This is a genomic window from Pedosphaera parvula Ellin514 (assembly GCF_000172555.1).
Lineage (GTDB): Bacteria > Verrucomicrobiota > Verrucomicrobiia > Limisphaerales > Pedosphaeraceae > Pedosphaera.
The window spans coordinates 110,578-168,248 of record NZ_ABOX02000006.1 but is presented as its reverse complement, the minus strand read 5'-3'; the positions used below and the strand labels follow the sequence as shown (position 1 = coordinate 168,248).

Below are 57,671 nucleotides of genomic sequence, written 5' to 3'. Positions count from 1 at the left end.
AATCGCAGGCCGCGGCACAATGAAATTGATTGGAACCGCACCATTCGGGCCAACTTGAAACATTATCAACCGGAGTATCGCACGATTGTCCCAGAAACACGGATTGGTTACGGACGCAAGCGCTCATCGCTTCGCGACATTATTTTGTGCGTGGATCAGAGTGGGTCGATGGCAACTTCGGTGGTTTACGCGGGAATTTTCAGCGCGGTACTCGCATCGCTGCCAGCAGTGCAAACGCGGATGGTGGTGTTCGATACGGCAGTCGTGGATTTAAGCGATAAGCTGAGTGATCCGGTGGATGTGTTGTTTGGCACGCAACTGGGAGGTGGTACGGATATCAACAAGGCATTGAGCTATTGCCAGGGATTGATCCGCCAACCGCAGGACACAATTCTTGTATTGATCAGCGATCTTTATGAAGGTGGCAACAGCAAGGAAATGTTGAAACGCATGGGATCCATTGTAGCTGCGGGGACGCAGGTGGTGACCTTGCTGGCGTTAAATGATGACGGGGCTCCGATGTTTGATCATCAACACGCCGCAGCATTTGCCGGCATGGAGATTCCTTCATTTGCCTGCACCCCCGATTTGTTTCCGGAGCTTATGGCGGCGGCGATTTCCAAACAGGATATTGGACAATGGGCGGCGACACGAAACGTAGCCGTGACGAAGTAGACTGGAGGTTAACTGTTCCAATATTGGAAGATTGGGCCCTCATGACTGTAGATGGGATCAGCTTCAGGGAATGGAGCGTGCGCGATATTATGGTCAGCCTGCGGACGCTCGCCTTTCCGGCCATAATTCATATCCCATGGTTGGCCGCCAGGATAAGCGCCGACAACTCCAAGGTTGGCACTCGAACCGAGATTTTTATGAGCCACACCAGCTGGAATGATAACGACATCGCCGTAGCGCAATTTTTGCGTGATACCATTTTCACCACCGAAGCGGACGGTGGCCGAGCCATTGTAGATACCAAGGACTTCGTGGGTGGTGCTGTGATAGTGGTGAAACGTATAAATTCCATTTCGCCAGGAACCTTCCCAGTCGTGAGCGGCAAACAAACGCTCAAAAATGGAGGCGGGATCTCGGCGCTCAGCTAGATCAATAGCTTGATGATAAATTAACAGAGGTAGTTTCGGGTTGTTGGGTATGCTGCCGTCATCCTTCAAATTAAAAGAAAGTACACGCGGTGGGTTGATGCACCTTTCGAGGTCCCGAGGCACCGACACTGTGGATGTCTTCGCACTCATAATACAAAATGCCAGAGGAACGTGAAGAATCAACCGGTAGATTTATCACTCTGGATACCTAATTACCCCAATCTGGTGTTGTAATGAGCCTGATGCTAGTCTGCCTCGGCAAATGACGTTTTAACAACCATGACAGCCAAAGACAAGAAGCAGGCATTGCTAACCGAGCTCGCGCACTTCAAAGATGCGCAGCAACGATTTGCCTACGTGGTGGAACAAGGCCGCAGACAGGAGCCGCTGAAGGAAACGTTCAAGATCGATGCTTATCGCGTGGAAGGTTGTCTGGCAAAACTGTGGCTGGTGTCGGAGTTTAAAGAGGGAAAATGTTATTTTCACACGGATTCCGAATCCGCCATCATGAAGGGTATTTCCACGGTGCTTTGCAATTTTTATAGTGATCTGACGCCTTTGGAAATTGTGAGCCATGATCCCTCGTTTTTGGCTGAAGTAGGAATCACACAACATTTAACCCCCAATCGGCGGAATGGCTTGGCACGAGTCTGGGAAAAAATCCGCGATTATGCCCAGACTCAATTGACCTCAGTTTCAGAACCCAAAAGGAAACTTGAATGAGTGCGGCACTTTACGACGCTCATAACCATTTGCAGGCCACCGAGCTTTCTCCTCATTTGGGCACGATACAGAGGCAATTGAACGAATTGAACGTCGCAAAGATGGTTGTCAATGGCACCCAGGAGCAGGATTGGCCGGCAGTGTTGGAATTGGCTCGCAACAACCGCATGGTCATTCCCACATTTGGTTTGCATCCATGGTACGTCTCTCAACGTTCTGTTCATTGGCAGGAAAAATTGACGACTTGTCTAAATCAGGTTCCGGCAGGGATTGGAGAGATCGGACTGGATCGATGGATCGAAGATTACGATCTGCCGCAGCAGGAGGAAGTGTTTGTATGGCAATTACGGCTGGCTGCTGAAAGAAACCTGCCGGTGAGCATTCACTGTTTGCGCGCCTGGGGAAGGCTGCTGGAACTGCTACAGGAACAACCTCGACCGCAGTGTGGTTTTTTGCTCCATTCCTATGGCGGACCGCAGGAGATGATTCAGCCGCTCGCAAAACTGGGCGCCTACTTTTCAATCTCTGGACATTTTGCCCAGGAACGAAAAGGCAGGCAACAGGAGGTGTTCCGGCAGGTGCCGCGTGACCGATTGCTGATCGAGACCGATGCACCGGACATGTTGCCGCCGGAAAAATATACCGACTTTCCGATCACTGGTGAAAGTTCAGGAAAAGCAGTGAACAACCCGGCTAACATTGGGGCCATCTATCGTTTTGTAGCAGAGCTGGTGGATGAGCAGGCGGATGTGCTGAGGCAGAGAACTGAAGAGAACTTTAGGAAACTGTTTGGCAGGCTGCTGGATTAGTTCTTTGACAACAGTTATTTTTCACGTTGCGCAATCTCGTGAACGATATGCGCAGTCGCAAGAAAGGCAAAAGCGCCAGTCACGAAAGTTGCGCTGCCAAAGCCACTGCTGCAATTGAGCCGGTGGTCAGTGCCTGGTTCGGGTTGAGGGCATACCGAACCATCCTGAGAGGGATAAACCGGGAGTTCCGTTGAGCAGACACAGGCGACGTTGAACTTTTTTTCGCCGCGTGGAAAACCATGGCGGGTGCGCAGTTTGCTTCGGGTTTCCCGCAGGAGACGGTCATTTGTGGATTGGGTCAGGTCAACCAGTTGAATGGCGGCGGGATTACGACGACCGCCCGCAGCCCCGGTCGTGATAATGGGAATGCCTTTGTCACGGCACAGCGCGATCATCAGGCATTTTTTAGAAGAGCTATCGATGGCATCAAGCACATAGTCAAAGCGGGTAGCGAGGATTTCCTGCGCGTTGGATTCCGTAAAGAAAGCGTTCACGGCATGAACTTTGCACTCGGGATTGATGGCTTGAGTTCGCCGGGCCATCACCTCGACTTTCGATTTTCCAATCTCGCCATCCAGAGCGTGCAGCTGGCGGTTCACGTTGCTGACACAGACCTCATCGAGATCAATGAGCGTCAACTCACCCGTGCCAGAACGGGCCAGGGCCTCGACAGCCCATGAACCCACACCACCGATGCCAATCACACAGACGTGAGCGGAACGGATACGCTCCAACCCCGCAGCAGAATAAAGACGGCCTATGCCGCCGAAACGTTCTTCATACTGGCTCATTCAGGGGGATTACTTAATGGGACTTAAGATCTTTGCCAAGTGCTTAAGGCGAGCCCATTCGATTCAGTTTTCCCATTTCCGTTCTTTGCGAAACCCGAAGCCGGTCATGAAATCATCTTCATTGCAGATGCATATTGAAATATTCGGTCGAGTGTGGCTCAATCGAATCGTGGTCGAGGATTTGGCTTGCCTGGCTTTTCCGACCTGTAAATTTTGCACCCGTAGCTCAATTGGATAGAGCTTCTGACTTCGGATCAGAAGGTTGTAGGTTCAAATCCTACCGGGTGCACCATTGATAGTCAGACTCTTATACTGGTTTAGAGATTTTCGATATCTTCCCCAGTCCTGCTGCTGTCACATCATGAATCTCGGAATGTGAGTTGGCAGTATATATTTGTGGTCTCTCGCCCTGAAGAATCTCGTTCTGAAATTGGTAACCTGGTGATGGCTTCGTGTGTATTAGCACTCAAACCCGTCTCAGGAGAAGATCGAGTTGCATAACCGGGACTTGATCACTTGATGACCATTCATGGCCCAGCCATACAGAAAGAACACCCTTTCTTTGCAACTTCAAAGTGGGAGTTCGGAGGCTGCTTACGTAATAATGGGAAGTAGCTACGCTTGCTGGAAGCGAGGCAATTTTGAGCCGGCCATTTTCAAATGGACGACGCCCGGATGAATGCTGGAAACAGTCTTAGTATGCAGGCACTACTAATGTCCGTTCCTGTCTCCTCATCTTCTCTTGAAGGTCTATTTTTTCCTGCTGCATAGCCTCTTGTTGAGATTGGAGGCTGGCGATTCTGGTCCGAGCTTCTTTCAACTGCCTGGATTGGTCCTCACTCTGCGTTGCCGCAGCGGCCTTGCGCTTTAAATCGGCAATCTGCTGTTCAAAAGTCTTGATTTTCCCCTGCAACACTTCCTGTTCGAGGGTCAATCCTGCATTGGTCCGGGCTAACTCGCTCAGTTTTTGACTCGTTTCGGCTTGGGACTGGCGACTCTGGTTCAAACCGTCCGAAGCAGTAACAATGACTTTCTTCTTTGCCTGGTCTAAAGTGGCCTTGAGCAGCTCGTTTTCCTTTTTGAGCTCGTTAATTCTTTCCGTTGACTTGGTCACCTCTTCCGGGCTTGCCACAGCCCGTTTGGTTGTCAGAGTCTCCTTGAGCTTCAATTGCAAGGCCCTGCTCTCCAGTTCTTTTTCGTACATACGATTCTCCAAGGCTTTGATTTGTTCTCCGGAATCAACAGGTAGAGCCGGGGAATCATCACCAGCACCGGTAATCGCGGGTGACATCAAACCATTTCTGGACGATTCAGAGACATCCAAAGTTGTCGTTGAATTGCTGTTTTGTTCAGACTGAGGAACCTTGGCGGCAAGTTCGGATACCTTATTTGCCAGATAGTGCTGGCGGTAAACAAACACTTTTACATTCCAGTCAGGGTATCGAAATTGAAGATTCTTCAAAGCGTATTGCGATTCCCGATATTTGGCCAATGCCAGTGCAGGCTGCCCGTTTTCCTTCAGCGAGTCGGCCTGTTCGAATAGTTTATAAATCGCGACGTACTGGTCATCAGGATCATCCGCCCAAACCTCTGTGCAACAGGTTAGCAGAGACAGAAATATAAGAATGGGAGCTTTTTTCATAAAACTATTGGTATCTCAATAGGCAGGAGCTGCAGGGATGTTTCGAGACCCTGTCCCCGAAACACTGACCGGCCCTTTCAATTGAGGCTGTTGAACGATTATATTGTTTGATTCTCACTGTTTATGCGCTTGAGCCATGCCAAGACCTTGGGGACCTTCTATAACCTGCAAATCGATCGACTGGCTTCCAGGATTATCAATCCACTTAGCCTGACAATTTGGAGGCAGGTCGCCCAACCTCAGACCCGCAAAACCTGTGCCAAGAATAGTGCCCTGTTAGGGCATAAGCGGAAATGTGGCTGGCAGGGAAACGATTACTTGCCCTAATGGCGAAGAGTGGATTTACGGGCTGAACCTGGCCGGGCCACGATCGGCCATTGACGCCTTAAAGCTGGACAGTGCGAAACAGCATTTAGACAATGTAGAACACTCATCCCTGTGTTCACCCACCGCTAAAAGCCAAGGTAAGACAAACCGTTTATAGTCTTTACCAGAATGAAACCATCCTCGCCGAAGGAATGGTCAAGCTTGAACTTTGCAAACAGTTTTTCCATTCATTTTACCTGAACAATTCCTTCATGAAATATTGTAATGGAGGCTGCCAACAGCAATCTTGCAGGGTTAGTTTGGTGCTACAAGGAGATCGCAGATCGCATGGGAATCAGTATTCAGACAGCTCGTGAATACGTATGCGCCACCTGCCGTAAGCTCCATGTCAGTTCTCGCACCGAGGCCGTTGTCAAGCACCTGCAGAACAACAAGGCCGGCGGACAAAGATATCGACTCCAAACCAAGTGGAGGAAGGTCGATCAACGCCTGCAACCGATGGTTATAGATCAATGGGCACAGTGGTCCAATTGGTTGGACTCAGGCTGGTTTTTCCAACATTAGATTGTCTCACTGAATCTCAAGGGCGCAACCGGAAAAGCCACGTCAAAATCAGCGATCATTGATTTCCGGATTCAATCTGCTCGACAGCAAATATCGCGGGCAATTGCACTGAATTTCCCTCAACAACCAGAACGAGAATCATGGCTGATGCTTCCGAATAAGTGTGGGACCAAACCAGCAATCGTTGGGTGGTCAAGTTAGGTGGTCGAACATCGGCAGGAACTGCCGCGGCGAATCAGGAAAGCACCTGGAACTGGATCTCTTCCTGGCAACGGACGAAGTGCTCGATCTGACATCATTTCCTGCAAATACTCCATCCTGACAGTGAAATGCTGACCGCCCCGTTGAAACTAAAGACGGCGCGGCGCGGATTGGCAGGAGAACTCAGGTGCCGGATTTTTGGCTAAGCTCCTGATCTTTGTCATACATGGCATTGAGTAGAAGAACTTCCGTATTGCCCTCAATCAAGCGTTCGATCTTGTCCACCGGCCTTTCCGCGAAACGATATGTGCCGGAGGTCACGCGTAACGCCATGCAGAATGATTTCAGAGCTGGAGGATAGTGTTCACTCGAGGCATTGATTATCTGGCCTTTATCGAAGTAGAGGTGAAAGGTCTCTGTCTTCGCATCGATTGAAAGATCACCGGTGAGCGTCGTTCGACTCAGAATCTGGATTACCTCGGCGATCATGACCGGGTTGGCGGCACCAGACATCAGCCCTTTGGAATGGTCATGGCCGTGAGCCCGGTCACCGCCCTCGAGTGATTCGGCCAACTGTAGAAGACGATCTGATTCCTTGTTGAGGCCAAGATTTTGGTAGTCGTCTGCAAGCTTGAGATAACACTCGGCCGATGGCTTGGCAGCGATCTCTTCCTCGCGGCGTCGCAACTCAAGCAACTGCTCGCTGTCTGGCTGGTGAACAAATTTCTTCTTTTTCATCGGCATTGTGGTGATATGGAATCACACAGGTGGTCGATTTGATTTCCGACTTGAGGAAAGCTCCCTGCATCCAAAATAGCGAGCAATAATTCCTCCCAAGAGGTCACAGCTCTCAACGCAGGGCCGCTGCCATCTCTCAGTGCGGACGATAAATGTGATTGTGATGGTTGAGGTGGCAGCCCCCACAAAGCGTGCAATGAAATGACTGTGAGGTTGCCAGTTTTTGTTACAAGACGCCCGACCTTCCTTGAACGCTCGCCTGGTTGGCTGAGCAGAGTTGAAAACCTTAAGGGACCGTCGCTGTTGTGGGCAGGGCAAGCAACTGCTTGCTGTTCTGCAGCAAAAACATGATGAGCCGGACTCCGACGGGAAGCCGTTGCCGGTTTCTCCGCGCCATGACCGGGGACCAGGGAAGAAAGAGAAGGATTGTTGGTCATGGCATGCATCAATTTTGCAACAAACGGTTATAGGCAGGAGGCCTCGAGGCAGAGGAAGCAGCTTTCCGGCCAAGTTGTAAAAGCAATCGTTCCATGCGTTCAACTGAAAGGACCTGGTCCACCCCACCGGCCTTGATCGCGGCTTCCGGCATGCTGAAAACAATACTGCTCGCCTCATCCTGGGCGATGACGGCTCCTCCAGCGCGCTTAATGGCCAAGGCGCCGACAGCGCCGTCCTCTCCCATGCCGCTCAGGACGAAAGCCATCACCTGAGATCCGTGGTGGCGGGCCAATGAATTAAATAAGACATCAATCGAGGGTTTACGATAATTCACGCGCGGCCCCTCATTCATTGTCAGGCAACCATGGGCGTTGATCTGGAGATAGGAGCTGCCCGGAGCGATATATACGGTACCATTTGTTAGATGTTGCCCTTCCCTTGCCTCGACGACCTCAAGCGAACTTACTGCATTGAGGTGCTCGGCCAGTTCGCGATTAAACTTCTCGGGCAAATGCTGTACGATGACAACTGGCGGAAAAGCTTCCTGCGGCACTGCCCCCAACAATTTCTGAAGGACCGTGGGTCCTCCGGTGGATGCACCCATTGCGATCACTTGAGGGAAACCATCCGGCAGGTTCTGAAGCAATGCGCACTCCATCTGATTCTGCCGCTCAGACGCGCACGCATCCAGGGGGGGGACTGTTCCTTCTTCCGACAGGCGGTGCAACCTGGATGCCAGGCGAACACCCGCAGCCATGCGCACCTTGTTGATGATTTCACTCGTACAGTGCAGCAAGTCTGAAGTAGAGCCGCAGGAAGAGGGTTTTTCGATGATATCGATTACCCCAATATCAAGGCCGTAAAATGCAGCCCGGCTGCCTTTTTGGGTATAGGCACTGATGATGACAATCGGGCGCGGATTGGAGCGCATGATATAATCAATCGCTTGCAGGCCATCCATTTGGGACATGTTTATGTCCATGGTAATCACATCGGGAGACAACTTCTCGGCCAATCGAATGGCTTCAGCGCCGTTATCCGCATAACCAACAACTCTCAGATCCGGTGCGCCGTGCAGAATTTCAGCCAGCCGGCGTTGCATAAAATAGGAATCGTCAACCACCAGCACGCGGATGCGAGAGTCTGCTGTTGGCAGGTGGCCATTCGCAGACATGCCCGGGTTCGGTGCGGCTGATGAGGACGAGGGGCTCAAATCTGGCGATTCCATAGATCTAGTGTCTAGCTATGCTCAATAGAAAGATAGTGATCAATGCGCTCAGCTAATTGCTCCCGGGAAAATGGCTTGATGATATAATCGTTTGCACCCAGTGAAGCGGCGTGCAACCGATGCTTCTCGGCATCGCGGGAGGTGACAACTATTACCGGTACGGCGTGGAAGCTCTCATGGCGTCGTATTTCCGCGATCAGTTCGAAGCCATGCATTCTTGGCATTTCGAGATCCGTAAGGACCAGTGACACGGGCACGTTACGAAGCTTCTCGAGCGCATCGAGACCGTCGATGGCCAACTCCACGTTGAAGTGAAGTGCTTTCAGATGTTTCTCAATCACCTTACGAACACTCAGTGAATCATCGACGACGAGAATTGTCGGGCGGGTTGAGGGCTTGGCCTCGAACACCGGCTGTTTCTCTTCAATGGAAGTGGTGGTCTGCGATGCAAATGTTTGTTGGGCTTGCAGCAATCTCGGCAAATCTACAATCATTACAACCCGTCCATCACCAGCAAGGGTCGCCCCTGAAAACAGAGGGTGCCCCTGCAAGAGAGGGCCAAGCGGTTTCACAACTATATCCTGCCTGCGCAATACCCGATCCACAGCTATGGCGACCCGCCGATCAGCAACCCGTGCGAGCACAAGCGCTCCATCGGTGTGGCTATTCCTCGAGACCTTTAACAACCGGTGTAATCGAACCAATGGCACCAAGCCATCCTGGGTCTCCACCAATTCCTGGGTTCCGGACATGCTTACGCTCCGTGTCCCCACGTCCAGAACGCGCTCAACAAAGTTTAGAGGCAAGGCACAAGTTTCGGTGCCAGCGGTGATGAACATCGCCTGATTGATGGCAAGGGTGAGTGGCAGATGAATAACGAAGGTGCAGCCCTCACCGATCACGGAACGCACATGAATTGTCCCACCCAGCCGGGAGATTTCCTGCCGCACTACATCCAATCCGACTCCGCGGCCCGAAACGTCAGTTACACTTGACGCAGTCGAAAAGCGCGATTCAAAAATAAACTGAGTGAGCATTTCATCATTCACCTCAGAATCAGCGCGGAGCAGTCCGCGCTGGATGGCAACTGTACGGATGGCAGCCAGGTCCAGTCCCCGGCCATCATCACTGACTTCGATAACCACCTGGTTGGCCACGCACGAAGCTTGCAGACTAATCCGTCCCTCAACATTTTTACCGGCCTTCTCACGGCGTTCTTTCGATTCCAAACCATGAGAGACTGCATTGCGCACAATGTGAAGCAAAGGCGTGTAGAGTTGGTCGAGAATGAGTTTATCCAGGCGGGCATCGTTATCAATGCTTACGAAATCAATTTCCTTTCTTTCCTTTCGTGCGGCATCGCGGGCTGAACGCTTCAACCGTTGGAAAAGCACGGTCAAGGGCATCATCCTCACACGTGTGATTTCGTCCTGTAACCGCGAAGTAATCTTGCTGAACTGCTCTGTTTCCTCGCCGAATGCATCGAAGAAGCCGTTTAGCTGGCTAAAGATTTCACCGGTATCTGTGCCGATTTCCATCAAGGTTCTGGCGAGAATGTTGAAATCATTGTATTGGTCGAACTCCAACTCCGAAAAACCTGCGGGACCACTCGACACACGGCCCTTATTACTTCCAGAATTTTCATTAAAACCAGCAGCGCTGGAATTGTCGGCACCTGCCGCCAGGGACCTGCGCTCGACCCCAGGCTGTGAGTACTCGTACCCGGTTTGAAAGTCGGTAATGGCGTGGAACAAGCGGGTCTTGCCAAGGAACATTTCCTCTTTCAACTGGGAAATATCTGCGAGCTTTCTTTCAAGACGGGAGCGACTGATGACCAATTCGCCAATCAAATTCATCAACAAGTCCAATCGGTCGGAGTCAACGCGGATCGTCTGACTCTCCTGGTTCTCGGTTTTGTCTGCAGCTTCGATTTTGGTCTCGGCTGATTCCTTGACAGCTTCGGTCACGACGGGCGCCGACAATTCCGGACGGGAACCTGCGTCCTTCCGCAGCGTTTCAACACCTCCAACAGCCAGCGAAGCATCCTTCCGATCTGCAGTTGAGATAGTGATGGTGGGCGTGGTTTGAGGAGTCGCGACAACAGCAACATTGGCAGGCTCCACTTTGGCAGATGCAGCTGGAGCGTTTGCCATTTCATGAAACCGCCTGCCGAGCTCGACAACACGAGTCGCTATCACGGCATCAGCAACGCCAGTCTGAGCTTCCCGAACCAGACCTTTGACCGTGTCCGAAACGTCAAAGATAAGTTGAATTAGTTCGTCCAGGCGGGCGAAGGCTCGTCCCGCCACGCGGGTGTCGAGCAGATCCTCCAAATCGTGGAACAACTGACCGATGCGCACAAGCCCCACACTGTTGGCAGCGCCTTTGATGGTGTGAGCAAGGCGGAATACTGATTGATGTATCCTGGGATCTGAAGGAGTCTTTTCCCACTCAAATAAAAGCGCCTCCATTTCAGTCAGGCTTTCAGTAGTCTCAAGAACAAAATACGAAAGCATTTCCGGATCCACCTGTTCCACTGGGGCAACGGGTTCTGCCTTCACCGGTGCGACTGCAGGTGCAGGCGCAGATGCAGCGACCTTAGGTGCGGGTGCGGGTTCAGGTGCAGCGACCTTAGGTGCGGGTGCGGGTTCAGGTGCAACTTTAGGTGCAGACTTAGGTGCGGGTCCAGCGACGCCAAGGCTGCTAAGAAACTGGCGTGCGACATCTTCAGATTCCGCCGGTTGCTTGTCAGAGGAAGTTGCCTTGGGAGTATTTCGTGGAGTTTTCTGGATAATCTTTCGTTCGTGTTTCCCGCGAAGCGAACTGTCGTTGTCCTCTCTGGATGAAGGATAGAAATATTCACCCCACGTGGCGAGAACTTCCCCGTGCATGATTTCGTAACAAGATCTGGCTTTCTCCGTATGGCCAGCCAGTGTTTCTTGAATGGCGGTGCGGAGATGCTGAAGCTTGTTGCGCAAAAAAGAGTAGGCCTGCTGAGCCTTTTCCCGGGCGGTTAGTTTGAAACTGTCCGCGACTTCCAGCAGGCGCTCATAATCTTCGAGAATCGACGAGAGTGGTTGGGCTCCAACCATGGCCGCCGCGCCACGGAGGGAGTGAATGGTATTGCGTAACGACGGCGTGATAGAGTAATTAGGCTCAGCCCTGTCGAGGGCAGCCAATTGCTCACTGGCAAGCTCCATCAGCGTGCCTGTATCGGCCTCAAAGCTCGCCCGCAACTCGGGCATGTCATGCAAAGGAGTGCTCATGAAAAGAGGAAAGTGGACAACTGGTTTTGGTAAATTGTAATGCGACCGGCTGAGGACGTTTAAAGGAATCCCCGAGCCAACGCGTAACACGTGCCGCTACAAGCAGAGGCGAACATTGGAATTCCCCTGCCCGGCAGTGTGCAGCCCGGTGAAAAAAGGATGACATCGTCGATGACCAGGACCGGCTTCTGTTTACGAAAGATTTGCATCGACCATGCCAGGTTGCACGTTGAATCAGGACTGAACCAACCCGAACAACCCGCCGTTCAACGCCAGCCATGCTTTCCAGATCCGTCCGGGGATTATTTAGAGTTGAATGCATGGTCTGGCGTTGTTGAAACGACTGGTTCGACGCTTAGTTGGAGCCGTTTGTCGCGATCTTGAATTTGCTCAAGCTTTCGAGCAACTCGCTTGAAAGAGCAGCCAGAGATTCCGTGGCTAGCTTCGTCTGACTCGCGCCAGCTTGAGCTTGTTGAGCAATCGCTGAAACGGTTTCCATCGCCTTCACAACTCCCACGGCGCCACGCACCTGTTGTTTGGCAGCCTGATCAATTTCACGAATCAACTCAGAAGATTGGATGGAGGATTCGTGAATTCGACTCAGTTCACCACCAGTGCTTTCGACGACCCTGCTTTCCGCTTCCACCTCAGCCGTTTGCTGTTCCATGACAGACACGGATTCATTGGTCTCAGCCTGGATGCCGGCAATGAGTTTCTCGATTTCCTTCGTGGCAGCCGCCGTGCGTTCTGCCAGCTTGCGTACTTCTTCTGCAACGACGGTGAACCCGCGCCCGTTCTCACCAGCTCGAGCAGCTTCGATGGCGGCGTTCAGCGCGAGCATGTCCGTCTGCGCGGAAATCTGGCCGATCGTATTTACAATGGTCGAAATCTCCATGGAGCGCTCACCGAGGCGTTTAATCTTCTTTGCACCCGCCTGCACGTTCTGGCGGATTCGGTCCATGCCTTCCATGACTTGTTGCACGGCTTTGGCACCGACCTCAGCTGCTTCCCGGGCTCGATGCGCGGTTTCTGCAGCGGCGGCGGCGTTGTTGGAAACCGATTCAATGTTCGCAGCCATTTCCTGCACTGCGGAGGTGGTGTTGATAATCTCACCCGATTGCTTCACTGAACCCTCGGAGAGTTGTTCTGAAGAAATCTGAATATCATTCGCCGAGGTGGCCACACGTCCGGCAGCCGCTTGAACTTCCTTCAGCAAACCGCCAACATTCTCTAACATCAGGTTCACCGCGTCAGCCACATTGCCCATGGCGCCTTCAGTGACAGCGGCGCGCACTGTAAGATCACCATCGGAAGCGTCAGCCACGATTCTTAGCAAATCGCGAATCTGTTCCTGCAGCCGCTGGTTGTGCGTCTCGATCTCAGCCTTGGCCGAGAGCTGTGAATGGATCAGGGCGTTGAAATTCCTAACGAATTTTGCAAGGTAGTTGAACAATAGAATACCGGCGCCACAAACTGCCAGCAGAATGATAATGACGAACACCTGGCTTTTGCTGGCGGTGTCCATTTGAGTGGCGGATTCTGAAATCAAGCGATTGCTATACGCCTTGACCGCTTCGTCGAGCATGAGCATCGGCGGGCGATTTATGTTTTCGAAAGTAGCATCGGCAGCGATGCCGTCCTGCTCATGTGCATTGTAGAAATCCAATGCCTGGCGATACCGCTCCGCCACCTGCCGATGAGCTTCAGTGAATTTTTTAAGCGCCTCGGCCACCGGGGAACCGGGCTCTTCGGCCTTAAGCAGGCCCACACCTGCATCTTTAACGGCTTTTTCATTGGCGAAGAAGCTCTTGGTATATGCAAGGTAGTCCTCGGACTTGTGTCCATGCAGAAGGACGTTCTTCCATTCGAATATCTGCTTTTGGAAATTGACCTGCATGCGGCGGGCTTCATCCAAACGGGCAACGTCCTCTTTGATCATCCGGCTGTAAACCTGATTGGCATGCCGGAACTGATAAAGCGTAAAGGTTGCCGCCCCGATACCGAGAGCAAGGCTGATGCCCAGCAGGAGGTACAGGCCTCCTCCGAGCGCCTTTTCCTGAGCGAGATTCGTAGTTTGGGTCGAAGTTTTGCTTTTCATAGATTAAATGGGGCTGAGGAGGTATGGAAGTAGTTTAAATAAGTTGAGAATGCTTTTAGTTCGTTGATGTCTGTTGATAAAATGTTTCAATAAGTTTCATGGCGGCAATCAGAGTTACCGGGGGACGACCTTCGGGCTGCCAGAGGCCGGTTAAATGTCCCTTATCTCCGGAAGCTGGGTGCGAAAGGATTTCACCAGTCGGAATGCTGATCGCTCCTTGCACGGCGTCGACTCTCAATCCCACGAGCAAATCTCCGCGGCGCAGCACCAGGATCGGCAGCGAAGGATCATCTACCACGGCGGGCAGACCAAGGTGCGTATCGATAACCACGACCGGGAGAATTTCGCCTCGCAGGTTCAGCACGCCGATGATTTGTTCCACGGCGCGTGGCACGCGAGTAAGCGGTTGCCCCGGCAACACTTCGCGCACGAGTTCAACATCCACCGCAAAAAGCTGCGAGCGACGATAAAAGGCGGCATAAAACCTGGAAGGCACCTCTGATTCGATGCTGTGCCCGGTCTCGGAGATTGTTGGTTCAAGAGTTTTCATTAAAAAGCCATTGAGATCAAAATTGCGCCGAACTTTCTTTTTGCGTCGATCTTAAGCTCATACGGTTTTTCAGCGACAAAAGGTTAGCGGAGGTTTTTCTTCACAGCGTCAACCAGTTCCTGGGGCGAGAACGGCTTGAAGATGTATGCGTTTGCCCCCTGTTTGAGGCCCCAAAACTTGTCACTTTCCTGGGTCTTCGAACTGATAAGGATCACCTGTATGTTCGAAGTATTTGGATCCTTCTTTATTTTTCGGCAGACCTGGAAACCATCCATGCGGGGAAGCACCACATCAAGGAGCATCAAGTCCGGGCTTTCGCGGTGAGCCATCTCGACAGCTTGTTCGCCATCCGTAGCCACGACAACCGAGTGACCAAGACTGGCAATTGCGGAACGCATTAGTTGCACTTCGGTTGGTAGGTCGTCAACAATCAGAATTTTAGCCATATGTTTTGCTGAATTATTAGGCGGTGCTTTGGGAAATATTTTTATGCGGAAAGATCTGACCGCCTAAAACCAGGAAAGGGAATGACTGAGGAGCCATGACCCGCATGTTCATCGCTGGGGCAAGTCAAATCGTTCTCAGGACGGGTTGAAGTAGAAGAATCCTTCAAATCATGATTGCTCACTACAGACAGGCGTTGAAACACATCATGGCCCTCTGAAGCGGCGACCATATTCGGAGCAGAAGAAACAAGATGTTCGCGGCCAAAAGAGGAGGTTTTTTCCTGCGCAACCGGCGACGATTTCTTCACGAGCTCACTTACTTCGGATAATATCTCGGCAGCGTCTTGTTCATATGAACCGGCAACCGGGATCGAGGGAACAGCATCTGTCTTGGGGGACTCCGTCTCGGGACGTGCATGGCCGGAGGAGGAAGTTTGTTCTTCCGCAACGGGCGATGAATTCTCCGCAAGCTCACTCACCTCGGATAAGACCTGGGCAGCGTCTTGTTCATCCAAAGCGGCAACCGAGCTCGAAAGATCAGCATCCGTCTTGGGGGATTCTGTCTCGAGATGGGCGTGGATCGAGGAAGAAGTTTGTTCTTCCGTAACCGGCGATGAATTCTCCGCAAGCTCACTCACCTCGGATAAGACCTGGGCAGTCTCATGTTCATTTGGAACTGCAACCGGGCTCGAAGGATCAGCATCCGTCTTGGGGGACTCTTTCTCGGGATGTGCATGGCTTGAGGAGGAAGTTTGTTCTTCCGCAACGGGCGATGAATTCTCCGCAAGCTCACTCACCTCGGATAAGACCTGGGCAGCGTCATGTTCATTTGGAACTGTAACCTGGCACGAGGGAACAGCATCCATCTTGGGGGACTTTGTCTCGAGATGGGTGTGGCCGGAGAAGGAAGTTTGTTCTTCCGTAACCGGCGACAAATTTTTCAAAACCTCACTCAATTCTGATAAGCGCTGCGAAGCGTCATGTTCATTCGAAACGGCAACCGGGCTCGAAGGAACAGCCTCCGTCATGGAAGATTCTGAATTGCCATTGTCCAAAACCGAACTCGTTTGCTCGTTCAACCTGGCGTCCTCACTCTCACTTGGCGAGGGCAACGAAGCTACTTTTTCCGTTCCCGGGGCACTATTCTGCGCAGAACGGATAAGTCCAAGCTTCAAAAGGCAGAAGAGAATGTGGTAAACTTCAAATGGCTTGAGCTTGCTTCCTTCGGTGAGTTCGATGATCGTGCGCCCCGGGCGAATCGCTTCCAATATGCATGACTCTTCGTCGTTCAGGGGCAGATTACTGTGCTCACTTCCTGATTCAACGGAGGATACGAGGATGGTATTCTTCTCAGGTAATGCCTTATCTATGATGAACCAATCATCTACCGAGCGATAGCAAGCAAGTAATAACTCGGTGATCGGCACATCGAGACGATGCGCAAGCGCCATGGGAGGAAGCTGAGCGAGGGGAAGAAAAGTTATGAGCGATTCACGGGATTGAAAGGCACGAGCCAGGCATTTCTCGCCTTGGGCGCGTAAAAGTTCGTCAACCGGGGTCCCCTGTGGCAAATGTCCGCCAGCTTGAAGCGAAACGAAGAATGGCAAACCCTGCTCCTCCTGTGCCTTGACAGCCTCGGTAATGGCCGCGTGCGGCAACGACTGAAAATCATATGCGGCACCGGCACAATATTGACGCGGGTGGTTGGTGGTCAACAGTAACGCCTTGCCGTTTTCAAAGTATGCCAACACCGTTTCCTCCCCCATCTCGATACGCAGTTCGCCAGTGGCGCGGCTGGCATGAACGTGCCGGAGTCCTGCATCAAGTGTCACCAGAGCAGATGGACAACGCCAGGCTCCATCGGTATTTGACAGGGCTCCAGTAGCTCGCAATACATCCGCGCTCAAATCCTGAAGGACGGCTTTTGCAAGCAGGCGATGAAGAAAGTAATCTTCTGCGTTCCCATTCCCACGAGACGCCTCCCACTCTGGAATCTGCCTGATGAGCGGCCGCAGGTGTTTTTGCACGGCAAGCTTGAGTTTCCGGAGCAACGCATCCCCACCAATAGGAGTAATAGAAACTTTTTTGGCAGGGCGCCGTGATTTGGTTTTTCGCACTTGGGCGGCGGGAGCTGGCTCCTTTTCCGGGGCCACCTTCTCCACCTTTTCAACGGAAGCGGCTACCGCAGGAGCATTCTCCATCAGGCTCAAAAGGCGGGTAACTTTGTCCATGAAGGCTGAGGGAACAGCATTCTCAACTTGAGGCGCTACTGCCGGAGGCTCGCTCTGAGCAGTGGTTTGCCTGGTCGAGGTTTCACCGTGCTCAGCAGGCATTTCCTTACGCAGGAGCTGCCCAATCACCGCTTTGAGAACACTCGGCGCAAAAGGTTTGGTCAAATAATCTGCAACGTTATTAAGGTCCTGATAGAGCTGCCGAATGGCCGTTCCATTGCTGCTCATCATCAGCACCGGAATTTCCCAAGTATCGGGCGAATTAATAAGGCTTCGACAAACCTCTGTGCCCTGCATATCGGGCAAAATATAGTCAAGCAGGATGAGAGTTGGCTTTTCGGATACAGCTTTCGCCAGACAATCTGCCCCACTCACAGCGGTAACCACTTCATAGCCGTCCTTGGTGAGGACACCTTCGACGAGCTTGCGGATGGTCAAACTGTCATCCGCGACCAAGATTTTTTGAGTGCTGCTCATGATTCGTTGTGAGCCTCCTGTCGCACTCCGCGTGCCAAATTGATTTTAATTTCCAAGTAAACCCTCGAAAGCACGATATTTGCGCCAATTTTTGAATTCTAAACGGAAAGGCTACCAGCGACTGAACGATTCAGTGTGCATTTTCGCACACAAGCGAGCGGAGTCGCACACTTGAACAGGAACGAACCACATATACTGTGTATAGACATTAGACACGGCAAAGCAGAATGCCTAATAAGCCATCGAAAACAGGCATCGGTGAGTTTCAAATATAATCACGAAGAGACTTAGCCCCTGGCAACAAATACACCTCCATAACGAATGTTGGGATACATCTCAGAACACCTTTAATGGGTGTTAAACGAGCCCTCACCAAACAGGCGTTGTGACTTATAGCGAACAGTTTAAAGTCTTTTCAGGTGTACCTTGGGCATGCGACGAATGCCGGAAAACCAGAGCGATTTGTCGCTGCCAAGCTGGCGAGGTGCGAACCATAAAAGAAAATCTAATCTGGCCGCTTTCAGCCAGCCATTGCTTGACATTCGCCTCTTCACCGCATAACGATACCTCGCTTCAACTGAATGAACCCGAACCTGCTCATTGTAGATGATGATCCTTTGATTTTGGAACTGATTACGGGCGAGCTCGAGCAGTTTGGCTACAACATGTTCACCGCCGGGTCCGGGCGGGAAGCAATGAGCATCTTTCAAACAACGCCAATCCATCTGGCCCTCCTTGATTATTCATTGCCTGACGTCTGCGGAGAGAACTTGTTTCGCCGGTTAAGGGCTCAAAAGCCGGATATTCTCGTAATGTTTTTGACCGGCAATCCAAATCTTGAGACGGCAGTCAGCCTCATGAAGAGCGGGGTGAACGATTATCTCACCAAACCCTTCAGCCTGAAGCAATTATCTGCGCATGTTCGGGCAATCTTTGAAACCAATGGTGCTGCCCGTGAGGTTATTCGGCACGAATACAAGCCTGATCCGATCTCCTGGTTCCCCGGTGGGTATAGCTTCGGAAACTCCAAAGCAATGCGTGAGGTGGACGCCCAAATTCGGAATCTACCGCGCTATCCGGACACTACGGTACTTCTTACTGGTCCCACTGGGACAGGGAAGAGCGTGGTCGCACGACGTATCCATGAATTGACCTGGGGAAACAAGGCACCGTTTGTTGAGATTGATTGTTCAACAATCCCGCGCGATCTGTGTGAGAGTGAACTTTTTGGGCACGAGAAAGGATCGTTCACCGGGGCTCTCCGCTCCAAGCAGGGCCTTTTCGAGGCTGCGGCCAATGGAACGGCGTTTCTCGATGAAATCGGCGAACTGGATCTTTCGCTCCAGGCAAAATTTTTGCGGGTATTGGAAGCCCGACAATTCAAGCGCGTGGGTTGCGAGCGCACAATACCGATGTCGGCACGAGTAATTGCGGCGACGAACCAGTCATTACCAGGCTTGGTGCGTGAAGGTCGGTTTCGAGAAGATCTTTATTTCCGTTTGAATGTCGTCGAATTGTGGATGCCACCATTAAGGGAACGCCGGGAGGACATGCTGATACTTGCGCGGCAGTTTCTTAATTATTATGCCCGGCGCTACGAAAAGGAGCTCACTGGTTTTACGGTTGAAGCGGTGGACTATCTGCAAAACTGTGATTTTCCCGGTAACATCCGTGAACTGCGCAATATGATCGAGCGTGCCGTTATCAGCACCAATACATCGCTGATTCAGTTGGCTGATTTGGTGTCCTTAAACAGATCCGAGCAGCGTCTCCAGCACCCGACCGATGCTCCTGCATCAGGTGCGCCGTTGACGTTATCGAAGACAAACGGCCAAACCTCCGCTGAAACGGGAACGCTCAATCTGGCCACGCTCGAACGTCAAAAACTCTTCGAGGCGTTGGCCAGCGCAAATGGAAACAAGAGCAAGGCTGCCACGATGGTGGGGCTTTCGCGCACTGCCTTTCATCGTCGATTGCAAAAATATCAGCAAGCTCAATAATGCGTCACCCTTCAGCCCGGACGACATCTGGAGCCAGTGGTTACCTGCTTAAACGGATGACCAGTGAAAAACTGCTGGATGCCATCAACGAGGCCCGACTCGGGGGCGTACCGTTGACGCGCCAGATGGCTGACAAGGCGGCGCATTACTTTCAACCTATCGAGACTGCAAAGTCAGCACTGCCAAACCTTACCCGCCGCGAGCAGCAAACACTGGCATTGCTGGCCGAATTTGCCGCTACAAGGAAATTGCCAACCGCCTGGGCATCAGCATCGAGACGGTGCGCGAGTACGTACGCAACACCTATAGCAAACTTCATTGCAGTTTCAAACCCTAACGAGGGAACCACCTCCAGGGAAGCCAGGTTTGATAGTTTTTAGATCTGGACTTCAAATGTACATAAACCATACAGTCAAGACTCGTTAACGGTCGTTTTCATTTGCTTAATATGGGAGGTTTACTCCGAATTATATGTCTGGTTGTTTGGATTGCCTTTTCTGCGAAGGCATTTGCCAGTGCCAATGTCACGGGTCAATGGGACTTTGATCACGGCGACCTGCGGGCCACCGTGGGAACCGATCTGGAATATTTCGGTGACACGGCGAGTCAAACCACCTTTCCGGTCGTGCTCATCGCCCAGGAAGGAGCGCGTGTGATGAGCTTCGGCAGCAATTCAATCCAGCAGGGTTTTTTGATGAGACATGGAGCAAATCCTAATGGTGGCGGATATTTCGTGAACCAATATACCTTGATCATGGATGTGATGTTCCCCACTTCCAGCACTGGTCATTGGCGCGCACTGTTCCAAACTGATCCCTTCAATCACGATGGGAATGATGCCGAATTCTATGTTAGCGATAATAGTACCAAATTAGAACCAAATGCCTTAGGCACTGAAAAGCATTTCAACGGCCAGCTTTTCCCTGACACTTGGTATCGGATCGCGTTTGTAGTGGATCTGACTGCCCCAGATGGCCAACAACTTACCAAATATGTCAATGGAGTAAGGGTGGGCACGCAGTTTATCTCAGGAGGCATAGATGGCCGATATGCCTTGGGACCGACGGCGCTTCTTTTTACAGCAGGCATTAGCTCGCCAGGGTTCACCCAGCCTGGGTATGTCAACAGCATTCAATTTCTGGATGGCTGCCTTGACGAGGAGTCGATTGGGATACTGGGGAGTGCGAAAGCCCGGGGCATTCCACCAGGCAACGCGGCAATCCAAATTTCGGATGTGCGAAGGGACGGTTCTTCGGTAACCCTGAACTGGACCGGGCGCAACGGACCTTTTCGTGTTCAACAAGCAGCCGACATTAACATTCCACTCTGGCAGTACGCCGGCGGATTATTCACAAATTTCAATGCGACGATTCCCTTTAATGGATCATCGGCCGTCTATCGGGTGAGTGAGTTTCAACCTGACATCAGAGTGGGTCAATTGCCTGGCGACGCGCAGGTGTTGCCAACAAAACAGATCGTCCAAAGTGCAGGTCAACGCATCCGATTAAGCGGACGTCCGGTGGATTTAGCACTGTCACCGGATGGAAAAACGATTTATGTAAAAAACATGCTGAATGTGGTGGTGGTGGATGTTGCGTCGTTGAACATCATGCAACTCTTGAATTATCCCCAAAATAATGGCGCTTCGATGCATGGCATTGCAGTGAGCAAGGATGGTTTGCATGTCTATGTGACGGACGCAATTAATTCGCTGCATGAAGCCGGGGTCGGCACGAATGGGATGCTGTCCTGGTCGAGATCCATAAGCATGATCGGAGCAGATACAGACCCATGCGGGGTTGCACTCTCGTCCGATGGCAGCAAAGCGTATGTATGTGTGGGAAAAAGTAATATTGTGGCTGTGGTCGATTTGGCCAGTGGCACTGTTACCAAACAAATCAACGTGGGCATTGCTCCCTGGGATATCGTGCTCTCCCAGGATAATTCGGTGGCGTATGTTTCCGATTGGGGTGGGAGGCGGCCCTTGCCCGGCGACACTACGGCACTATCAGCAGGCAGCCAGGTGGTGGTGGATCAGCGAGGCATCGGCTCAAGTGGAACGGTTTCGATAGTAAACTTGATTTCAAATTCTGTAGTGGCAGAGATTCCCACCGGTCTGCATCCGTCGGATATCGAATTAAGCTCGGACGGGAGCACTCTGTATGTGGCCAATGCCAATTCGGACACCGTTACAGTCATTGACACCATTCACAAAATAGTGAAGGAGATTATTCAGGTACGCCCTGATTCCCAGCTTCCATTTGGCAGTGCAAGCGATGCCGTCGCTTTGAGCAAAGATGGCAAAGATATCTTTGTAGCCAGTGGCGGCAACAACGCCATTGCAGTTGTTGAACTACCAAACGCGCAGCACACAAACAGCCTGGTTCAGGGATTTATCCCAACTGATTGGTATCCTGGGTCAGTGCTGGCCACGAGTAACATCTTATTCGTCGCCAGCGCGAAGGGGCTTGGTTCAGTACCACCTGTTGTGAATACCCAAATTGGCAGCATGAATATTATTCCCGTTCCCAATAAGGAATCCTTGAGCAAGTATACAGCCAGGGTTCAAGAGAATGGCCGTGTTCCTCAGATTTTGAAGGCTTACGCGACCGCTACCGCGCCTAAAGCTCCGGTTCCCGTCCCGGAAAAACTGGGCAGCCCATCCGTTTTCAAACATGTCCTTTACATCATCAAAGAGAATAAAACCTATGACCAGATTTTGGGAGATATGTCTCAAGGGAACGGCTGGCCAGATTTTTGCCTCTATCCACAGAATGTCAGTCCCAATCACCATGCCCTTGCGGCCCAATATGTATTGCTGGATAACTATTATTGTAACGGTGTTAACTCGGCAGACGGACATTCATGGTCAACTGAGGGTTATGTTACAGATCATTTGGAAAGGTCTTTTGGAGGGTTTACGCGGGGCTATCCGTACGGAGATGACGCACTGACTTACTCCTCCTCAGGTTTCATTTGGAACAATGTGCTGGCGCATGGACTTTCATTCCGAAATTATGGCGAGCTTTACGTCAGCGGACCCGGTGGCAACACCTGGCTGCAGATTTATGCTGCCTACACCAATGGGACTCAGCTCCAGTTTGCCAACTACGTTAATATTGATTCTTTAAAACCCTATTGCTCCACCAACTATCCCGGCTTCACCCTCACTATCCCTGATGTGGTCCGTGCGGATAAGTTTATCAGGGAACTCAAGGTGGCGCAGTCCAATGGTTTCTGGCCTACCTTCAATATAATGGGGTTGGGAGGCGATCACACAGTGGCCAATACTCCTGGATACCCGATCCCAACCGCTTCGGTTGCCGACAACGACCTGGCATTGGGCAGAATAGTGGAAGCAGTCACCAAGAGCAGTTTTGGAAGCAACACAGTAATTTTCGTCATCGAGGATGATCCCTTGAGTGGTTGGGATCATGTCGATGGCCACCGTTCCGTTTGCCTGGTAATCAGCCCTTACACCAAGCGCGGCCAGACAATCAGCACGTTCTATAATCAAACCGGCGTATTGCATACCATGGAACAAATCATGGGAATACCCCCGATGAACCAGATGGATGCCATGGGACCTCTTATGTTTGATTGTTTTACCAATGTGCCCGATTTCACCGGCTATACGGCTTTATCCAATAACATTCCATTGGACACGATGAACCCTGGTACCACGGCCGCAAAGATGACAGCCGAGGAGCGCTATTGGGCAAAGAAAAGCATGAAACTGGATTTCAGCAAACCCGATGCGGCTGATGATAATACCCTGAATCGAATCCTCTGGCATTCGGTCAAGGGCAATGTCCGCTATCCGCGTGAGTTTGCCGGGGCTCATGGAAAGGGTTTGAAAAAGTTGGGGTTGGTAATCACAAAAACCTCAAAGGACGATGACGATGATTAGCCGCCAACCTCAACCGTTTTCTGAGTGAGCGAACCCCGAAGGAGTTACCTGGGTTCATAAATATTCCCGATGTCTTTTTTGGGATAAGGTCGATCCCGGGCGATATGAGCTTTCATATTTGCACACAACTCGCTTGACCGCGCGAGCCAGACCGAAGAAAACAGGAAGCGCAATTAACCTGTGTAGACGGGACAGGTTCTGATTCACCGGGGTTGGAATGTATGATTAACAAGTTGCCGCGCTGGGTCTGGATAGGCGGGTCGATTCTGGCATTCATTGCCGGGATGATCAACGCGGTTGGCTACATGGGCTTCAGACATCAGGCAGTCACTCATCTGACCGGTACCACCACCCTCCTGGGTATAGCAATCGCAACTGGCGAAGGCGGCACAGCCGTGAGCTTATTCGCAGTGGCAGCTTCTTTTCTTGCGGGAAGCATCTTCAGCGGAATTCTAATCCAGGACAGCACACTAAAGCTTGGCGGAAGGTATGGGGTGGCGCTGCTGATTGAATCCCTGTTGCTCTTTGCAGCCGTTCCGCTTTTGAATCGGTCGAACCCGCTGGGAGACTATCTTGCTTCGAGCGCCTGCGGGCTACAAAATGGCATGGCCAGCACTTACAGCGGGGCTGTGCTGCGTACGACTCATGTGTCCGGCATATTTACGGATTTGGGGATTTTTATTGGCCATTACATCCGCCGTATCCCGGTGGATAGGCGGAGGATTCTGTTGTACCTGATCCTGCTCTGTTCCTTTTTTTTCGGTGGTGGGGCGGGAGCATCCGCTTTCAAATATTTCAAATATAACACTTTGTTTTTTCCTGCCGTGTTGACGGGGTTTACCGGATTGGGTTATGCGGTTTACCGTCGTTACCTCCATAAATTTCAGAACCAGTCACGACCAGGTTAATTGTTTGATGGGGAGGAGGAATCGGTGTGCCAGCGACCTTAGAATTTTCGTGCACTTTGAAGAATCAGAATTAGGATAATCACGATGTCAGATGCGTATAACCAATTGCTCGAGGCAGCGATCCAGCACCTCCAGGGATTAAAAGCCCGGGGTGTGCGGTTTGTTTCGGTGCAACCGGAAGGTTTGACAGCATTGGCCAATGGTCCGCGTCCGTCCAGTCCCGCGCCTGCGCCGGCAAGGATGGTCCCCTCCCCTGCTCCGGCCGTCAGGCAAGCCGTTGTTGCACCTGTGCCCGCGCCAGTGGAAATACCCGCAGTTAAACCAGCAGCTCTTTTCCCGATATCTCCGGCAGAAACTCCGATCACTGTTGCGCCACTTTCTCCTGAAGCCAAGGTTGCTGCTTTTGCTGACCTCCGCAGTCGCGCAATGAGTTGCGTCAAATGCGCGCATTTGGCTGCCTCGCGAAAGAATGTTGTTTTTGGAGTCGGCAGCATTGATGCCCAATTGATGTTTGTGGGTGAGGCGCCGGGAGCGGACGAAGACGAACAGGGTGAACCGTTCGTCGGCAAGGCCGGCCAGTTGCTGACGAAGATTATTCAGACGATGGGCTTGCAACGCGGCGATGTGTACATTGCCAATATCTTGAAATGCCGTCCCGACACGCCGGGTCAGAGCGCGGGAAATCGCAAACCGACTTCAGAGGAAATGGCGACCTGTATTCCCTACCTGCACGAACAGATTGATTTGATTCGACCGAAAGTGTTGGTGGCTTTGGGCGCGACCGCCGTGGAAGGCTTGCTGGGAAAGACGGTCGGCATTACCAAGTTGCGCGGCACCTGGAACACGTATCGTGGCATTCCATTGATGCCGACATATCATCCGGCGTATCTGTTGCGCAACCAGGCCATGAGTGAAAAGCGCAGAGTGTGGGAAGATATGCTGGCGGTCATGGAGAAGCTGGGGATGCCGATCAGTGAAAAGCAGCACGGTTTCTTCCTCAAGGGGTAGGCACAGTGGGAGAAGAGTTGCTTTGCCAAAGCCGTGGACGCAGACTAACGGAAATTTTAAGGAGTGAAACTGCGCGTCAAAATTCTAATCGTCCTGGTGCTAGTGATCCTGCTTGGAACTATCATTGCTTTTATACCCCATGCAGGCTCCAAGAGAGCGGTGGAACGTTACAAACGGGAACTCCGCGCCAAGGGTGAGAAGCTGACGTATCAAGAACTAATCCAGGCAACTCCGCCAGAGACCCCGGATGCCGCAAAGCCATTTCTAGGGGCGAACGGCGCTATTGTTTCCATTTCCAACTCTACTGCGCCGATGCGTTTTATCAGCCCCGGGCGTGCGCTGGTCGCCTATCGGCAGGAAACCCTTTCGGCCGATGGCGGGACGAACGTGTGGCCCAAATTTATCGCCGAAGTTGAGACAAATCGTAATGCCATATTGAGCCTTCGAGAAATTCTTCAAGTCCCGACGTTATATTTCAAATTGGATTATTCCAAGGGCTCCGGGACCCTGTTGCCACATTTGGCACCGCTAAAGGCTGCTGAGCAATTGGCTTCAGCTTCCACCATTGCAGCCCTGCACCAACAAAATTTCTCAGAGGCGTGGACAAATCTCATCACAACAGTTGCGCTGGTGAGAAGATACAAGACCGAACCACTTAAAATCAGCCATCTCGTCAAGTTGGCCATGGCCCGCATGGCCGTCGCCACCACTTGGGAGGCTTTACAATGTAAACAATGGAATGACGGACAACTTGCAGAACTGCAAGCCAATTGGCAGGACATGGATTTGTTTGGTCCCCTTGAACAGGCTTTCGCAATGGAGAGAGCCATTCAAATGGACGACTTTGTACTTGCGAGGAGATCGTACTACGATCCGGCAGGCATGTTTGGGAAAAATGCCACACTCCAACATGATTCTTTCGATTTAGATCAACTACTTCACGGAGCTCAAAGGTATTCCCATTATTGTGCATGGAAATGGTTGTGGTCCTATCAAGAAGAGCTCTACGACATGAAAACCGTGCAAGCAACCATTGAAAGTTGCCGCGCCACCAAATTCAGTAATGCTTTTGTTCCTGCTTTGATGGACTACGCTACCAAAATGACGAACGTTAACCAGCAGTTTGACCAGAGCAGTGACCATTTTGAAGATCCGCAGGGAGAGCAGAGTATTCGCGATTGCATGATCAAGTTTGCAGATGCAGAGAATGGTAGACGTATAGCCCTGACAGCCATTGCGCTGAAGCGCTACCAACTTTGCAACGGAAAGTATCCATCGGAATTAAAAGATCTGGTTCCTACATTTCTCGAGAAGGTTCCCATTGATTTTATGGATGGGAAGCCGTTGAGGTATCAACTTCAAGCAGATGGAAGTTTTCTACTGTATTCGGTAGGCGATGATGGCGAAGACAATGGAGGAGATGCCACACCTACCGAACCCGCCTCGACCGTAAACAAGAACTGGTTGAAAGGGCGGGACATGGTTTGGCCGCAACCTGCCACTCTGGAGGATATTGAGGCATATCGAACGAACTCATCTCCCAAAGTTCAAAAGAAATAGGTAAAAATCTTAAGGAGTGAAACTGCGAATCAAAATTCTCTTCGTCCTGATTCCAGTAATCCTGCTTGGATTTGTCACTGTCTTTTTACCACACTCTGGCTCCAAGAGGGCCGTTGAAAATTATAAGCGGGAACTTCGCGCCAAAGGGGAGAAACTGACCTATCAAGAATTGATTCCGGCGACTCCACCACAAACCCCGAATGCTGCGAGAGTGTTCTTAAACGCGAACGGTATTTTTGTCTATGGTTCCAATACCGTTTCACCCATGCCGTTCATTGCCCCGGGACTTGCCGAGGTCGTCTCCCAGCAGGAATCTTTGGCTGCTGAGGGTCGGACAAACATCTGGCCGAGGTTGACCGCGGAGGTTAAGGCGAATCGGAACTCGCTCTTAAGTCTTCGCGAAATTCTCCAGGTTCCCGCACTGTACTACAATCTGGATTATTCCCAGGGACCAAATCTTCTTTTGCCACATCTGGCACAACTCAAGAGAGCCGAACAACTGGCATCAGGCTCCACTATTGTCGCACTGCACGAACGTGACTTTACCGATGCGTGGACCAATCTGATGTCATCAGTGGAATTGGTCAAAATCTACCAGACGGAACCAATAGAAATCAGCCATTTGGTCAAAATAGCCATGGCAAGAATCGCCATGTCCACAACCTGGGAAGCCTTACAATATAAACAGTGGAACGATGCGCAGCTTTCAGAACTGCAAGCAAGGTGGCAGAACATGGACATGTTCGGACCGGTGGAACATGCTTTCGCGATGGAGAGGGCCATCCGAATCGATACACTTAATCTGGCCAGAAAATCCTATGCCGCGCAGATGACTATCTTCAGCACTGGAGCGCCGAGGCCACAGCCAGACACACTAGGTGCAATGGCCACGGCCGTGATTGAACGTTATCCCAAATACTGGGCATGGAAGTGGACCGGGTCCTACGGGGAAGAGCTTTATCATATGAGAGTCTTGCAAGCCGTCCTGGAAAATTGCCGTGCTGTTAAAACAACAGGCGTTTTCATTCCAGCTCTCAGGGAATACGATAATACAATCACAAATCTCAACAAGGAGGTGGCCCGGATCAGCAAACATTTCCTATTAACACCGGGAGGTGATGATGGAATTTACAGAAAGTGCCTGATTAAATCTGCGGATGCGGAGACTGGCAGGCGTCTGCTCGTAACGGCCATTGCCTTGAAACGCTATCATCTACTAAATGGAACATATCCTTCAAAACTGCAAAACTTGATTCCAGAATTTCTTGAAAAGGTTCCCATCGATTTGATGGATGGAGAGCCTTTGCGATATCAAGTGAAACCGAACGGAGAATTTCTGCTTTATTCCGTGGGCGAGGATGGTGAGGACAATGGCGGAGATGCCACACCAACGGAACCGGCTTCAACCGTAAATAAGAATTGGCTGAAAGGGCGGGATGCGGTTTGGCCGCAACCGGCTACTCCGGAGGAGATTGAAGCATATAGAACAAATTCACCTTCCAAAAGCACCAGAGCGATAAAGAAGTAGCATTCCTCAGCCACTGCTGGCTTGCAGCCCCATCGGTTTCCCGTTAAAACAGCGCACCTTGAAAGCACTAATTGGTTCATTGATGACCTGGTACATGGCGCAGTTGGAAAGCTGGAAGTATCCACTGATCGTCCTGATGATGGCGGCTGAAAGCACCATCCTGCCTTTGCCGAGCGAGCTCATCATACCACCGGCGGCACATCTGGCTTATACCAAGGGCAACATGAGTGTGATCGGCATTGTGCTGGCCGGAACCTTCGGGTCGTGGCTGGGAGCTACCATCATGTATTGGGTGGCGCGAATCGGTGGCCGTCCACTATTGATGCGGTATGGACGTTACGCTATGATTTCGCCGGAGAAGATTGAAGGGGCGGAACGTTGGGCGACCAAGTTCGGGGCCATGGGTATTTTTGTTTCGCGATTGCTGCCAGTGGTCCGTCATTTGATTGGAATTCCAGCAGGTATCGTTCGGATGGATTACAAGCTGTTCTCGCTTTTTACCATTCTCGGTTCGGGAATCTGGTGCGCCATTCTCTGCTGGTTGGGCATCAGGATGGGAGAAGATAAAGAATTGATGCGCGGAGAATATCATCGCATCGCACTATGGGTTGCCGGAATCATGCTCGTGCTCGGCGGCATCTACTACTTCTTCGTGCATCGTCACATGAAGCAAAGCCCGGCAAAAAAGTAAGCGAACTCCCTTTAACCGGGAGATTATTCCTTAACCCGGATGAGCGTCTTCACGGCGCGATTGCCTGCGGTCATGGATTTGAACAAATCAGGCAATTGAGTAAGCGGGCATTCGCCACTGACGAAGTCTTCAGACCGGATGACTCCCTGCTCCACCAATTCCAAAGCCCGGCGAATAGCCTTGGGAGTGTGATGGAAGCTCGCCAGTAAAGTAAGATTGGAATAGTGAATCAGGGCAGTATCGAGCGACACACTTGTGCCGGAGGGACAACCACCAAAGAAATTCACGACACCGCCTTTGCGCACCAACTGGACAGCGGCTTCCCACACTTCAGGTTTGCCAACGGCCTCGATCACCACATCGAAAACGGATTCTGATTGGGATTTGATGGCCTGCACCAGATTGTCCTGATTGGCGATATCGATGACATGATCCGCACCGAGGCGGCGGGCAGCTTGCAAACGCACTTCTCCACGGCCGGCAGAAGTGACAATGCAGCCCGCATTTTTTGCCAGGGCCACGAACATCAAGCCGATCGGCCCGGCACCAATCACCAGGACTCGTTGGCCGGTGCGAAGCCGGCAATCTTCGACACCTTGAACGACACAGGCAAGCGGCTCGGTGAGGGCTGCATCCCGAAAAGGGGTTGAACCTTTCAGGCGCAACATGTTTTTCTGCACCAACCGGGTGGGAACGACGATGGATTCGGCATAAGCTCCGTTGAGGAAGAGAAGATCGTCACAAAGATTTTCCTGATTGTTTTGACAGTAAAAACATTGCCCGCAAGGAGCGGAATTGGCCACGACGACGCGGTCGCCATTGCACCACCCTTTGACGTCGGGATGGACTTCGCAGATCAGGCCGGCAAGCTCATGGCCAAAAACCGCCGGAGGAACAATCATCTTGGCATGATAGCCGCGCTTGAAAACCTTGAGGTCGGTGCCGCAAGTCAGGGCAGCTTCAATTTGGACGCGCACTTCACCTGACTTCAAAGCGATAGGAGCGATATCCTCAACTCGAACCTGTTCCTGCCCGTAAAGAACTGCTGCTTTCATCAAACATACTTTAGGGCAAATGAGAGCCGTTGAGCCAGCGGAATATGGAGATACCCCATTTGCGAACTGGACATTGGGAGCATAAATTTTAAGGACAATAATTCAGGAACAAACGGCGCTGAGAACGCCGTCGGAAGGAAAACATGAGAAAATTCGTGAACATCTCACCCCTCATCCTCGTTTGCACTTTCACCGTGCTTACCGGATGCGTAACCCGCGAAGTAGTTGTCAGGGAAAATGCCGCACCACCGCCGCCGGCTGCAGTGGTGGAAGAGCGCGGATTCAGACCGTATCCTACTGCGGAATGGGTGCCCGGCCATTACATTTGGCGGCATAACCGCTGGGTTTGGGTGCGCGGCTTCTGGCGCTGAGCCACCGGGCTGCCAAGGAGCAGGAATGAAAGTAGTGAAACCTACTTGCGCGGCCTGCTCTGCGGTTTCCTGGTGAAAATATAGATTGCGCCAACGGCAAGCAGCCCGAGAATAACAGACACCAAGATCCAGCGTTGCTTTAGCTGAGAGGCTGGAACAGCCTCGGTGGCAGCAACAGCAGGTTTGGATTCCAGAGCGGAAGACTGGGACTTGTTGGCCACTTTTAGAGAAGGATTGCTGGCTGCAGCTTTGGCTTCCTGCTCTTTCTCCTTGGCCAGAGCCAGGGCTTGGGCATCCGCCTTGATTTTGGCCACTTCCGCCCGCATGGCCTCCAGCTTTACCGGGTGCTTCTCCCATTCGATGCCATACTGGTGGTAACCGTCGTTCATGTACTCATAAACCTCCAAGCCATGCTGTTCACTCAGTTCGGGCTGGGGGATGCCGCTGTATTTCACGATGGCCTTGCGCCAGCTCTCAATCTCATCCCCTGGCGCATCGGCGGGCTTGGGGGTCTCACTATAGAGCTGCTTCAAAAGCGCGGCCGCCCCGCGCATGTTCTGGTAGGGATCATCCTTGAGCTCCTGCGGGTCCTTGCCGATCAATTTGGCGGCATCCAGGAGGCTGTGCCCAAAGTATTCATTATCCCAGAGGGACATGATCCCGTAGGGCCGGGGCATGCCCGTTTCCGGGGACACCGTCTCCCCGGGCGGCCACTGCAGGTGTTCCCACCGGGTTTCGGCAAAGGCAATGCCCGCCAGGACATCGGTGGGCACGCCAAACTCACTGGCCGCCTTTTCGAAGAGGGCCGGATAATTGGCATCCTTCATCCGCTGCGTGAACTCCGCGATGGCCTTCTCCCGCGCCAGATCCTCCGGGCTCCTGATCGGGGCGGAGTCTGCGGGAATGCCTGCCGGTGGTGGGGCGGAGACAGCGGCAGAAGGGTCGCCCTCAGCCCGCAGGAGATTGGGCAAAGTCAGACAAACCATTGCCAAGGCCAGGGAGGTGGATCGGCGTAACTCAATTTGCGGAAAAGGCTTCAATCTCATACTTATAAGTGACCAGGCTCATGAATGGTGACGCTTTAAGTTCCTGGTTGATTGATATTCTCAAGCAACCAGGTGCACGGAAATTCGATCATTGTTATAGCCTTACTGCTGAATTTATCAAGAGTTTAGGCAGCAATAAATCCCAACCTAAGGCCCCATCATCCTACCGGAATAACTCGAGGTGGCGGTGCTTTGACAAAACTGACTTCCCTTAAATAAATAGGTCGCAGGTTTTCGGCAGTCAGGAAGGACTTTTTAGCAGCCGCAAGCCGGCCAAGGTTGTTGGCGGAGGGAAACAGCACGGTTCCGTCCTTGAACCAACGGGTTACCTCGGGTCCAACGAGGATCTCGTTAGCTCCAAGCCGGACATTAACCTGATCCAGTGTTACAAGTCGCAAAGGCTCGATTTCCCGCCAACCGGTTGCGTTCACTTCGTAATTCGCCAGATAAAATTCATTTCTTTGGGCATCAATCACAATGTCCACTTTGCCAAAGATCGCTTTCTGTTGAGCCTCAAAAACCAGGCTCTCCACACTACTAACACCAGCCAGTTGAATTGGTCGCGCGAGTTGCCAACCCTGGGCGATGGCAATGGCCGCACGGATGCCGGTATAGGAACCGGGACCAATGCCGATGGCGAGGCACTCAATTTCCTCGCGCTGCATCCCGGCCTGTGCCAGCGCCTGTTCGATCAGCGCGAAAGCATGGGTTTCACGAGTCGCTGTTTCCATGGCCGCACCACGGACATTTTCATCCTCGAGCACCGCCACACTGCGTTGATCGGTGGAAAATTCAATGGCCAAAGTCTTCATAGGTAATGCGGCGCCCGGTTTCCGTGATTGATTCCAGTCGGACCTGGCGCAGATGTGTCCCCTTGGCGGCCTGGGCGAGGAAGTCGGCTGGTGCCAAAAACCAACGCTCGGCCCATTCGATTACCGAAACACCTGCGGGATGGAAATATTCCTCCAATCCGGCAGCAATGATCTGGTCCGGTGTTTCCAATCGATAAAGGTCCAGGTGAAAAAGAGGTAATCGACCACCGCCATACTGATTCAGCAAGGCGAAGGTGGGGGAATGCACCCGATCCGATATTCCCAAGCCGCGGGCGATGCCTTTGGTCAATTGGGTTTTGCCCGCTCCCAAGTCTCCGGACAGCGCGATGACCAGTCCACTTTTTGCATCCCGCCCCCAACTTTCGCCGAGGGCAATTGTTTCAGCGGGACTATTTGAGATGAACGTAGCCATGGGCAGTTAACGGACGAATACCTTGCTTGTCCCGGAGGTTGATTCCTTCACCAGCAGTGACTTTGCCAATGCAGCTCAATTTCACCTTGGGAAACTGATGCTTCCAGCCATCCAGCAAAGGCACCGCATCTTTGCTTGCAATCGTGAAGAGCAACTCAAAATCCTCACCATCGGTAAGCGCTGCCAGCAGAGGAGGCTTGGCAGAGCTCTCCGCCTTGGATGCCAGTTTGGCTTCGCGGCTGACGGGAATGGCCGAAGCCATCAATTCACTGCCTACATGGCTGGCTTTCAACAAATGACGCAAATCGCCCGCGAGACCATCACTCAGATCAATCATGGAATGAATGGCAAAATGGTCTCGCAGCCAGTGAGCTTCCGTCAGACGCGGTTCAAAATCCAGGTGCTTGCCGCTGATCGAACCACCCAATTCGCCGGTGACGAAAATGGCATCTCCGGCCAAGGCTCCAGAACGGAAGATACATTTTTCCCGTTCCACCGTGCCCAGCAGGGAAATGGAGATCAATATCCGCTCGGGATTGGTGGTGGTTTCCCCGCCCGCGATGGAAACGTCAAATTTACGCGCGAGTTCGCCCAGGCCGGCATAGATACCTTCGACATAATCCAAATCATAATGCCGAGGCAAGGCGAGAGTAATGAGGGCGGAATTAGGCGTACCGGCCATGGCAGCGATGTCACTAATACAACGGCCCAGCGCCTTGCGTCCGACTTTTTCAGGAGGTGTTTCGCTGGTAAAATGAAAACCTTCCACCACGGCGTCGGTTTTGAACAAGACCAGGCGGTCGGGAATTCCCAGATCCAAAACAGCACAATCATCTCCCGCACCGGTAACCAGCGATTTATTAGCTGGAAGCGAGCGGGTCAACTTTCCAATCAGCTCAAATTCGTTCATGTCGAAAACTAACTATCTGTTGTGGCAACGCCAAATCAAGCAGGTTGATTTAAAATCGCGATAACACCGATCGTATTGAACAAGCCGTGCGCGATAATGCATGCCAGAAGATTGTCCGTTTTTTCATAAAGCCAGGTCAGGACCATGGCAAAAACCGTCAAGGGGATGAAAATGGGCAGATTGGCGTGGATGGCCGCAAAGGCCAGAGAGGTTGACCATAAAGCGATGGACGTGCCGCCATATTTTTTAATTGTAGGATAAAGAATGCCGCGAAACAGACATTCTTCCGCGACCGGAGCCATTATGGTCGCGAAAAAAGCCAGATAAACACGCGCGCCCATGGAGTTAGCCTTTTGCAAACTGAGAACTGCCTCCTGAGAGGCAGATTTGTAGTGAACCAATTGCAGAAGGTTTACTGAGACCAGTTGCAATAAATAGCCGATGGGAAGAAACAGCAGCCCCACGGCCAATCCCCAAGCTATCACCCTGGGCAAACCCTGTCTAAAAAATCCAAAAGCCTCGGTCCATGATATCCCTTGCCAGCGAATAAAGTAAGCGATTCCCACGAGGATTGAGCCTTGTAAACTCAAAGTGCCCACAAGAAAATAGGGCAGGGAATTTTCCTCAAACTTGCGATGCAATACGACTTGTTGCAACAGGGTTGAGATAAACAAGATCGTACAGACGCATGTAAAGATGCCGAACACCAGCCGGAGAACGGCATCTACTTTCCATGGTCTCTCAGACAACATGGAGCAAAGCTATAACATGGCCGAGGGTGGTGACCATGGAAAAAATTCGAAGGATGTTTGCTTTGCCCTGCGCGTATGAAGGGATTATGGTTTGGAAGTGGCTTTTAAACAATTCGCCGCCATTGGCTGCTCGCTGGTTCTTTTGCAAGGAATGGCTGCGTGTGGCAATGATTTAAAGAACGTTCAGCCTCAGATTATTGTGACAACCAAATCCGCAGTCCATACTCACACCAACCGCCTCGCTCGCGAGAAGTCGCCCTACCTGTTGCAGCACCAGTATAATCCAGTGGACTGGTATGGCTGGGGGGAAGAGGCCTTTGCCAAGGCGCGCAAAGAGAACAAACCCATCTTCCTCAGCATCGGCTACTCCACCTGCCATTGGTGCCATGTGATGGAACGGGAGTCTTTTGAAAAGGAGGAAATCGGGAAGTATCTAAACGAACATTTCGTCAGCATCAAGGTGGACCGGGAGGAAAGGCCGGACGTGGATAAAATCTACATGACCTTCGTGCAATCCACTTCCGGACAGGGGGGCTGGCCGTTGAACTGCTTTTTGACCCCTGACCTGAAGCCGTTTTACGGCGGCACGTATTTCCCCCCCGAGAGCAAATATGGGCGCCCGAGTTTTCTGGATTTATTGAAGCACATTAACCAGTTGTGGGAGACGCGACATGGCGACGTGACCAATTCTGCCGTGCAACTGCACGAGCAACTGGCACAGATGACGGCGAAGGAGACGACCAATGGCCTGGCTTTAACGCAAGCCGTTCTGAACAAGGCCGCAGGTCAGCTCAAGGAGATGTACGATTCGCGAAATGGAGGCTTTGGCGATGCGCCGAAATTCCCTCAACCGAGCCAGCCAGCCTTCCTGCTGCGATACGGCGTGCATTCCAATGATCAGGAAGCGATTGCCATGGTGCTCAACACCTGTGACCACATGGCGCGTGGAGGCATTCATGATCAGATTGGCGGCGGATTTGCGCGCTATGCGGTCGATGCCAAGTGGTTGGTGCCGCACTTTGAGAAAATGTTGTATGACAATGCCCAGTTGGTGAACCTGTATCTGGACGCCTATCTGGTGAGTGGTGAAACCCGTTACGCTGATACCGCGCGGGATGTGATTGGTTATGTTCTAAGGGACATGACCCATGCGGAAGGCGGATTTTACTCCGCGGAAGATGCCGACAGCGAAGGCAAGGAAGGCAAGTTCTATTGCTGGACACGAGTGGAATTGGCCAAATTGCTGACCCCGGAGGAATTCAATGTGGCGGTGAAATATTTTGGGATTACCGAGGGAGGAAACTTTGTAGACCACAGCGATCCTGAGCCGCTGCCGAACCAGAATGTTCTGAGCATCGTCGATTCCAACCTGCCCAGGGCGGACGAGCCTTTGCTTCAGTCAGCGAAGCAGAAAATGTTTGCCGCCCGCAGCAAGCGGGTAAGACCACATTTGGATGATAAGATTCTAGCCTCCTGGAACGGACTGATGCTCAGCGCCATTGCTCGCGCTTATGCGGTCCTGGGAGATAAAGAGTATCTCACCGCAGCGGAACACAATCTGTCTTTTTTACAGAGCAAACTTTGGGATGCCAAAACCAAAACTCTCTATCATCGTTGGCGCGATGGTGAGCGGGATACCGCGCAACTCCATGAGACCTACGCCTTTCTTTTGAACGGAGTCGTGGATCTTTACGAAGCAACTCTCGATCCCAGGCATCTGGAATTTGCGATTTCCCTGGCGGATGCGATGATCGCGAAATTCTACGATCCAGCAGAAGGAGGTTTTTGGCAGAGTGCAGGCGCGCCGGACCTTATTCTTCGCATCAAGGAAGATTACGATGGCGCAGAACCTTCTGGAAATTCCGTTGCCACGCTGACTCTTTTGAAGCTGGCGGCGATCACTGACCGTGCCGATTATCGGAAAGCGGCAGAAGGAACGATGCGATTATTTGCGGATCGACTGCAACGGTTTCCGCAAGCAGTTCCCTATATGTTGATGGCCGTGGATTTTTCACTGCAGGAACCCAAACGAGTCGTGATTGCAGGTAATCGGGCCGAGCCCGAAGCTCAAAAGCTATTGCGTGCAGCCCATTCCGTGTATCAACCGGCCAAGGTGGTTCTGGGGAACGTGGGACCCGTCGAGGAGTTTGCCAGGACTTTACCGGCGAAACAGGGAGCGACTGTTTATATTTGCACCGCCAAGGCCTGTCAGGCTCCAACCAGCGACGCGGCCAAGGTCAAACAATTGCTCAAATAAGAGAGCAAAACCAATCCGAGATCAGATGTAGTACATCTTGCCTTTGTCGACACTCTGATCCAGCAACTGCTGGAAATTGATCGACTCGGCAGCTGCATCGACAGCCTTCTGAAGTTTTTGCCAGGCCGCGCGCAATTCCGGGGGACATAGAGGATCACTCAGTGCCGGGGAATCAAACACCTGGCCATGGACGCAACGGAGAACGTCGGCCATGGAGATTTCGGCAGGTGGGCGGGCGAGCAAATAGCCACCTTCCTTGCCGCGAAGGCTCTTGACGATTTGTTGAGACTTAAGCTCGATTAAAATTTGAACCAGATAATTGGGTGGAATTCCCTGCCCCTCCGCCAAATCTTCCACCCTCAGGGATTCACCAGTTTGATAATGACGGGCCAACCCGATTACAGCACGTGCAGCATAATCACTCTTAGCGGAAAGCTTCATACTGGCACCTTATGCAGAGGATGGCGAATCCGCAATAGAAACTGTACGGAAAATGACAATTGTTCAATGTCTGCCAACTCCAGAGTTACTCCGGGGTTATTCCAGAAAGAACCGTGCCGGGTCATAAGTTAAAATGCACTGCACCATTATGAGGTATGAGAAGGTTTCCTTGTTCCCACTTTTTTTGGCAAAAGTTCGGGTTGAGGAGTTGGAGTGCTCACAGGCTTGGACTCGAAGCCATACATCTTGAGAAACTCATCCGTGGGCGCTGCAATGCGAATTTGACGCTTTTGGAAAGGATCCCAATAAATGAGCTTTATCGCCCGGAGCGCAATAATTTGGGCTCCCTTCGAAGCAGCTGCGGGAGCATTCCCGTAAAGTGGATCGCCGACGATGGGATGGCCGGAGGCCGCAAGATGAACCCGAATCTGGTGGGTGCGACCCGTCATGGGTTGAGCCTCAACCAGCGCTTTATCCTGCAGGGTTTGGATGACGCGGAAGTGAGTTTCAGCGTCCTTGAGTTCAGCTTGAGGGCCGCGCGGATCGGATTTGGGGAGCGGCTTACCGGGAGTGACAACCTGCATCTTTCCCTTCACGACCGGGTCGGCAATCAATGGGAGTTTGCAGGTCCACTCGGATTGCTTTGGTATCCCTTGAACCACTGCCAGATAAAACTTTTCCACGCTCCGCGTCTCGAATAATTCACCATAAGCCCGCAAGGCCCCGAGACTTTTGCAGAGCAACAGCACCCCGGTCGTTTCCGCATCCAACCGGTGAACATAGCGCAGGAATTTGATATTTCGGGAATGAGCCCAGAAATCCCCGGCATTCAGGGAGGACTGCAAAGCAAGTTGGAGATTGCGACCCGTTTTATCCCATGAGTCCGGAGCCAGCATCCAACCGGCAGGCTTGTCCACGGCCAGGACCGATCGATCCTCATAGAGAATCGGAATGAGAGTTTTGCCGTTATTTAATTCGATGTCTTTTGGTTTAGCCACTGAATGGAACCCTTACAGATGTTAAGCAACTTCCGGTTGCGATGCAGCGCATCGTTGAACCACACCACTTTGTACCAGCATTAACGCTTCAGTCCTAGAAATAAGATGACGAGATCAATTACGAAAAGCAGCACGATGGTGGATTCCAAAATCAACATCCAGCGATTGTTCTGGTCATGCTTTAGCAATTGGTAGAGATCGTCGAGCGTCTTCAGCTTGCCATCAATGGAGCGGTGCCAATCGCCGAGATGGAAACGGGCGGAAATGTTTTCGTAAACGCGCGCCAGATGCCAGTCACCAAAGAATTTGGTGATGTTCGAGAGTTCGTCATTGAATCGGGCGAGGTCGATTCGTATGTCGCGGAGTTCGCGTAAAATGTCCGCCCGGGTGCGGGCGCGATGCTCGCTCAAATCACGATAAGAGCGCTCCAGAGCTTCATCCAGCATGCGATCGTAGGCTTCCAACTCAGCCAACTGCAGATTCGCCAACTCCATTACATAAAGCGTTTCATCAAAGTTTTCCGATTCGTCAACAATGAGGGCGGCATCCCAATCAACCACCACAAGATCATGCTCATAGTAGCTGAGATAGCGCTGCGTGGATTCTTCCGCTTCCTGTTTGGAGAGGTGCTCGATGTCCGGCTCCTGGGTCAGCAAGGAAGCCACTTCGCGACGTTGGGAGCGAAGCCAATCCTCGGCACTCAGTGAGGCGCCATCAATTGTAAGCAGCGGGGATTTGATGCAAAAAACGGTGTATGCCTCTTCCGGCGCGAGTTGGGCCACGGGCCGGATCAGATAAGGTTTTAATTCACGACGAATCTCCTCGGCCAAGTGGCGCACTTCTTCCTGCAACACACCATTTCTAAATTCGAGATCGTGGTAATCCACCAAATCTTCCACACGCGACACGGAAAAGGGAACGCGAACAAGAATGCTAATGGCACCCACCGGCAGAATCTTCACCACCCGCTCCATACGCACGGCGCCATGTGGTCCGAGTCGTTCCAACGGAGGGAGGCGAACCATTTGTGGTTTGTAAAAAAACAAATGACGAGGGCTGCGCTTGCTTGAATCCACCACAAATTGTGCCACCGGTTGGCCCAACAATTCCCGGATCGGTTGGCGCGACATGTCATAAGCAACATCGAACGCGTACAAGTAAACCACTTCGCCCACATATTGCTTCACCTGGTTAAGGGAAGCCTTGAGTTCGACTGGTTTAATATTTTGAGCGGGAGAGATCATGCCAACACATTGAAAATACCCCACGGCTGAACCGAAGTCCACGCAAGCAGCAGAACTGGGAACGAATCAACGTTTCTATTTGAACTACAGGCAGTTATAGAATTGATGGTTAAAAACCAGCATAGGTTAGCAAAAATTAGTTTGGGGTGTAGTGGAAATTAGTTTGGGGTTCTTACCCCATTCCCATTTTAATCGTTTTGAACCATCGTCGCGCCATAGCTTTATAGCCCAACCTCCTATGAGATTATGAGCCAACCTCTACGTGTATTGGTCGTTGAAGATTCTGACAACGATGCGCAGTTGATGCTTTGGGAGCTTAAAAGAGGCGGCTACCAACCGTATGCTTTCCGGGTGGACAATCCGAAGGAGATGGAATCCGCTTTGGAACGGGAGGAATGGGACATTGTCATTTCAGATTATGTCATGCCTGGTTTCACCGGTTTGGACGCACTAAAGCTTTTTACGAAGCGGGGCCTGGACATTCCCTTTATCATTCTCTCAGGGCACATTGGAGAAGACATTGCCGTGCTCGCCATGAAGTCCGGAGCGCATGATTATATCATGAAGGACAAGATGGCGCGCCTGGTGCCGGCGGTTGAGCGTGAATTGAGGGAAGCCGCCGTCCGCAAGGCCCGCCGGGAATCAGACCGCGCGCTCAGGGAAAGCGAGGAGCGCTTCCGTCAACTCACCGAGAATATTGACGTCGTTTTCTTCATGTTTGATCAGTCCGGCAAAGAGGGGCCAAGCCGAACCTTATATACCAGCCCGGCTTATGAACACATATGGGGTCGCTCCAGGGAAAGGCTCAAGGAGGATAGTCGCGCCTGGCTCGTCGCCGTGCATCCCGACGATCAGAAGCAGATTCTGGAAGATGTTCCCCAGATGGAACGAGGCGAATTCAATGGAGAGTTTCGGATTATTGATGGCAATGGCAATATTCGCTGGATTCAATATCGAAGCTTTCCCGTGTTGAATGAGCAAGGCCAGTTGTATCGCGTTGCCGGGATCGCTGAAGATATCACGAAACGCAAGGAAGCGGAACATAAGCTCGAAAGAAACGCGCAGGAACTTTCCCGGATGGTGCATGACCTGAGGTGCATTGACGAGCAGTTACGCGCCCGGAATCGGGAAATCTCACAGGCCCGCGAGGAACTTGAACGCAGGGTTCACGAACGCACGATCGACCTGACGGTGGCCAATGCTGAACTACAGTGTCAAATTCATGAGCGGACCCGCCTGGAAAAGGAACTTCTGGAAATCGCCGAAAAGGAAAGACGGCGTATTGGTTTCGACCTGCATGATGATCTGAGCCAGAAGTTAATGGGCATTTCATTCATGCTTAAGGCTTTGGAAACCAAGGCCTCGAACAAGGAACTTCCCAAAGTGGCGGATACGCGGAAAATTCAGGAATTAATCAACGAGGTCATCAACCACACGCATAATCTCGCCCATAATTTCAGCACCCTGGATTCACAAGGGGGCGATCTGGCTTTGGAGTTGAAGGAACTGGCTGGCAACGTGAAAAAGATGTTCCAAATTTCCTGTCACTTTAGCAGCTCCGGACCATTACCGACGCTGCAACCCAATGCCACGGTGCAACTTTATAAGATTGCGCAGGAAGCAGCGAGCAACGCCATCAAACATGGCCGGGCGAAGAATGTTTGGATTTCGATCACCGCCCACGAAGACAAGCTGGTTTTGACAATTCGAAACGATGGGGTCCCCTTCCCGGTCACCACCGGTCCCAGCGATCGCATGGGATTACGCATTATGAATTCGCGCGCGAGCATGATTGGCGCTTCGTTGGATATTCGTGCGAACGGGGAGAATGGCACCCTGGTGTCCTGCCAACTGCCCCTGAACCATGATTGTAAATCAACAAAGGTCGAGTCGAACCCATCACTTTCCGTTCTCTCCAACCGTTTCAGGGAAAGGCAGCTTGCGGGCGTTGGAATGAGTGCAAAAAAAGAAGAGAGCCTTATTTGATTCAGACAGTTCGGAAAAGCCAGGCCCACCAAGTTCCTCAGCAAGGGCATTAATTAAATGCTTCCAGCCGGACTTTAGTGAGGAGTGGAGCCAATGGTCGGGATTGAACCGACGACCTACGGTTTACGAAACCGTTGCTCTACCACTGAGCTACATTGGCTTAAACACCTGGCTGCAAGAGTTTGCAGCAAGTTATTGTTCATGGCCGCAGAAGGGTCTCTGCCGACTCATGTCTAATGACAGATAATAAGCTCTCTTGAAAACCGGAGACAAGTAATTTTCTCGTAATCGTAAATTTGATGTCCTGTCCGGTCTGAGTCCTGGGGCTGAATTCCATGGGGAAATTTAGAGTTTTCCGCCAATTCGGCAGTAGAATACCCCATAGGCAAGTTCATTATTCCTACCATAATCGATAAGCGACGAAAGTTCCCCAGGAGCGCTGTTGACAGGGCATCTGTAGGAGCTCTTAACAAACATTCAATCTCATTGAAAAATTTTATGGCCAGAAGATCCATTTTTTGCATTGCTCAAACCGATAGCCAGGCAGTTGAAATTGTGAACCAACTCAAGACGGCCGGCTTTCAACATGATGACATTTCGGTGCTTTTTCCCGACAAACAGGGGAGCAGAGATTTTGCACATCAACAACAAACGAAGGCACCTGAAGGAGCTGTAACCGGAGCCGGCACCGGGGGCGCATTGGGCGGTGCACTCGGCTGGCTGGCCGGAATCGGCGCGCTGGCCATTCCAGGCATAGGACCATTCATAGCAGCCGGACCGCTCATGGCGGCTCTGAGCGGCGCAGCCGTGGGCGCGACGTTGGGAGGAATTACCGGGGCGCTGATTGGAATGGGCATACCGGAATATGAAGCCAAGCGTTATGAGGGGAAAATCCGCAGCGGAAACATTTTAATTTCGGTCCACACCGATTCCAGTCGCAATGCCGACAAGGCAAAAGCGATTTTCGAAAATGCTGGCGCTGAAGACATTGCCTCAGCCGGTGAAGCTGCACCCAAAACCAAAGGCAGAAAAGAAGGAGCAGCAGAGCGCGAGGAGATGAAACCTCGTTTGCGGAAAGTCACTACTCAGGCGGTTTCAGGCGGCTCCGAAATTGCAGGTTCTGCCACCAGCAAAACTGCGACTGGAGTTCCTCCCGTCATTATTGCCTCCACCGCCACCAACAATGGCAAAGAAGTAGCAATGCCTGAACTGACCCGGGAAGAAATCGCGATTCGGGCGCAGGAGATTTACGTCAATACTGGAATGCAACCAGGGCGCGACGTTGAGAACTGGTTGGAAGCTGAGGCTCAGTTGAAGGCAGAAAGACGGGCGAACAAAAAGCAGCGAGCACCCCGCTAAATTCCCTGGTAGATTTTTTACCTTGTCCTGTCTTCTTTATGGTTGAGAGGCAACTCTCAACCATTTTTTTAGGATATCTCCCCACACCTGGATCTTGCGGAAACCGGGCCTCCCCTGCTCTCCTTTTCCAGATAAGTATTGGCAAAAAAAGCGGGGCTGCCGTAACAGCAGCCCCGCTCTGGTTTAATTTTTCAGAGGTGAACGGGCAAATTATAATTGCCCGCCCGTTGATTATTCATTCAGCAGAATGATGCGGTAGAAGCGCTGGGGCACATCTTGCGGCACATTCAACGAAGCTGTTGAACCGGTGGCGAGAACGTCCGGCTTAATGTCGGTCCAGGTCGCATCCGCAAGACTGCTCTTGTATTGGACGCGATAGAGTTTACCGGAGCTCGCAGGCCAGGTCAGCGCTGTCCCACCACTGACGGACAGCTTCATGCTGCCGGTAGGAACGGGCGCCGGGGCGATGCGTTGAGCGGGCGCTGGATCATTCACCACGATAACGGTGATGGTCTTCGAATCCGACTTGGGAATACCACCATTGGTGGGTTCATCCGTTACGAAGATGGTCATCGCGTTGGTCCCCACATCGGTGGAGGCTGGAGTCCAAGTGAACGCCCCCGTAGCCTGATCAATGCTGGCTCCGGCCGGGGAATCCGCATCCAGTGCGAAGTCAAGGACTTGAGCTGGAAGATCGGCATCCGTGGCGGTAGCCGTGAAGGCAAGGGTGCTGCCCACGTTGACGGTGAACACATTGGCCAGATTGGAACTGGTCACCACCTGGAAATTATCCAGATAGATCGTGTAAGCACCCGTGCCACCGGTGGGAACCAGGGCGAGTTCTTCAAGCACGCCTTTGCCCGTGGAGGATTGGAGCACTCCATCGCCACTGCCCAAGGCGGCTGTGATTGCCTCGGTTGGCAGGTTGAATGTAAGTGTCGTCCAGGTGTTGGCCGGGACGGTATGAGTCGGAATTGGAGCGCTGCCATTTTTGCCGGAAACGCCCACCCATTCCAAGGTGCCCGTGGTGCCACCATCCGCCCCGATGGCGGCCGAAGTACTGGTTTCACGAACGCCTATGCCAACCTGCAAGGCCTTGGTGGTATAGATGTCGAACTTCAAGGTCTGATTGAAGTCGATGGTTGGGTTGCCAAGTTTGGTGGTGTTCTGAGTGTCCAAACGCAGCCACTGATTGCTGGTGGTGGTGTTAAAGCCCCAACCCGCTTGGAGCACATTTGAACTCGAGTGACCCACCGGGAAGCTGGTGGTCACAGTGGTGTAGTTTGTGGAAGAATCCAGGAACGATGAGGTTGTGCTGGAATTCGCCGGACGATTAAACATCACGTACTCATTGGGAGTATTGTTCGTGAAGCTTTCGTAGTCGGCGATGGTCTTCGTAATGGCACCATTCGGGAGCGTCAGGACTGGTGCAGCGTTGGAAGGTGCCACGATCAGCACTACTGTTTGCTCGTCATAGAGTGGCGGAGTGCCATTGTCCGTCACGCGGATGGTTGCCGAGTTCGTGCTCGCACCTCCTGAAGGAGTATAGGTAAACACGCCCGTGCTCGAATCGATGCTCGCACCGCTGGGCACGGTGCCGGTCAGACTGAAGGTAAGCGTGTTGGTTGGGATATCATCATCTTCGCCGGTGGCCGTGAAGGAGATGGTTCCACCTGAGGAAACTTCAACCGCCTGATCAGGCAGTCCGCCCAAACGAGGAGGAGTATTCATCGCGTTCACCACGACGATGAGGTTCTTGGTATCGCTCAGATTCGGAGTTCCGTCATCCGTCACGATAACAGGAATTACATTCGTCCCATTGTAATTCGGCGTTGCAGTCCAGGTGAACAAACCGCTGATAGGATCAATGACTGCATTGGTTGGCGCAGTGACACCGAGGCTGTAGGTGAGGTTGTTCGCCGGCACGTCGCTGTCCGTGGCGGAGTTCTGAACGGTAATAGTGTCGAGAGTGTTCAGCATCAAATTGGTGCTGATATTCACGACCTGAAAATCGTCCAGGTAGAGGTTGTAAGTCCCCATGCCACCAGCCGGCACCAGGACCAGGTGCTCGAGCACACCCTTGCCGGAGGCAAGCACTCCGTTTCCGGAACCAGGGAAGGCAGTGACAGGCTCGGCTGGCATGTTGAATTCCAGCGTCGTCCAGTTACTGGCCGTAACGGTGCGAGTTGGTTGTGGCTGACCGCCGATGTTATTGGTAACGCCAACCCACTCCAACGCACCGGTAATGCCGCCGTTGTCGCCAACCGGCACACCTGTTCCTGTTTCGCGAACACCCAAGCCAACACGCAGGTCTTTGTCAGTCCAGACTTTGAAGCGAACGCGCTGGCTGAAGTCGATGGTTGGATTTGGATCGGAATAGGTGTTGGTGTAACCGCTGGTTGTGTAGGTGGTCAGGCGGACCCATGGATTCGTTGTGCCGGTCTTGAAGGCCCATTGAACGTGCAGTGTTTGCAGGCTGGTGTTCACATCGAAGTCCGGATAATTGGTCGAGACTTCTGTCATGGGAGTAACAGCAGGGTCGACGAAGGCCGACGTGCTGCCAGAGTAATTTGCCACACGGAACATGACCGTTCCGCTATCAGCCCCAGGATCCTCGGTTTCGAAGTCATCAATGAGTGTGACCATCGTGCCGCTCGTTCCAAGGCTAAGCACTGGAGCGGTGTTCACTTCATTCACAGTGACATTGAAGTTTTGGGTGGCGAACAGGCTGGGTGAGCCGTTGTCGGTCACACGCACTGTGATTGGATAGACGTTCGGACCCTGGGCTTCAGTTGGAGTCCAGGTGATGGCACCGGATGAAGAGTTAATCGTCATACCTGTTGGAGCACCTGGATCAAGACTGTAGGTCAAAGTGTTCGCGGGAACATCGCTGTCACTGCCAGAGGCAGTGAGGCTGAGAGTGCTGCCTTCGTTGATTGTCTGGTCTGAAATGACAGCCAGAGTCGGAGCGGTGTTCACTTCCTTGACGGTAACAGTGATGGTTTCGAAGTCACTCAGTGCAGGCGAACCATTATCAGTCACGCGGACCGTGATGGTGTTGGTGCTTGGACCTTGAGCCTCGGTCGGAGTCCAGGTGAATGCACCGCTGGCTGAGTTAATGCTGGCACCAGCAGGCGCACCAGCATCGAGACTGAAGGTTAGGGTCTGCCCGACATCAACGTCCGTCGCTGAAGCTGTGAATGTCAAAGCAGTGCCTTCGTTGACAGTCTTGCTGCCAATTGCTGCAAGGACTGGCGGATTGTTGCCCGTGCCGGTTACGGTGACTTTGATCATTTCGCTATCAGCGACTCCGAATTGGTCGGTCACGATAACAGTGATTGGGAAGGTGCCCAGCTGACCTGAAGTGGGCGTCCACGCAAATTTGCCGGTCTTTCCATCGATGGTTGCACCTGACGGAGCGTTGCTCAGGCTGTAGGTCAAGGTGTTCTGAGCCACCACGGCGAAGTTATCGAGATAAACCGTGTAAGCGCCGGAGGCATTGGCAACCGCGCCGAGTATCAGGTGTTCCAAGACCCCTTTGGCTTCACTCACCTTGCCGTCACCAGTGAAGGCGGCCTGCGGTTCAAACGGGATGTTGAGGGAGAGCGTGGTCCAGTTGCTGGCTGCAATTTGATGGCTGGCGAGAGGAGCACCGCTTACAACGTTGGTAACGCCGGCCCAATCAATGGTTCCAGTCGTGCCGCCGTTTGCGCCATAGGCAGCGGCTGTGCCGGTTTCACGGAAACCGACGCCGACTTTCAGCGCCTTGGTCGAGTAGATGTCGAATTTAATAATTTGAGCGCCATCAATGGTCGGGTTCATCACGAAAGGAGGATTGAAGGTATTCAACCGCACCCAAGGATTCGTCTGTCCGGTCTTGAAGCCCCAACCGACCTTCATAACGCGAGTGCCGGTATGGCCAGTCGGGAAGGTGGAAGTAACCGTCGTATAATTTGTCGAAGTATCCTGGAAGGCACTGGTTGTGCTGGAGTTGGAAGGACGATTGAACATCACGTTCTCGTTGGGGGTGTTGTTCGTAAAGCTTTCAAACGTTTGCCAGGTCGTGGTAACCACACTTTGATTGGGATCGGTGGCTGTGGCAGTGAAGGTCAGCGCATTGCTAACCGCGATGGTTTTGTCACCAATGGCAGCCAGGACCGGAGGAGCATCTGGAGTCTGCACGCTGGCGACACTGGTGTAACCCGAGTTGCCATTCGCATTGTAAGAGCGAACCCGGTAATAATAAGTGGTGAGAGCTGTGAGACCGGTATCAGTGTAAGTGCTGACGCCAGCGGCGTTGGTGCCAATCTGGGTGAAAGGTCCGGCGGCAGCGGTGCCTCGCTCGACCTTGAACCCTGCCTGGCTGCTGGAATTGTCGGTCCAGTTCAAGTTGATCTTGTCATAAGTTGCGCCACGAACGGCAGTCAACGCGCTTGGAGCCAGGGGAGCAGTGATATCATTCCCAACATTCGAGAAGGTCGAGTTACCCGCAGTATTATAAGAACAAACCTTGTAGTAATACTGGGTGTTTCCAAGCAAGCCAGTGTCGGAATAGCTCACCACGTTGATTCCGACAGTACCGACCTGGGTAAAGTTGATGTTATCGGTGGAGCGGAAAATTTTGAAACCATCTTCATTGCCGGCACCTTGAGTCCAGGTCAGGTTGATTTGACTCGAGGAAACCTCAGTCGCCACCAAAGCGCTGGGAGCGCCGGGGATGGTGTCCTTGGTGGTGGCATTGGCAACGCTTGAATAGCCGGAATTGCCGGAGGCATTATAAGCGCGCACGCGGAAGTAGTAGGTGTTTCCCGATCCGAGACTGCCAGCCGTGTAGGTGACTACATTGGCGCCCACGGTGGCAATCTGCGTGAAGGGGCCACCGGAGGCAGTGGCGTCTTCTATTTTGAAACCGGTTTCAACGGAGGAATTATCCTTCCAGGTCAGCTTGATCTGGCTGGCAGAAACAGTCGTCGCGGCCAGGGTGCTGGGTGCGGAAGGGACGGAGGAAGTGCCGAGAACCACATTCATCAACTTCGTCCAGTTCCAGTATGGGCCGGGATCGGTGTGCGAATTGCAGTTGGGATCAATGCCGAAATTAGCAGAAGCATAGGTTCTCCAGGCGGAACTTTGCCAGGCGTTGTGGCCGACGATATGATTGCGGTCCTTGGCAATTCCGTAATGATCACAAAGATGCCGTTGTAGCAATCCGGAAGAGTTGTACATGGCATCGGTGTACCAGGCAGGATTGCTGGCAAAACCCTCATGTTCTGTGCCTGCACAGTAATGATTCCAACAGAGCACATGCCAGGCATAATAAGCTTCGCGCACCATTTGTGTTACTTCGCCGGCGGGATAGTCAGTGGAGCTGTCCTGCTTGCCGTTGACGCAATAATGAACGCTGGCCTGCGTGCTGGAACGCTGGAAATAGGAAATGGTGGAAGCATAATAACCTTCCATGTCATGGATAACCACGAACTTGTGACCATAACCTGATGTGCTCCAATGGCCGGAATAGGCCTGCCGCCAAACTGCCGGGCCGTAGTCAGTACTTGCGGTTACCATGTTCGCACATGATGCGCCAATGAACATGGGGACCAACAACTTTAACCAGGCCGGATTACGGGTTTGACTGTAACTGACGTGCTTATGGTGGGTTTTCATTTTGTTACTTTCTGATCTGTTCCCGATTGGGAGTTTTCTACTGCTGGACATCAGATATTTAACCTAATCACTGTCTTCTATTAAATTAAAAGTTAAAGGCCTTGGAACGGCTTCGGCCCGGTTTACTGCCACTTATCACTCCGGATGCTTCAGTGTTGAAGCGAGTTGAAAAAACTTTTGTGAAACTGCGACGAATTGCGCCTGTTACATTTACATTTTTCCGCACTTGGCGCTTTTTTTTATTACAGATGAAGCATTAATAAAAACGTTTCCTGGTGCAGTCTTCAAGAAGAAAATTGTTACGAATTAAAGACTTGCAGTTACTACAACAGGATTGAGGTCAGATACAGGCAGGAACGCCACCTACATTTTTTGGCGCCCCTGCCCGCATTTTCGAGTTAATTATTGAACCCATTTGACGGCGTCGGCAACGACTACGCCCGCAGCGGCTGTCCAGCAGGATACTTTGATGTAATTGGCACCAGAGTTCATGGTGTACGAGCCTTGATTGACCCACTGCCCCCCGGTTATCTGCTGATTAACGTCCTCGGTATGATCGCCAGCAGAGGTGGAGATGATGAACGGAGTGGAGGACGAACGATTTGCGCCTTCAGGATACCAGACGTACACCGTCCATGTGCCAGCGGACGGCAGGCTGGTGGAGAAGGTCGCTGCATCGCTGAGCGAGGCATTGCTGCGGTAACGATAATCAGCGCCATATTTGTCCGTGGCAGAGGTGCCGGTGGCCCAGTTGGCTGAGGTACTGAAACCAGCGTCTGCATTATCCACCACGATGGTGGTGGTGGTGGGATTGACGATGCTCATCAGCTTGTTCCAATCCCAATATTGGCCGGGATCGGTGTGGGAATTGCAGGTGGTGTCGATGCCGAAGTGAGCAGAGGCATAGGTGCACCAGGCGGCATTCTGCCATTCATCGTGGCCGACGATATGATTGCGGTCCTTGGGAATGCCGTAATGATCACAGAGATGGCGTTGGAGCAGGCCGGAGGTGTTGTACATCGCATCGGTATACCAGGCAGGATTGCTGGCAAACCCTTCATGCTCAGTTCCGGCGCAGTAGGTATTCCAACAGAGGACGTGCCAGGCATAATAGGCTTCCGATACCATCTGGGTGAGTTCACCGGCTGGCGCATCAGTGCCGGTATCCTGCTTGCCGTTGACGCAGTAGTGGATACTGGCCTGAGTTCCTGATTGTTGGAAGTAGGAGATGGTGGAGAGGTAATAACCTTCCATATCATGGCAGACCACAAATTTGTGACCATTGCCTGAGGTGTACCAGTGGCCGGAGTAGGCCGGATTCCAGATGGCTGGAGCGTAATCACTGCTGGCATTAGCTGCGGTTGTGCCTGCAACAATGCCCGCGGCGAGCACTATTGATTTTGGGATGTTGTTCATTGGCTTTATCTTTCGGTTAGTTGGGGTTTTTTGGGGATTCCGTTACTTCACTTCCTGCTCGAAATATCCTTCGGCCGTAAGGCGAAGTAGATGACTACAACCAATGCTAAAATTCCTAGAGCCGCCCCCCAAATCATCCAGGAAGGCTTGGTGGAAGGTGTGCTGGCGGCTACCTGCACCGCAGCACCTGATTGGGCTTTAGGAGCTTCATTATTTACATTCTTTTTGGCCAGGGCCGGGATCAGCTTAGCATCCTTTTCCTGCTGCTCTTTCTCCCTGGCCAGAGCCAGGGCTTGGGCATCCGCCTTGATTTTGGCCACTTCCGCCCGCATGGCCTCCAGCTTTACCGGGTGCTTCTCCCATTCGATGCCATACTGGTGGTAACCGTCGTTCATGTACTCATAAACCTCCAAGCCATGCTGTTCACTCAGTTCGGGCTGGGGGATGCCGCTGTATTTCACGATGGCCTTGCGCCAGCTCTCAATCTCATCCCCTTGGGCATCGGCGGGCTTGGGCGTCTCACTATAGAGCTGCTTCAAAAGCGCGGCCGCCCCGCGCATGTTCTGGTAGGGGTCATCCTTAAGTTCCTGCGGGTCCTTGCCGATCAGTTTGGCGGCATCCAGGAGGCTGTGCCCAAAGTATTCATTATCCCACAGGGACATGATCCCGTAGGGCCGGGGCATGCCCGTTTCCGGGGACACCGTCTCCCCGGGCGGCCACTGCAGGTGTTCCCACCGGGTTTCGGCAAAGGCAATGCCCGCCAGGACATCGGTGGGCACGCCAAACTCACTGGCCGCCTTTTCGAAGAGGGCCGGATAATTGGCATCCTTCATCCGCTGCGTGAACTCCGCGATGGCCTTCTCCCGCGCCAGATCCTCCGGGCTCCTGATCGGGGCGGAGTCGGCGGCAGAAGGAGGTTGGCCGACTGCGGGAGTTTCAGCAGAAAGTTGAGCGCGACTGAGATTTGTGGCTGCCAAGGCGAGCAAGATGAGGAGAGAAAAAGAGGGTAGAGAGGGGAAATGCATAAACAAGCCATCCGGTGTGTGACCTTTTGCAGCAGTTAACCTGTGCACAGGCATATAGTCAGTCGTGGTGGAATCTGCCTGATTGGAACACGAAATGAGGGAGGTTAGAATTACATGTTAATGTAAGTGGTGTCCTACAAAGCAAGTTCGCAACCAAAGAGTTACACGTCTGTTACATGTCTGTTACACGTCTAAAAAGCAGGCCCAGGGACATTTGACGGGTAAACACGATTACTTTTGCTTGGCAGTCGTTCCTGACTAAGATAATAATAAAAATTGTTCTCAACGGCACACGAAAAATCGAGCCCGGTTTTCGCCAGGCACCATGAAGAACCGAGAAATCACACTGCAGGGCGAAGCGGACCGCTCTCCACGGGAGTCTCTTTTAGATGACCTTACCAGTCTGGCAGCCCGAATCTGCCAGGTTCCGTATTCCTTGATCTGCCTTTGGAAACATGGGCAGGCACAACCCATTTCGTGGTTTGGTTTAACCGCCGGAGAGGCAGAGGAAATTGGCCGTTTATCAGTTCTTTCAGAGGAACAAACCGAGGAGCTTATTCTGGAAGACATTCAGAAGAGCGATCGATTTGCGGCAGAACCATGGCCGGGAGGAGAAGCGCCCATGCGGTTTTACGCCGGGATTCACCTGCTCCATCCATCCGGAAAGATTCTGGGACTACTATGCGTTCTCGACCGAAGACCACGTAAGATGACCCGGGAGGACCAACTGGCACTCCGGAAATTAGGCCGGTTGGCGTTGACGGAATTAAAGCCGGAACAACTTTTGATCCGGACAGTGAGGAAGCCTGGGATTCCAAGGCCGACCAGGGAAAATGACCTGGTGCGGGCCTTGACTCTCGCGAGGAACGGAGCCGAAGAAGACTTGCTCCGGGAACGAAACCTTTCCGACTCCATAATCAACAGCCTCCCGGGGATATTTTACCTGTTTAACAAAGGAGGAGAGTTTCTTCGATGGAATCGCAACTTGGAAAGGGTAACTGGCTATTCCAACTCGGAGATAGCCGGCATGAGTCCCTTGGAATTCTTTGGCGATGGCGACAAAAACCGGATTGCCGAGCGGATCCAATCCGTGTTTGAGAATGGGCAAGCTAATGTAGAAGCAAACCTTGTATCCAAGCTGGGTGATGCAACGCCTTATTATTTTACCGGCACCCTGATGTTGTTTCATGGCCAGCCTTGTGTGCTCGGCATGGGCGTGGATATCACAGAGCACAAGCGTGTCGAATACCGGCATCTGGCGCTTTCGAAATTGGGAGAAAGCCTGAGTTCGGCCACGACTCCAAAGGAAGCGGCACGTATTATTGGAGATGTTTCTGACGAGTTATTCCATTGGGACGCCTATTCGTTGAATTTATACAGTCCTAATCAAGATAAGGTGCATCCGGTGCTCAACGTGGACACCATTCAGGGCCGGAAGCAGGAACTCTTCATACCGTTGGTGGATAATACTCCCAGCATGCGGTCGCGGCGGATATTGGAGGCCGGAGCAGAACTGGTGTTGAAAAACGAACCGCTGAAGCTTTCTCCCGACACCTTTCCATTTGGGGACCTGGCCCGCCCTTCGGCCTCCATCATGCTGGTGCAGATACGGAATCGCACCAAGGTGATTGGAATCCTGTCCATTCACAGCTATCACATCAACGCGTATAAGCAGGAGGATTTGCACCTGCTGCAAAGTCTGGCGGACCATTGTGGGGGGGCGTTGGAGCGTATCCGGGCTGAACAAGAACTGAAGAGTTCGGAAAAACTTTTTCATTCGATTTGGGAAAACTCTGTTGACGGGATGCGTCTGACCGACGAATCGGGAATGATCGTGGCCGTAAACGAGGCTTTTTGCCGACTGGTGGGCATTCAGGAAAATGAGCTGGTTGGAAAACCATTTACCACCATCTATTCGCAGGCCGAGAATCACGATCAGCTGCTCTTTCGATACCGCCAACGTTTTAAAAACAAGAACGTGGAGAAGACGATTGAGCGCAAATTGACCATTCGGAGCGGCAAGACTGTCGATTTGGAAGTAACCAATTCTGTCATCGAACTGCCCGAGAGCAAGCGGATGGTGTTGGGATTGTTTCGGGACACCACAGAGCATAAGCGCGCCGAGGACGAACTGCGGAAATCCGAGGCCCAGCTGCGATTGGTTTGGGAAAATTCGCTCGATGGCATGCGATTGCTGGATGAACATGGCATTTTCCTGATGGTAAACGAAACGTTTTGCCGCATGGTGGACAAGCCGCGCGAGGAATTACTGGGGCGATCACTCGCCAGTGTGTACGAACCGGGCCAGGCGAAGAAAATCGCCCAAGTCTTTTGTGAGCGTTTCCGGGAACGATTGATTCCACCACACCGGGAGAAAGAGGTGACGCTTTGGAACGGGAAGGTGTTGTTTTGGGAACTCACCAATTCGCTGTTGGAGGTGGAGGAACAGCCTACTCTTTGCCTGAGCGTCATCCGGGACATGACGGTGAGCAAGCGAGTGCAGAGGAAAATCCAGCAACTCGAACAACAACGGGCCCTGGAAAAGGAACGCGATCGGATCGCCCGCGACATGCACGATGATGTGGGCGGGAGTTTAACACGCATCACGCTGTTGAGTGAAATTGCAGAAGCCGAAATTGCCTCCGGAAAGATCGTGGCCCCGGAGGAATCCAGGGCCAGGATCCAAAAGATTTCCGCCATGTCCCGCGAGGTGGTCAGGAATGTGGATGAGATTGTCTGGGCCGTTGATCCGGGAAATGACAGCCTGGAAAAGTTTGCCAGCTATATCTGCCATTTGGCGGAAGAACTGCTGAAAGTAACCGTGATTAATTACCGCCTGGACGTGCCAACCATGCTGCCGAACTATTATCTCGGCTCCGATGTGCGCCATAACCTGTTTCTGGTGGTAAAGGAATGTTTGAACAACGTGGTAAAACATTCGGAAGCGACTGAGGTATCACTGCAGATGGGGATTGCAGGGACGGAGTTTACGGTTACGATTTCAGACAACGGCAGAGGGTTTGAAACCGGCAAGCTAAAGCCGTTCTCAAATGGTTTAGGCAATATGCGCAAGCGAATGGACAAAATCGGCGGAGTGATCACGTTGAAGAGCCAACTTGACCACGGCACCACGGTAGCCCTGGCGATCAACCTGGAAAAATGAATTTCATTTAAAATGCGAATTACATATTTAGGTAATTGTGCTCAGAGTCGTTTATTGGTAGGAAACTAGGCTTACAGATGGCTATCACTATTGCAGTTGTAGATGATGATGATGAAATACGTGAAAGCTTCGTCTTTCTGTTGAATCAAGAGGAAGGTTTTCGTTGTGTGAGCCAATACCGGACGGCCGAGGCGGCGATGGTGGGAGTTCCGATGGATGAGCCCAACGTTCTGCTGATGGATATCAATCTGCCCGCGATGAGCGGCATTGAATGTGTGCGGAAATTGAAGGCCACCATGCCCGGATTGCTGGTTGTCATGCTCACGGTCTATGAGGACACGGAAAAAATCTTCCAATCACTCGCGGCAGGCGCCTGCGGTTACCTGCTGAAACGGACCTCGCGGGGTGAGTTAAGCCAGGCCATCAAGCAGGTGTATGATGGAGGTTCGCCGATGTCCAGCCACATTGCCCGCAAAGTGGTCCAGTACTTTCATCAAGTTCCAGCGCCGAACGAGATCGCGAGCCTTTCCAAGCGGGAGGAGGAGGTGTTGCATCACCTGGCCCAAGGCTATCTTTACAAGGAAATTGCGGATCGTCTTTCCATCAGCATTGATACCGTTCGCAAGCACCTGAACAGCATTTACAACAAACTCCACGTCCATTCCCGCACAGATGCGGTGGTAAAATATCTGCAGAAGTAGGATTTAGTGGCCATTTCTGTTGGGGTTGAAGAAAAAGAAAATCAAAAGTCGGCCCCCTCATGAGACTGGCATATCCAATAACTATTGGAGGCCGCTTTTCAGCCCCAACGGGGCGTTCCATACCAGCCTGGGGTGAAACCCCAGGAAATCATCAACAAAACATCAAAGCCCTAAAGGGGCGCTCTAATCCCATACATAGGCCTCGTCATACTCGACGCCATATTTTTTCAAAAACATTCTGAATTCCTCCTGAAAGGAGCGCGTGGCATGATGCTTTTCCTGTTGATCAATATAGGCACATAAAGCATCCAGATCGGTCGGACCGACCGAGAAACAACCATAACCGGTTTGCCATGCGAATGTCGCCAGGCTTGGAGACTGTGTTTTCAACCACTGCGATGAGGAGGTTTTCAATTTTTTCACCAGTTCTGCAATGGTAATATTCCGTGACAGGCGAATGGCCAGATGCACATGATCGGCCACGCCCCCCCACCCGATGGCACTCGCAATCAACATTGCGCGCGACGGTGGAGAGATAGGCATGGAGTGTGGGGCGGGTATCAATATCAAGGAAAGCGTAGCGTTCCTTTGTGCTAAAAATGATGTGAATGATGACCAGGCTCAGGGATTGCGGCATGGTCATGATTTAAGGCAATGGTTTGAATTTTGCCAGTCCAGAGGGGACGTTTCGGGCGCCCTTTCAGGGCTTAGCTGTTTGGGGTGGGCCCTTTCCTGGGGTTTCACCCCAGGCTGGTATGGAGCGCCCCGTTGGGGCTGGGAAAATTTGGACTGAAAATTATTTGTCTCCACGCGTCTCTTCGCGGGCAGAGAGCACCTTGCGTGAAGGAACGTAAGTGGCGATAAATTCCCTTCGAAATTCGGCAAAGGTGCCGGCCGCCAGAGAAGCGCGAATATCTTCCATCACCTTGAGGTACATATGGGAGTTATGCACGCTGAGCATGCGGAGGCCCAAAATTTCATTCACATTCAGCAGGTGGCGCAGGTAGGCACGTGTGAAGTTTTTACAGGCATAGCAGTCGCATCCTTCCTCGATGGGGCCAAAATCGGATTTATTAAACCCGGCCTTGATGCTGATGGTGCCTTTGCGGGTGAAAGCAGTGCCATTCCGGGCGACACGGGTGGGCAAAACACAATCAAACATGTCAACTCCGCGCGCCACCAACTCAACCATTTGAGCCGGGGTGCCGAGCCCCATGGCATAACGGGCTTTGGTGGCTGGCAGAAATGGTTCCGTGTATTCCACGGCTTTCATCATCTCAGGTTCGGGTTCGCCAACACTGACGCCGCCGATGGCATAGCCATCGAATTCCATCGGCACCAGCGCCTTGGCGCACTCTTCCCGCATGGCAGCGTTGCTGCCGCCCTGGACGATGCCGAAGACCATTTGACCATGGGCACGGGGCTGTTCCCGGCATTCCTTCGCCCAACGAATGGTGCGTTCGACGGCGGCACGCATCTCGCGGATTGGACTATCATGCGGCGGACATTCGTCAAAGACCATGGCGATATCGGAGGCTAGCACTTTTTGGATGTGCATGGCTTCCTTGGGTCCAAGGAAAAGGAGCGAGCCATCCAGATGGGAGCGAAACTCGACTCCGTGGGGTTTCACTTTACGGATTTTGGCAAGGCTGAAGACCTGGAAGCCACCGCTATCGGTCAGAATTGGGTACGGCCAATTAATGAATTTATGCAGGTCACCGGCGGCCGTGATGATATCGAGTCCGGGGCGGATATTTAAATGATAGGTGTTGCCGAGAATTATCTGGGTGCCCATATCCAGCAATTCGCGGGGATCCAGGGCCTTCACGCTGCCTTGAGTTCCCACCGGCATGAAGGTGGGAGTATTGATGGTGCCACGCGTCGTGATCAACCGTCCCAGGCGCGCCCTGGAATGCGGATCCGTTTTTAACAATTCGTACATGAACCGAAGGTTTAATCAGGAAAGAGGTGGTTTGAACATGATTTTTTTCGGAGCGAAAGTTCAATCACGCAGGGGACGGGAGCAGGCGACATCCGCCCCACACTAGCATGCCCCAATGAAAAACGCCCCTGCAATGAAAGCAGGGGCGCAGAATTCAGGGATAACAATTTTGAACGAATTGGCGTTATTTAAAAGATGTGTGGGCTTGCAACCATTGCACGTCCGGGTTAAAACTATAAGGAGAAACCGGACCGTTATTAAAGCCAGCCCCGGGGCTGGAGTAGATTACCCTGGGCAAATGATCCAGATACCGCCACTTATGAACCTCTGCATGTCCATCAACGAAGGATAGACCAACTGCACCGCCATGAACGAGTGACGGGACGTCTATCCACCCTGAAGCAGGATCCATTGCAACAGCAAAACCACCATCATTGATAAAATCCGGATGTTCATCAATGAAAACGAAAAGCTCGGAAGGCCTGGTGACCTTGGATTCTTTCTCGTAAACATTCCATCCAGCAGATTGAGGGAGCCAACCGCCTCGATTTGGGTTTATGATATTACCATTTGTATTGGGACCTACGGCCTGGTTCATCGAAACGCTGCGAACACGCAAGGCTCCTTTGAGGCCGGAGAATTGCGTACTCCGATCAGCGGGGCATTTATAAATTCCAGAGTTTTTGCCTGTGTAAGGAGCCAACCTGGCACCCTGAGTAACGTCTGTCAGATAGGCTGTATTGGTATCAGCACCATTGGGCGTCCCATTAGCATAATTCATCGATCCATAAATCCAGCCGCCAGAAGAATCATCCTGATTAACAATATAAGTACCGTTGTTCTCATCGGCGTACATCTTGAA

Annotated in this window: 42 protein-coding genes, 2 tRNA genes and 1 pseudogene (2 of these 45 only partly in view); 19 read left to right on the top strand and 26 right to left on the bottom strand. The window is 52.2% G+C overall.

Features of this window, described 5'->3' with window-relative positions:
- Positions 1 to 675: the 3' portion of a VWA domain-containing protein gene (locus tag CFLAV_RS06825; RefSeq protein WP_007413933.1), read on the top strand. 480 nt of this gene lie to the left of the window's left edge; 675 of the gene's 1,155 nt are visible here — the last part of the coding sequence; its start codon lies off the left edge, out of view; its stop codon occupies positions 673 to 675.
- A gap of 8 nt (positions 676 to 683) precedes the next feature.
- Here the strand turns inward: CFLAV_RS06825 and CFLAV_RS33935 are convergent, their stop codons facing one another.
- Positions 684 to 1,253, bottom strand: coding sequence for a cupin domain-containing protein (locus CFLAV_RS33935; protein ID WP_083808782.1), 570 nt, complete (start codon positions 1,251 to 1,253; stop codon positions 684 to 686).
- Positions 1,254 to 1,382: 129 nt separating this feature from the next.
- On the opposite strand from CFLAV_RS33935, the gene CFLAV_RS06815 reads away from it, so the two are divergent.
- Both CFLAV_RS06815 and CFLAV_RS06810 read left to right on the top strand, forming a co-directional pair.
- On the top strand, positions 1,383 to 1,826 hold the full coding sequence (locus CFLAV_RS06815) for a SufE family protein (RefSeq protein WP_007413931.1): 444 nt from the start codon (positions 1,383 to 1,385) through the stop codon (positions 1,824 to 1,826).
- Positions 1,823 to 2,635 (top strand): TatD family hydrolase, encoded by an 813-nt coding sequence (locus tag CFLAV_RS06810; protein WP_007413930.1) that lies wholly within the window; start codon positions 1,823 to 1,825, stop codon positions 2,633 to 2,635. The genes CFLAV_RS06815 and CFLAV_RS06810 overlap by 4 nt, the downstream gene beginning before the upstream one ends.
- A 14-nt stretch (positions 2,636 to 2,649) precedes the next feature.
- Here the strand turns inward: CFLAV_RS06810 and CFLAV_RS06805 are convergent, their stop codons facing one another.
- Positions 2,650 to 3,426, bottom strand: coding sequence for a tRNA threonylcarbamoyladenosine dehydratase (locus tag CFLAV_RS06805; RefSeq protein WP_007413929.1), 777 nt, complete (start codon positions 3,424 to 3,426; stop codon positions 2,650 to 2,652).
- A gap of 215 nt (positions 3,427 to 3,641) precedes the next feature.
- On the opposite strand from CFLAV_RS06805, the gene CFLAV_RS06800 reads away from it, so the two are divergent.
- Positions 3,642 to 3,718, top strand: a tRNA-Arg gene (locus CFLAV_RS06800).
- A gap of 402 nt (positions 3,719 to 4,120) precedes the next feature.
- On the opposite strand, the gene CFLAV_RS06795 is transcribed toward CFLAV_RS06800, so the two are convergent.
- Positions 4,121 to 5,068: a hypothetical protein gene (locus CFLAV_RS06795; RefSeq protein ID WP_007413928.1), complete on the bottom strand. Its 948-nt coding sequence runs from the start codon at positions 5,066 to 5,068 to the stop codon at positions 4,121 to 4,123.
- Between the two features lie 591 nt (positions 5,069 to 5,659).
- Between CFLAV_RS06795 and CFLAV_RS36840 the strand changes: the two genes are divergently transcribed.
- Positions 5,660 to 5,959 carry a LuxR C-terminal-related transcriptional regulator gene (locus CFLAV_RS36840; RefSeq protein ID WP_007413925.1) on the top strand — a complete coding sequence of 100 codons (300 nt, stop codon included), beginning with the start codon at positions 5,660 to 5,662 and terminating at the stop codon, positions 5,957 to 5,959.
- Between the two features lie 384 nt (positions 5,960 to 6,343).
- Here CFLAV_RS36840 and CFLAV_RS06780 read toward each other — a convergent pair whose 3' ends face one another.
- The 7 genes from CFLAV_RS06780 to CFLAV_RS31975 form a co-directional block, all read right to left on the bottom strand.
- Positions 6,344 to 6,898, bottom strand: a complete 555-nt coding sequence (locus CFLAV_RS06780; protein WP_160164511.1) for a DUF4388 domain-containing protein — start codon at positions 6,896 to 6,898, stop codon at positions 6,344 to 6,346.
- A gap of 445 nt (positions 6,899 to 7,343) precedes the next feature.
- Positions 7,344 to 8,564, bottom strand: coding sequence for a chemotaxis-specific protein-glutamate methyltransferase CheB (gene cheB, locus CFLAV_RS06770; RefSeq protein ID WP_007413922.1), 1,221 nt, complete (start codon positions 8,562 to 8,564; stop codon positions 7,344 to 7,346).
- A gap of 11 nt (positions 8,565 to 8,575) precedes the next feature.
- Positions 8,576 to 11,830, bottom strand: coding sequence for a hybrid sensor histidine kinase/response regulator (locus CFLAV_RS31985; protein WP_007413921.1), 3,255 nt, complete (start codon positions 11,828 to 11,830; stop codon positions 8,576 to 8,578).
- 355 nt (positions 11,831 to 12,185) lie between these two features.
- Positions 12,186 to 13,928: a methyl-accepting chemotaxis protein gene (locus CFLAV_RS06760; protein ID WP_007413920.1), complete on the bottom strand. Its 1,743-nt coding sequence runs from the start codon at positions 13,926 to 13,928 to the stop codon at positions 12,186 to 12,188.
- Positions 13,929 to 13,983: 55 nt separating this feature from the next.
- Positions 13,984 to 14,478: a chemotaxis protein CheW gene (locus tag CFLAV_RS31980; RefSeq protein WP_007413919.1), complete on the bottom strand. Its 495-nt coding sequence runs from the start codon at positions 14,476 to 14,478 to the stop codon at positions 13,984 to 13,986.
- 83 nt (positions 14,479 to 14,561) lie between these two features.
- Complete coding sequence (locus tag CFLAV_RS06750; RefSeq protein WP_007413918.1) at positions 14,562 to 14,924, bottom strand: response regulator transcription factor; 363 nt, start codon at positions 14,922 to 14,924, stop codon at positions 14,562 to 14,564.
- Positions 14,925 to 14,965: 41 nt separating this feature from the next.
- The gene (locus CFLAV_RS31975) at positions 14,966 to 17,632 is read right to left on the bottom strand and encodes a response regulator transcription factor (RefSeq protein WP_007413917.1); all 2,667 of its coding nucleotides are present in this window, start codon (positions 17,630 to 17,632) and stop codon (positions 14,966 to 14,968) included.
- Between the two features lie 581 nt (positions 17,633 to 18,213).
- Between CFLAV_RS31975 and CFLAV_RS06740 the strand changes: the two genes are divergently transcribed.
- The 8 genes from CFLAV_RS06740 to CFLAV_RS06705 all read left to right on the top strand — a co-directional run bounded on the left by CFLAV_RS06740 (position 18,214) and on the right by CFLAV_RS06705 (position 29,237).
- Positions 18,214 to 19,632 carry a sigma-54-dependent transcriptional regulator gene (locus tag CFLAV_RS06740; protein WP_007413916.1) on the top strand — a complete coding sequence of 473 codons (1,419 nt, stop codon included), beginning with the start codon at positions 18,214 to 18,216 and terminating at the stop codon, positions 19,630 to 19,632.
- On the top strand, positions 19,632 to 20,012 hold the full coding sequence (locus tag CFLAV_RS36425) for a transcriptional regulator (RefSeq protein ID WP_007413915.1): 381 nt from the start codon (positions 19,632 to 19,634) through the stop codon (positions 20,010 to 20,012). The genes CFLAV_RS06740 and CFLAV_RS36425 overlap by 1 nt, the downstream gene beginning before the upstream one ends.
- Before the next feature lie 68 nt (positions 20,013 to 20,080).
- Positions 20,081 to 23,542 (top strand): alkaline phosphatase family protein, encoded by a 3,462-nt coding sequence (locus CFLAV_RS06730; protein WP_007413914.1) that lies wholly within the window; start codon positions 20,081 to 20,083, stop codon positions 23,540 to 23,542.
- Positions 23,543 to 23,763: 221 nt separating this feature from the next.
- Positions 23,764 to 24,450 (top strand): YoaK family protein, encoded by a 687-nt coding sequence (locus CFLAV_RS06725; RefSeq protein WP_007413913.1) that lies wholly within the window; start codon positions 23,764 to 23,766, stop codon positions 24,448 to 24,450.
- Positions 24,451 to 24,534: 84 nt separating this feature from the next.
- Complete coding sequence (locus tag CFLAV_RS06720) at positions 24,535 to 25,458, top strand: uracil-DNA glycosylase (protein ID WP_007413912.1); 924 nt, start codon at positions 24,535 to 24,537, stop codon at positions 25,456 to 25,458.
- A 63-nt stretch (positions 25,459 to 25,521) separates the two neighbouring features.
- Entirely contained in the window at positions 25,522 to 27,018 is a 1,497-nt protein-coding gene (locus CFLAV_RS06715) for a hypothetical protein (RefSeq protein ID WP_007413911.1), read from the top strand.
- 16 nt (positions 27,019 to 27,034) lie between these two features.
- Complete coding sequence (locus CFLAV_RS06710) at positions 27,035 to 28,546, top strand: hypothetical protein (protein ID WP_007413910.1); 1,512 nt, start codon at positions 27,035 to 27,037, stop codon at positions 28,544 to 28,546.
- Between the two features lie 58 nt (positions 28,547 to 28,604).
- Positions 28,605 to 29,237 carry a DedA family protein gene (locus CFLAV_RS06705; RefSeq protein ID WP_150107305.1) on the top strand — a complete coding sequence of 211 codons (633 nt, stop codon included), beginning with the start codon at positions 28,605 to 28,607 and terminating at the stop codon, positions 29,235 to 29,237.
- 23 nt (positions 29,238 to 29,260) lie between these two features.
- Here CFLAV_RS06705 and CFLAV_RS06700 read toward each other — a convergent pair whose 3' ends face one another.
- Positions 29,261 to 30,292: a zinc-dependent alcohol dehydrogenase gene (locus CFLAV_RS06700; protein WP_007413908.1), complete on the bottom strand. Its 1,032-nt coding sequence runs from the start codon at positions 30,290 to 30,292 to the stop codon at positions 29,261 to 29,263.
- A 143-nt stretch (positions 30,293 to 30,435) separates the two neighbouring features.
- On the opposite strand from CFLAV_RS06700, the gene CFLAV_RS06695 reads away from it, so the two are divergent.
- Entirely contained in the window at positions 30,436 to 30,663 is a 228-nt protein-coding gene (locus CFLAV_RS06695; RefSeq protein WP_007413907.1) for a YXWGXW repeat-containing protein, read from the top strand.
- Between the two features lie 41 nt (positions 30,664 to 30,704).
- Here CFLAV_RS06695 and CFLAV_RS36420 read toward each other — a convergent pair whose 3' ends face one another.
- The 5 genes from CFLAV_RS36420 to CFLAV_RS31970 all read right to left on the bottom strand — a co-directional run bounded on the left by CFLAV_RS36420 (position 30,705) and on the right by CFLAV_RS31970 (position 34,616).
- On the bottom strand, positions 30,705 to 31,709 hold the full coding sequence (locus tag CFLAV_RS36420) for a transglycosylase SLT domain-containing protein (protein WP_007413906.1): 1,005 nt from the start codon (positions 31,707 to 31,709) through the stop codon (positions 30,705 to 30,707).
- Between the two features lie 158 nt (positions 31,710 to 31,867).
- Positions 31,868 to 32,521, bottom strand: a complete 654-nt coding sequence (gene tsaB, locus CFLAV_RS06685; RefSeq protein ID WP_007413905.1) for a tRNA (adenosine(37)-N6)-threonylcarbamoyltransferase complex dimerization subunit type 1 TsaB — start codon at positions 32,519 to 32,521, stop codon at positions 31,868 to 31,870.
- On the bottom strand, positions 32,502 to 32,954 hold the full coding sequence (gene tsaE, locus CFLAV_RS06680; protein ID WP_007413904.1) for a tRNA (adenosine(37)-N6)-threonylcarbamoyltransferase complex ATPase subunit type 1 TsaE: 453 nt from the start codon (positions 32,952 to 32,954) through the stop codon (positions 32,502 to 32,504). The genes tsaB and tsaE overlap by 20 nt, the downstream gene beginning before the upstream one ends.
- Positions 32,932 to 33,864, bottom strand: coding sequence for a thiamine-phosphate kinase (locus CFLAV_RS06675; protein ID WP_007413903.1), 933 nt, complete (start codon positions 33,862 to 33,864; stop codon positions 32,932 to 32,934). Before CFLAV_RS06675 ends, tsaE begins: the two co-directional genes overlap by 23 nt.
- 35 nt (positions 33,865 to 33,899) lie before the next feature.
- Positions 33,900 to 34,616: a CPBP family intramembrane glutamic endopeptidase gene (locus tag CFLAV_RS31970; protein ID WP_007413902.1), complete on the bottom strand. Its 717-nt coding sequence runs from the start codon at positions 34,614 to 34,616 to the stop codon at positions 33,900 to 33,902.
- 97 nt (positions 34,617 to 34,713) lie between these two features.
- Between CFLAV_RS31970 and CFLAV_RS06665 the strand changes: the two genes are divergently transcribed.
- On the top strand, positions 34,714 to 36,873 hold the full coding sequence (locus tag CFLAV_RS06665) for a thioredoxin domain-containing protein (protein WP_202796854.1): 2,160 nt from the start codon (positions 34,714 to 34,716) through the stop codon (positions 36,871 to 36,873).
- A 21-nt stretch (positions 36,874 to 36,894) separates the two neighbouring features.
- Here the strand turns inward: CFLAV_RS06665 and CFLAV_RS06660 are convergent, their stop codons facing one another.
- The 3 genes from CFLAV_RS06660 to CFLAV_RS06650 all read right to left on the bottom strand — a co-directional run bounded on the left by CFLAV_RS06660 (position 36,895) and on the right by CFLAV_RS06650 (position 39,556).
- Entirely contained in the window at positions 36,895 to 37,314 is a 420-nt protein-coding gene (locus tag CFLAV_RS06660; protein WP_007413900.1) for an RrF2 family transcriptional regulator, read from the bottom strand.
- 146 nt (positions 37,315 to 37,460) lie between these two features.
- Positions 37,461 to 38,312: an RluA family pseudouridine synthase gene (locus CFLAV_RS31965; protein WP_007413899.1), complete on the bottom strand. Its 852-nt coding sequence runs from the start codon at positions 38,310 to 38,312 to the stop codon at positions 37,461 to 37,463.
- An 80-nt stretch (positions 38,313 to 38,392) separates the two neighbouring features.
- Positions 38,393 to 39,556 carry a hypothetical protein gene (locus tag CFLAV_RS06650; RefSeq protein WP_007413898.1) on the bottom strand — a complete coding sequence of 388 codons (1,164 nt, stop codon included), beginning with the start codon at positions 39,554 to 39,556 and terminating at the stop codon, positions 38,393 to 38,395.
- Positions 39,557 to 39,802: 246 nt separating this feature from the next.
- On the opposite strand from CFLAV_RS06650, the gene CFLAV_RS31960 reads away from it, so the two are divergent.
- Positions 39,803 to 41,542, top strand: a complete 1,740-nt coding sequence (locus CFLAV_RS31960; protein WP_007413897.1) for a hybrid sensor histidine kinase/response regulator — start codon at positions 39,803 to 39,805, stop codon at positions 41,540 to 41,542.
- Between the two features lie 85 nt (positions 41,543 to 41,627).
- Here CFLAV_RS31960 and CFLAV_RS06640 read toward each other — a convergent pair.
- Positions 41,628 to 41,702 (bottom strand) — tRNA-Thr (locus CFLAV_RS06640).
- Between the two features lie 338 nt (positions 41,703 to 42,040).
- Between CFLAV_RS06640 and CFLAV_RS37830 the strand changes: the two genes are divergently transcribed.
- A complete protein-coding gene (locus CFLAV_RS37830) occupies positions 42,041 to 42,901 on the top strand; it encodes a DUF2934 domain-containing protein (RefSeq protein ID WP_007413896.1) in 861 nt (286 codons plus the stop codon).
- A gap of 231 nt (positions 42,902 to 43,132) precedes the next feature.
- On the opposite strand, the gene CFLAV_RS31955 is transcribed toward CFLAV_RS37830, so the two are convergent.
- From CFLAV_RS31955 to CFLAV_RS36415, 3 genes are all read right to left on the bottom strand, one after another.
- On the bottom strand, positions 43,133 to 48,562 hold the full coding sequence (locus CFLAV_RS31955; RefSeq protein WP_007413895.1) for a putative Ig domain-containing protein: 5,430 nt from the start codon (positions 48,560 to 48,562) through the stop codon (positions 43,133 to 43,135).
- 402 nt (positions 48,563 to 48,964) lie between these two features.
- A complete protein-coding gene (locus tag CFLAV_RS06620; protein WP_007413894.1) occupies positions 48,965 to 49,978 on the bottom strand; it encodes a golvesin C-terminal-like domain-containing protein in 1,014 nt (337 codons plus the stop codon).
- Positions 49,979 to 50,025: 47 nt separating this feature from the next.
- Positions 50,026 to 51,057 (bottom strand): transglycosylase SLT domain-containing protein, encoded by a 1,032-nt coding sequence (locus CFLAV_RS36415; RefSeq protein WP_007413893.1) that lies wholly within the window; start codon positions 51,055 to 51,057, stop codon positions 50,026 to 50,028.
- A 271-nt stretch (positions 51,058 to 51,328) separates the two neighbouring features.
- Between CFLAV_RS36415 and CFLAV_RS06610 the strand changes: the two genes are divergently transcribed.
- A complete protein-coding gene (locus CFLAV_RS06610) occupies positions 51,329 to 54,166 on the top strand; it encodes a PAS domain S-box protein (RefSeq protein ID WP_007413892.1) in 2,838 nt (945 codons plus the stop codon).
- A 77-nt stretch (positions 54,167 to 54,243) separates the two neighbouring features.
- Positions 54,244 to 54,867, top strand: a complete 624-nt coding sequence (locus tag CFLAV_RS06605; protein ID WP_007413891.1) for a response regulator transcription factor — start codon at positions 54,244 to 54,246, stop codon at positions 54,865 to 54,867.
- A 183-nt stretch (positions 54,868 to 55,050) separates the two neighbouring features.
- On the opposite strand, the pseudogene tnpA reads toward CFLAV_RS06605, so the two are convergent.
- The 3 genes and pseudogenes from tnpA to CFLAV_RS31950 form a co-directional block, all read right to left on the bottom strand.
- A pseudogene (gene tnpA / locus CFLAV_RS06600) lies at positions 55,051 to 55,504 on the bottom strand (IS200/IS605 family transposase).
- A gap of 159 nt (positions 55,505 to 55,663) precedes the next feature.
- Positions 55,664 to 56,809: a tRNA guanosine(34) transglycosylase Tgt gene (gene tgt / locus CFLAV_RS06595; RefSeq protein ID WP_007413889.1), complete on the bottom strand. Its 1,146-nt coding sequence runs from the start codon at positions 56,807 to 56,809 to the stop codon at positions 55,664 to 55,666.
- Between the two features lie 184 nt (positions 56,810 to 56,993).
- Positions 56,994 to 57,671, bottom strand: partial view of a type II secretion system protein gene (locus CFLAV_RS31950; protein ID WP_007413888.1) — the 3' portion only. It continues 198 nt past the right edge of the window; only the last 678 of its 876 coding nucleotides appear in the window; its start codon lies beyond the right edge, outside the window — the gene reads right to left on this strand; the stop codon is at positions 56,994 to 56,996.

Excerpts from the sequence above, each read along its gene's own strand:
- CFLAV_RS06760 (WP_007413920.1), bottom strand. The coding sequence starts at position 13,928 with ATGAAAAGCAAAACTTCGACCCAAACTACGAATCTCGCTCAGGAAAAG.
- CFLAV_RS06700 (WP_007413908.1), bottom strand. The coding sequence starts at position 30,292 with ATGAAAGCAGCAGTTCTTTACGGGCAGGAACAGGTTCGAGTTGAGGAT.
- cheB (WP_007413922.1), bottom strand. The coding sequence starts at position 8,564 with ATGGAATCGCCAGATTTGAGCCCCTCGTCCTCATCAGCCGCACCGAAC.
- tsaE (WP_007413904.1), bottom strand. The coding sequence starts at position 32,954 with ATGGCTACGTTCATCTCAAATAGTCCCGCTGAAACAATTGCCCTCGGC.
- CFLAV_RS36840 (WP_007413925.1), top strand. The coding sequence starts at position 5,660 with ATGGAGGCTGCCAACAGCAATCTTGCAGGGTTAGTTTGGTGCTACAAG.
- CFLAV_RS06780 (WP_160164511.1), bottom strand. The coding sequence starts at position 6,898 with ATGAAAAAGAAGAAATTTGTTCACCAGCCAGACAGCGAGCAGTTGCTT.
- CFLAV_RS06805 (WP_007413929.1), bottom strand. The coding sequence starts at position 3,426 with ATGAGCCAGTATGAAGAACGTTTCGGCGGCATAGGCCGTCTTTATTCT.
- CFLAV_RS06725 (WP_007413913.1), top strand. The coding sequence starts at position 23,764 with ATGATTAACAAGTTGCCGCGCTGGGTCTGGATAGGCGGGTCGATTCTG.
- CFLAV_RS06660 (WP_007413900.1), bottom strand. The coding sequence starts at position 37,314 with ATGAAGCTTTCCGCTAAGAGTGATTATGCTGCACGTGCTGTAATCGGG.
- CFLAV_RS06695 (WP_007413907.1), top strand. The coding sequence starts at position 30,436 with ATGAGAAAATTCGTGAACATCTCACCCCTCATCCTCGTTTGCACTTTC.
- CFLAV_RS06720 (WP_007413912.1), top strand. The coding sequence starts at position 24,535 with ATGTCAGATGCGTATAACCAATTGCTCGAGGCAGCGATCCAGCACCTC.
- CFLAV_RS31960 (WP_007413897.1), top strand. The coding sequence starts at position 39,803 with ATGAGCCAACCTCTACGTGTATTGGTCGTTGAAGATTCTGACAACGAT.
- CFLAV_RS31975 (WP_007413917.1), bottom strand. The coding sequence starts at position 17,632 with ATGAGCAGCACTCAAAAAATCTTGGTCGCGGATGACAGTTTGACCATC.
- CFLAV_RS31980 (WP_007413919.1), bottom strand. The coding sequence starts at position 14,478 with ATGAAAACTCTTGAACCAACAATCTCCGAGACCGGGCACAGCATCGAA.
- CFLAV_RS37830 (WP_007413896.1), top strand. The coding sequence starts at position 42,041 with ATGGCCAGAAGATCCATTTTTTGCATTGCTCAAACCGATAGCCAGGCA.
- CFLAV_RS06740 (WP_007413916.1), top strand. The coding sequence starts at position 18,214 with ATGAACCCGAACCTGCTCATTGTAGATGATGATCCTTTGATTTTGGAA.
- CFLAV_RS31985 (WP_007413921.1), bottom strand. The coding sequence starts at position 11,830 with ATGAGCACTCCTTTGCATGACATGCCCGAGTTGCGGGCGAGCTTTGAG.
- tsaB (WP_007413905.1), bottom strand. The coding sequence starts at position 32,521 with ATGAAGACTTTGGCCATTGAATTTTCCACCGATCAACGCAGTGTGGCG.
- CFLAV_RS33935 (WP_083808782.1), bottom strand. The coding sequence starts at position 1,253 with ATGAGTGCGAAGACATCCACAGTGTCGGTGCCTCGGGACCTCGAAAGG.
- CFLAV_RS06675 (WP_007413903.1), bottom strand. The coding sequence starts at position 33,864 with ATGAACGAATTTGAGCTGATTGGAAAGTTGACCCGCTCGCTTCCAGCT.
- CFLAV_RS06815 (WP_007413931.1), top strand. The coding sequence starts at position 1,383 with ATGACAGCCAAAGACAAGAAGCAGGCATTGCTAACCGAGCTCGCGCAC.
- tgt (WP_007413889.1), bottom strand. The coding sequence starts at position 56,809 with ATGTACGAATTGTTAAAAACGGATCCGCATTCCAGGGCGCGCCTGGGA.
- CFLAV_RS31955 (WP_007413895.1), bottom strand. The coding sequence starts at position 48,562 with ATGAAAACCCACCATAAGCACGTCAGTTACAGTCAAACCCGTAATCCG.
- CFLAV_RS06610 (WP_007413892.1), top strand. The coding sequence starts at position 51,329 with ATGAAGAACCGAGAAATCACACTGCAGGGCGAAGCGGACCGCTCTCCA.
- CFLAV_RS36415 (WP_007413893.1), bottom strand. The coding sequence starts at position 51,057 with ATGCCTGTGCACAGGTTAACTGCTGCAAAAGGTCACACACCGGATGGC.
- CFLAV_RS06650 (WP_007413898.1), bottom strand. The coding sequence starts at position 39,556 with ATGATCTCTCCCGCTCAAAATATTAAACCAGTCGAACTCAAGGCTTCC.
- CFLAV_RS06810 (WP_007413930.1), top strand. The coding sequence starts at position 1,823 with ATGAGTGCGGCACTTTACGACGCTCATAACCATTTGCAGGCCACCGAG.
- CFLAV_RS06750 (WP_007413918.1), bottom strand. The coding sequence starts at position 14,924 with ATGGCTAAAATTCTGATTGTTGACGACCTACCAACCGAAGTGCAACTA.
- CFLAV_RS06795 (WP_007413928.1), bottom strand. The coding sequence starts at position 5,068 with ATGAAAAAAGCTCCCATTCTTATATTTCTGTCTCTGCTAACCTGTTGC.
- CFLAV_RS36420 (WP_007413906.1), bottom strand. The coding sequence starts at position 31,709 with ATGAGATTGAAGCCTTTTCCGCAAATTGAGTTACGCCGATCCACCTCC.
- CFLAV_RS06605 (WP_007413891.1), top strand. The coding sequence starts at position 54,244 with ATGGCTATCACTATTGCAGTTGTAGATGATGATGATGAAATACGTGAA.
- CFLAV_RS06620 (WP_007413894.1), bottom strand. The coding sequence starts at position 49,978 with ATGAACAACATCCCAAAATCAATAGTGCTCGCCGCGGGCATTGTTGCA.
- CFLAV_RS36425 (WP_007413915.1), top strand. The coding sequence starts at position 19,632 with ATGCGTCACCCTTCAGCCCGGACGACATCTGGAGCCAGTGGTTACCTG.
- CFLAV_RS06730 (WP_007413914.1), top strand. The coding sequence starts at position 20,081 with ATGGGAGGTTTACTCCGAATTATATGTCTGGTTGTTTGGATTGCCTTT.
- CFLAV_RS31970 (WP_007413902.1), bottom strand. The coding sequence starts at position 34,616 with ATGTTGTCTGAGAGACCATGGAAAGTAGATGCCGTTCTCCGGCTGGTG.